The organism is Trinickia symbiotica (genome assembly GCF_002934455.1).
In the GTDB taxonomy this organism is placed as follows: domain Bacteria; phylum Pseudomonadota; class Gammaproteobacteria; order Burkholderiales; family Burkholderiaceae; genus Trinickia; species Trinickia symbiotica.
In genome coordinates, this window is the sequence record NZ_PTIR01000021.1 from 1 (window position 1) to 56,854 (window position 56,854).

Below are 56,854 nucleotides of genomic sequence, written 5' to 3' on the forward strand. Positions count from 1 at the left end.
CAGTCATAGGTTGCGTCCGCAAGTTGTAGTTGCGGACGCAAGCCTGCGCTCGTTCAGCTTCCGATTCTAGGTGCGCTTAAATTCGCGCTTACAGTTCGTCGAACGGTATCTCGCTTGCCAGAAGCCAGCTCTTCTCATCCTCTTCGTCTGCCATGCTCCGTCTCCGGCCTAGGCGACCGCCGAGACAAGCCCGGCGTCGCCGCGCGGCATCAGTTCGTGAACTTCGAACGGAATGCCTGCGCTGCGGCATTTCCGTGCGAGGAATTCCGCTTCCGAGCTGTCATGCGTCGACAGGATGACCTGATAGCCCAGCTCGCGAACCATCTGCCTGAGCAGGTCCATGAAGGCGCTCGCGTGAATGATGTCATTATGCTGCAACGGATCGTCAAGCAGCAGGCCCCGCCAGCGCGACCAGGAGAAGGTCGTGCTCGCCGCCAGCAGCGCGCTGAGGCTGAGTGCGGAAAGCTGACCCTCGGAGAAGAAATAGTTCGGATTGATCTCGAGCTGGCTGGTGATGCCGTCTGTGCCGGTGTGAATGATCGCCGGGCGCAGTTCCGAGCGCGTTGCATGATGCTCCGCGCGGTAGGTAATCGACGAATCCGACCAGGTCATGAGTGTGCGCGAGAAGCGCTGAATCGTGTCGTTGAGCGGCTTCAGCACGTCATCGGCAAATTCCTCGGCGCGAGTCTGCATCTTGGCGCCGACCTCTTCCATCCGGTCTCGCGCGCGCTGGGCAATCTCGAGCTGCGCACCGGCCGCCGCCACATCGGCCTGCAGCTTTTCCGTCGCCTCGGCCTCGGTTGCGACTCCCTTCTCGCGGATTGTCGCCGCGATCGCGCCCTCGCGCATCTGCAACTGCTGGTCGTTTTGCCAAGTGCGAAGCCCATTGATTAGATCGGCCTGGGCGGAGGCGATCGGTTCGGCACGCGCCGTCCGCTCGGCCACCTGCGACCGCAGTTGCGCGACGCGGGCAGGGTCGGGGTCGCCGGTCTGGCCAAGGTCGCTCCACCGACGGCAAAGATCCCTGCGTGTCTCGGCCAGCTTGTCCAGGTCAGCATTGGTTGTCGCGAGGCTCGCATCCTCGCGATTGATCGCCGCCGCGAGGCTGTCTCGCGCGACGCGGGCCGCGTCAAGCGCCTTCTGGTCGATCTGAAGCTGTTCTCCGATCGCACGCGCCTCGGTCTGCGCGGCGGCTTCCTCCTGTGCGAGCGGCACGAGCAAACCGCCGCCCGGCGCCCAGAGTTCGGGATGCTGGGTCAACAACGAACGCGCTGCCTCCATATCCGACGACGCATTCGCCAGCACCCGTTCGAGACTGACCCGCTTGACCCGTTCGGCCTCGATCGCAGCCTGAGCATCCGCCAGGCCCGCATCGAGAACATCCTGCGACGGCCCATCCGATATCTGGCGATCGATCGCATCGAGGTCGGCGCGAAGCGCGATCAGGGCGCTGTCGTCATAATGGGCGTCGGGGGCGCCACCGGCCTCGACAAGTTGTTGCACAAGATTTGCCTCACGCGCTTGTTCGGTCGCCAGGGCTGTCGCTAGCTGGGCACGCTCCGCGAGGCCGCGATCGACCTCTGCGAGCTGGCGGTTGAGGTCTTCCCGGCGCACCTTCGCCGCTGCGAGCGCGTTGCCGAGTTCGGCAGCTGGCGCCGTATCGACGGACGCATTGGCCAGCGCGAGCGCTTTCAGCTGACCGATCTCGAACGGCGTGGCGCAGACCGGACAATTGGTGTCGTCGTGCGACAGCTGATGTGCGATCCGCGATACGGCCTCCGCCAGCGTCTGGGCGCGCTCGTCATGGCTTTGCAATTGCCGCGTCAGGCGCGCGATCTCGTCAGCGATCGCCGTGACGTCCACGGTCAGTGCCGCGCGTCTGCCGCGAAGCGCGGGTTCGTCGAGCGCATCGGCGAGCGGCTTCAGGCGCTGGATCTCGGTGCGCACAGTTCGCAACGAAGCGGAGAATTGCGCCCGCACTCTCGCGGCATCGATCCGGCCAGAGATTTTGTTTCGTTCAGCGCGAAGCGCTGTCGCGGCCTCGATAGCCATTCGGCTTGTCGTCAGGCGCGCCTCTGCCCGCTCGGCATCGGTCCTCGACGTGTCGAGCTGGCGCTCGGCATCAGCCATCTGCGCGGTGCTGCGGTCCAGTTGCTCCATCGCACGTGACACACGGGCGAGTGACGCCGCCCGTGCCTGATTTTGCGCCGCGCGTTGTTCCGTGCGCGAACTAGCCGTCGTGGCGGCGGCGAGACCGGCCTCGGCCCGCGTCAGCTCCTCGACGAGCTTGGTGCGTCGGTTAGTGATCTCCTGTGCCATCTTCGACTTCTGGACGCTCTGATCGCCGACGCCGGCATAGTCGACGCACAGGAGCTCGAGCTCGGCGGCGCGGCTCGCGGCCGCTTCATTCGCCGCTCTGCCATCGGCCAGCAACGCCGCAAGCTCGTTCAGGGCGCTTTCGGCTTCGGTGCCTGCGGTGACCGGCATCCAGCGACCTGCTGGCACAAGTGGCAGGAATTGCTGCGCGAGGCGCTCAACAGCTTCCAGGACCTGTTTGGGTGAGAAGGACCGTTCGGAGCTCGAAAGACGCGCAAGGCGATTGCGATCGACGATCAACATCCGCCACGTGTCGAGCAGTGCCGAAGTGGTTTCGAGGCGCTGGCCGCGATCACGAATGGCACGGGTGAACGCCTGGCGCGCGCCTTGGCCGCTGACGCGCTCGCGCAGCAGGTTGATGCGGTCGACTCCCGCAGGACCCTTCAACGCCTCCCACTGGCTTTTGGGTTCGCGCAGCGAGAACCGGCGCGTCGACGCCTGTCCGAGAAAATGTGTGATCGACAGATAGCCGTGCAGATTGCCTATCTCGGGCCAGTCGGGCCTCTTGAGTAGCCGCTCGATCGAGCCCTGGGGCGGAAGAAAACCCGCACCCCGGTCGATGGGCGCCCCTTCCGAGAAGGCGAGGCTCACCCGGTGACTGTTCTCGGTCGCGCCGACCCGGGTCAGGGGATCGCGTCCCTTGCGCCGGGCGTCATTAGGAATGTCGGCGAAGCGTCCAACCTGGCCGGTCAGTGCCCATTCCACCGCATCGAAGAAGGTCGTCTTGCCTAGGCCATTGGCGCCAGTGATCAGGGTGACCCCGGGCCCTTCGTGAAATTCGAATGCGTAGCTTTCGCCATAGATACGAAAGTTCGAAAGCTCGACGCTGCGCAGGAAGATGTCGCTCATATCTTCGCTTCCAGTTCGATCAATGCCTCGACAAGCCCGTCGAAATCGAGGTCCTTATCATCGACGGCCTCTTCCCACCCGTCGGGCAGGGCATAGCTTGCAACTGTATCGAGCAGCACCTGCTGCTGCTGCGTCGGCCAGGGGCGCGCGACGAAGGTCCGGGTCAGAAACGCCTCGGCGTCGTCCACCGTCGGCGCCTGATCGAACAACCAGACCAATTTTCGGCACGTCCGGTCATCAGCCTCGATCTCCGAAGCCAACTGACGCCAGTCCGAGCGGCTGAAGGCTCCCCGCGGTCCGATCAGAAACAGTTGAAGATTGGGCGCTTCGGCGGCCAGCCAAGAGCGGGCGATGATGGCCTGATTACGATACCGCCGCAGCTGCGGTTCGATGCTCGCCCGCAGCGCCGTTCCTGACAATTCACCGATCAGTAAAGGGATATCATCGATTCGTGCCACGCGAACCGCCTTAGGAAGGTCATCGTCGTGTCGCTTGATCGACGAGACGGCTTCGCTTAGGAATTCGGAATTGAAGCGGTTGCCAACCAGCTCAACCGCGCCATCCGCGACGCGCGCTCCGATGCGTTCGGCCGCCTGCAGCAGCAAATCCGCGAATGCTGGCACTTCAGCCATGTTCTTCCTCCTCAAGGCCTGCCTGGGCCGCTTCCGATCGCCATCTGAAAATCGATTGAAAATAATCCTGAACGCTCTGTTCCCCGGCCTCGAGAGCGGTCACGAACACATCGTCGGCCCCAATCACTAGCGGCCCCTCGCCCAGCGAGGTCATCCCCACCCTTGGCGGATCGCCCGCAGCACGGTCGAAGCGCAGTTCGCCCTCGATTAGCCGGAAGGCATCTTTGAGCTGGGCAAGGAGGACGATGCCCGTCGACCAGCTCTGGCGCATCGCACAGGATGCACCGAGCTCCCTCCCCCCGATCCACCCAACGCCGCACGCGTGGCCCGTGATGCCATGGGTCGCGACATTGCCCGGCGGGCCGGCGGCTGGGGCCAAAGCATGCCCCGAACAGACGGCGAATGTGAGGCCGAACAGCGCGGGCTTGGTCAGGAACGGCCTGAGGATCTTCGGGCCGACCCGCACGAGCATCCCGTCGCGCAAATCCGCATGATCCTGTTCGGTCGCGAGCAGGAGCAGGAAGCGCTGCCGCGTCACCGCGTTGGCAAGCAGCGCTCCATGCCAGATCTCCCATCGCGCCCAGAGCCGCGCCTTCAATGCCGGCTCGATCGGCCACCCCATCTCGACTGCCGCGGGTCCGAGAATCTCATGGAGGGCGCCGCGCAACTGCCGCTGCATTTCACCGTCAAGTGCAGCATGGACCGTTTCGGCGAGCAGTGCCGGTCCGACCGTGGCCTGTATGTCGAGTGGGGGCGGAGCGGCCCAGTCATGGACGACGTACGGTGCCGCAAGACCCGGCCCGGGCAATTCGCGCGCCGCGCACAGCTTGTTCAATGCCGCCCGCCAGCCATGGGCGTCGCGGGTACGAATGACGAAGCCCGGAACATGGGCGCCGATCCGCGCGATCGCCGCAACCAGTGGACCGGCGTCGGCCGCCGATATGTCCGCATAGACCGCAAATGCGCGGCCGCCGACCCAATAACGTTCCGCTTCGCCGGGCGTCACCGGGCTGAGCCATTCGATGTCGGCACCATTTGCGCGAAGGAGGAGATGATCACTTTCACCTGCAACCGCGGCGGCAGCAACAAGCGGAGGCGGTGCGGCGCCCGGCGCGGCGGCGACAGCGGCTTCGAACCGGGCGCGCGCCGTCGCTGTCAGTTGCGGCGATTCCGGCCGCGTCGCCGACGCCCGCACGCGGCTGGGAAACGTGGAGAGCATCGCCTCGAACGGCTTGAGGTTCGGACGCGAATCCGGGCCAAGCCGCAGGAACCGACGATAGGGCGTGAACGGCGTGCCCCCCTCAAGCGTGATGGCGCCGGTGACAGGCACCGCGCCGTCAAAGGCGACACCCGTGGTGATTTGAACGCGGTTGTTCCCGCTTATCCGGTCGGCCTCGATCACGAGGAAGACAGCGAGTCGGTTATGGAGCGCAGTCGTGCGGCGAAGCAGCCGCGGCTCGTTGGTGTGAAAATGGATACGCGCCTGTGGACGCAGCTGCGCGATGATCGATTGCCAAACGGCCTGTGGCACGAGGTCAAGGACCCGATCGCGATATAGCGCGAGCAGATCGAGACCGGCACCGCCCGCTGCCCAGGCTTCCTGTTCGATCACCTCCAGCGCAGCGATGGCAGGGCCGAGATCGAGCCCAAGGATGAACTCGCAAATAGCGCGATGCTCCATCGCGTTGAAGGCGGCCATCAGGAAATCGACCAGCCCACCATCTCCATTGCCCGAGATGAAGATAAGCGGCTCCGCCTGATGAGTCAGCAGCGCGGCCGACATTTGTGAGGGCAGCCAATATGACGGCGTCTCGCCATCGAGGAATGCCTCGAGCCCGAACCCGATCGCCAGGATGACGACGTCATAGATCTTGCCCAGCGGCGATGCGCCTGGGACAAGGACGCGTACCGTACTGATCGTGCTGGGATTGAGGCCGGTAACTCCCAGATCCGGCTGAAACGACAGAATCGACGACCGACGAGCATCGTCAAACTGCGCTCGCAAGGTCGCGGCAACCTCGCCCGCGGAGCCGGCCGTCCAGTTCATCAAGGGCAGGCCGGCGTTGGGATTGTCCGAACCGGCATTGGGCCAGTCGTAGAAATGGGGATGGAGGTAGCGGCTGCTATTGCGCTGCAGCTCCAGCACGTTCGATCGGCTTTCGAAGAGATCGAGGGCCTTGAGGTTGGGTGCGGCGCGGGCGAGCGCGACGGCGGCGGTAATGCCCGCAGCGCCGCCGCCCACGATGGCGACGCTGCCCGTGTCCTGTAGCAAACCGCGCGATAGGATCGCATCGACAAGGTTCAGCGCACGGACCTGCTGGGCGAAAACGGTCACGCGCTGCTCGAAGCTACCCAAGACGAACACGCTGTGCGTATCTGGAATGATTGCTTCTGCGATGATCTCGTCTGCGGTCATAAACGCCTGCGCTCACTTGAGGGCGAAAGACATGAACAATTTGTTTTGGCCGCAACGGCGACCCGAATCTTCTCTCATACCTTACTGCGTCCTTCTGCGCGCCATGATATCGGAATGATTGGCAGTCGCGACCTCAATCTGTTCCCAAGTTCCACGTTGCTGTTGACCCAATTGCGATGAAAGCACAGGAACAACCATGGGAGGCGCGGGGCAATGACACCGACATGCTTGTAAAGCGTGGCTCTGAGCACCTCGTCACTGTTCCGGTAATCTATCTGTGTCCGCTTCGGCCGAACTTCCAAATCTCACTGCGACTAATCGAGCGTCCGCTGCACTTTGAAAGCCGCCTCATGTGTCGCGGTGGCTCAACAGGCCGAGTTGGGTCGTTTGCTGTCCTTGTGCAGGGCAAAGCGGTCACTCAAAGAAGCGCGCTGGCCCGACGACGGCAAATTAACACTTAGCGGTCGTTTGCCGCCGCTCGGCGCGATGACCGCTATGCGGATGAAGCAACACTCGCCGTGCCGTGGTCAATGGGATGGCCGATTGCTTGGCGAGGCGGACGCGTGTGCGACCGGGACATGGCGCTGAACAGTGCTCTTTCAGCCCCGATACCGGCGCCGATTTTGATGTAGTCCAGGTCCGCGTTCGACGAACCGACGCTGCAGCACGAAGCCGAAGCTTAGGGATGCGACATGGCCTGACGCTGTAGTGCTGGATCGTCCGTTGTTCGGCCAAGTGCTATCTGCGCGCCTGGGGCGCCACTGTTGATGTCAGCCGGCCATCTTCTGACCGGAGACTTCTACGCGACATCGCGACCCGCCCGCACAATGTCTGCGGACATTCGTGCCATTCAACGCCTACCGCGCTTCCTTTCCCGCTCGTCCAGCACCATGCCCACGACATCGCCGACCTTTTCGGCAAAGAGGTCAAGCGTGTGCTCGTCGATAGCAACGGTAGACCCTGTTTCCGCCACATTGCTCACGGAGAAGCTTGCCTCGAGCCGCGCGACTACCTCTGCATTCGTTGATCGTTTGTTTGCCTCCGCCGCGCGCCGAAGCTTTGCCTTGAGGTTGGCTGGAAGGCGGAGATTTGTCTGGATGTCTTCGCTTGTCATGACGCAAGTCTATGTAGCAAACTGCTTGCACGCAATGTAGCAAAGTGCTACATTCATCTCGTGATCAGCAACGCGGAGCCAACGGCTCGGAGGACACTGCGTGAGCGCAGTCGACGAGTCGCTGCTAGCGATGCATTCGGGTTGCGGCCAATGGACGCAACCCGTGTCTACGAAATGGCGGGCTACCTCGATCAGGAGCTCGTTACTACGATCTGCAACAAAATTGGAGTGAGTCATGCATACCAACGCGAGAAATTCTTTCGCAGAAGCGATCGGGCAAACGAAGCCGACACCTGCTTTCGTTGCCGAAATGCGTCATCTCAATCAAGAAACAGCGAGCTGCCCCCTTGGTCGAAGTACCCCAGCGGGCGTGCTGCGCTTTCTGTTTGACCGCGTCAACGAGCTGGATGCTTCGGAATTGGAATTCCTCTCGCAATCCAATGAACTGGCGGGACACATGGCGATGAACCTAGCCAGCGTTGTGTCGGGTATCGGTAGCCTTGTTGCGTGGGACGATCAGGCCGGCAACTTCCGCGACGACGGCGACAGCGTGAGTGACTTGCTGTTCACCATTGCTAACCAGATAGAAGTCATCGGGGAACTGAGCAACATTGGTTTCGAAGCATCTACGTTGTTGCGGATGAAAGGTGGCGCCGATGTGACTGAATGCGACACGCCGGTGGGAGGGTGCCACAATGGATAAGATCAATGATCTTGCAAGCCGCGCTTGGAACATCCACAACATCACCGCATTCATGGTCGAGGCGCTTCCCGACGATGCGTTGGGCGCGCTTCCGGTTAGATCGGCGATATGTCAGCTGCGCGAGATGTCGTCTGAGCTTGCAATGGACATCATGGAGCTCGATAACGAGCTGCTCGGTTGCGCATACGGCGCAAAATCGGCAGCAAGTGGCGTATACCCAGAAAAAAGAGACAAGTAGAGTTACGTGATGCGACGCTTCCAAGCCTTCAAGTTCGAACTCAAGCCGACCGGTGAACAGCAGCGGGACATGCGCTGCTTCGCTGGATCGTGCCGTTACGTCTACAACAAGGCATTGGCGTTGCAGCAAGAGAACTACGAGGCAGGCGGCAAGTTCATCGGCTTTTTCGCAATGGCGAAGTACCTGACGGAGTGGCGCAACGGGCCCGCAACGCCTTGGCTTAAAGACTCGCCAATTCACCCGCTCCAACATGCACTCAAAGATGCGGACTGGGCATACAAGAAGTTCTTCGCCAAGCGCGCTGGATTTCCGCGCTTTAAGAAGAAGGGGCTTCGCGACAGCTTCCGGTATCCGGCCGCAAAGCAGGTAAAGCTGGATCAGTCAAACAGCCGCATTTTTCTGCCCAAGCTGGGATGGGTTCGATATCGCAGAAGCCGGGACGTTGTCGGCGACTTGAAATATGCAACGGTGTCGCAAAGGGCGGGTAAGTGGTTTGTCTCTATTCTCACCGAGCGCGAAGTTGAGTCGCCACTGCCCCAGGCGACGAGCGCAGTCGGCATTGATGTCGGCATCGCGCGGTTCGCGACCTTTAGTGACGGCGACTATCTCGAGCCATTGAATAGCTTTAGGCGGCACGAGGCTCGACTGCGCCGCGCACAGCGGGCAATGAGCCGCAAAAAGAGGCTGAGCCACAATTGGCATAAGGCCAAGCGACGCGTTCAAAACATCCATGCCCACATAGCCAACGCTAGGCGCGACTATTTGCACAAGGCCACGACACGCATTAGCCAAAACCACGCAATGGTGTGCATCGAAGACCTGCGAGTGCAGTACATGTCAAAGTCGGCTGCCGGCACCGTCAAGGCCCCGGGCAGGAACGTCCGAGCCAAGAGCGGGCTGAACAAATCGATCCTTGATCAGGGATGGTATGAGTTCCGCAGACAGTTAGAGTACAAGCAGGCATGGAGCGGTGGTTGGCTTATCGCCGTGCCGCCGCAAAACACAAGTTGCACTTGCCCAACTTGCGGTCACGTATTTGCGGACAATCGCCCTACCCAGGCGCGGTTCGCCTGCGTCCGCTGCGGCTATGCGGATCACGCTGACGTTGTGGGCGCAATCAACGTGCTTCGCCGTGGCTTAGCACTATTCAGCAGTGAAGGGCAGGACCATGCCCGGATAGCCTGCGGAGAGCCGGCGCAGTCAGGCCACTCAGTGAAGCAGGAACCCGCCGAGGCGGCATGAGATTGATAGTTCTCTCTTAGTCGCGGTAGGAATCCTCCGGATCAAAGCGGAGGAGGATGTCAAGTCCTCGAGCGACATCAAAGTCAAGTCAAAGTCAACTACGGAAGCAATATCGGCGATGAGCACGCGCAAGCTATTGACCACCTCACCCGGACTCTGAATGGAACTCAAGATTCAGAAATGGGGTAACAGCGCGGCGGTCCGGCTGCCAGCTGTGTTGCTGGAGCAAATCGGCGCGTCGGCGGGTAGTTGGCTAAACGCCGATGTGCGGCCCGATGGGGTGTTGCTTACGCCCGCTCGCCGCAAGCATTCGCTTGATCAACTGGTCGCGCAGTGCGGCCAGAATGCTCCGCAACCGGCTGATCTTGCTGCGTGGGTCGAAGCCAAGCCGGTCGGGCGTGAAGCATGGTGAGGCGCGTCAAATTCGAGCGTGGCCATATCGTACGTGTCAGCCTGAATCCGACGATGGGGAAGGAGCAACAAGGGGATTTTCGGCCCGCGCTCGTTCTCTCGCCTGCGGCGTGCAACGCGCTCGGCGTGGCGCTCGTCGCACCGATTACGCAAGGAGGCGAATTCGCGCGATACGCCGGATTCGCTGTGCCGCTCTCGGGCTTGAGCACTGAGACGCAGGGCGTGGCCTTAGTGAACATGGAGTGAGCTGTTGTAGCTGCCCGGTCACTGGGCAGGCGCCTGCGCATAAGTGGGTCCGCCGCGTTGAATATCGCACCTCACTCAACTTTCGTCGCAGCTCGCCGATATAACGTTCGATCTTGAAAGTGGGCCGAGCGCGACAAACCCGAACCGGAATTGCAAGTGGACGACGACAATTTCTTCCAGAACGCCCTGCGCCAGGCGAACGAAAAGCGCCGAGCGCGCTTCAAAGAGGATTTTAGCTGGGCAATCGTAGTCTCGCCCGTGCTTGCCGCGCTCACAGCTTGGTGGGCTCTGCACGGGGACCGGCTAATGGTTCCTGTAGCGGCATTCTTTGTCGTGGTCACTTGCGCGCTATGGGGATGGAAAATTCTTGGGGGCCCGCGTCGCCATCGGTGACGCCTTCAACGGAGCCAGGCTTTGCGGTGAACTGCTTCGTCTACCCGTGGATAGTCATTGTTATTGCCGGCTACCTGTTCCGGCAGCAGCGTGCAAAGCGCCACGGAGCTCATAGCCAGCGAGCCTTCTTTCGGAAGGCAGAAGTCGCTGGTTCGATCGAAGCCGAGTCCAAGACACCTTCCCCAGTTCACGAGTGTGCTTTCGAGGCATGCAACTGCAGTCCGAGTGCCCTGATCACCTTCAGGATGGTATCGAAACTTGGATTGCCTTTTCCCGACAGCGCCTTGTATAGCCCTTCGGGGCTGACGCCGGCGTCACGAGCAACTGCTGACATACCACGCGCGCGCGCAATCACGCCGAGCGCATGGGCGACGAACGCCGGATCGTCGCGCCCTTCCTGAAGACAGGCTTCAAAATATTCGGCGATGTCGTCTTCTGTTTTCAGGTGTTCGGCCGAATCCCACGGCCGAGTCTTGATTTTGCTCATGTAACCCTGCGTCGAATACTTCGGTCGTGCGGATGTTCAGCAGTTTGTATTGTGAACGGGGCGTTACAAACCTGTAAACTATGGTTCACAGCGCTCCGCGGTACGCCAGTCTCTGACCGCGTGGGTCGAAGTCGACAACGCAGTCATTACCCCGCATTCCCTCAACGCCGCGCCGACCCGCCCCGGCAATGGGCTAAAATGCACGTTCGCCGCCGCGCCTCCCGCGCGCCGCCCCCGACAAGTTCCGACTAATCGCCGCGGTGCACTTCAACGTGCAAAAACTGTATGTGCGTCATGTGTTCACGCACCGGGAGTACGACAAATGGAAGCCTTGACATTTTCGCGGAGCGAAGTAGAGGAACTGACCTCGCACTTCGAGGCCATCTCCCAGAAGGTTCCGCTGCACCCGATCAGTACGGAGCGCGAGTACGATCTTGCCGTGCGTGCGCTGAATGCGTTGCTCGACGCGGGTGCGGCAGACGAAGGCCACAAGCTGGCACCGCTCGCGGATGCCCTGGGTGAATTCATCGGTGACTACGATGAATCGCATCACCAACTGCCAGAGGCGTCGCCCGCAGAGGTGCTCAAGTACCTCATGCTTGAGAACGATGTGCGACAGTCCGATCTGCCAGAGATCGGTAGCCAAGGTGTCGTTTCAGAAATACTCAGCGGGAAGCGAGAATTGAACGCCCGCCAAATCGCTGAACTGTCTCGGCGATTTCATGTGAGCCCAGCGGTGTTCTTCCCGTCTGTATAGACCAGTATTCATTTCGGGCGTGACCGCGTCACCACCACAATCCCCCGCCGGCCCGCCCCGCCAATGGGCTAAAATGCACGTTCGCCGCCGCGCCTCCCGCGCGCCGCCCCCCAGGCCGCGCACCGTTCGCGACGCCGTTAAGCCCTCCAACCTCCGATGCGAACACTCCCATGAGCCAAGTATTGCGTCTCTCCGATCTGATCGCGAAAGGCTTGCTCTCAGGCAAGCGCGTTTTCATCCGCGCCGATCTGAACGTCCCGCAGGACGACCAGGGCAACATCACCGAAGACACGCGCATCCGCGCCTCGGTGCCGGCGATCAAGGCCGCGCTCGATGCCGGCGCGGCCGTCATGGTGACCTCGCACCTCGGCCGGCCGACCGAGGGTGAATTGAAGCCCGAGGATTCGCTCGCGCCGGTGGCCAAGCGGCTCGCCGAGCTCCTGGGCCGGGACGTTCCGCTCGTCGCGAATTGGGTCGAGAACGGCGTGAACGTGGCGCCGGGCGACGTCGTGCTGCTCGAAAACTGCCGCGTCAACAAGGGCGAGAAGAAAAATTCGGACGAGCTCGCGCAGAAGATGGCGAAGCTTTGCGACATTTACGTCAACGATGCCTTCGGCACCGCGCACCGCGCCGAGGCGACGACGCACGGCATCGCCAAATACGCGCCGATCGCCTGCGCGGGCCCGCTGCTCGCCGCCGAGCTCGATGCGCTCGGCAAGGCGCTCGGCAATCCGAAGCGTCCGCTCGTGGCGATCGTCGCGGGCTCCAAGGTGTCGACGAAGCTCACGATCCTGAAATCGCTCGCCGAGAAAGTCGATCAACTGATCGTCGGCGGCGGCATCGCCAACACGTTCATGCTGGCGGCGGGCCTGCCGATCGGCAAGTCGCTCGCCGAGCCCGATCTCGTCGGCGAGGCGAAGGCGATCATCGATGCGGCCCGCTCGCGTGGCGCCTCGGTGCCGATTCCGACCGACGTCGTGACCGCCAAGGAATTCTCGGCGACGGCCGCCGCGCATACGAAGCCTGTCGCTCAGATCGAGGCCGACGACATGATCCTCGATATCGGTCCCGAAACGGCCCGCGCGCTCGCCTCGCAGCTCGCGAGCGCCGGCACGATCGTCTGGAACGGCCCCGTCGGCGTGTTCGAGTTCGATCAGTTCGGCGGCGGCACGAAGACACTCGCCGAGGCGATCGCGCGCTCGTCGGCGTTTTCGATCGCGGGCGGTGGCGATACGCTCGCCGCGATCGCGAAGTACGGCATTCACGACAAAGTGAGCTACATTTCCACGGGCGGCGGCGCCTTCCTCGAGTTCCTCGAAGGCAAGAAGCTGCCGGCGGTCGAAGTGCTCGAATCGCGGGCTTAAGACGCGTGGCCACTCGCGCACCGAAGGCAAGCACTGCCCGACGCGCAGCGGACCGCCGAAGGACTGGCCAGGTGCCGCCCAGCGCGCCGGACGATCGGCTCGCAAAGGACGCTCAGGCGGCCCAGAGCGCCACGCGCGCCACGATATCTTCAGACAAAGCGACGCCGGCTCGAGCCGGCGCGCGCCCCGACGCGAACCTGCAGGCAGAGGTCGCGCCGACGCATCCTACTCGCAGCGCTCCACTCAGCGATTCAACCGAGACGAGGAGATTCATGCATCGCGCCACCAAGATTGTCGCCACCATCGGTCCGGCGTCGAGCTCGCCCGAAATCCTGCTGCAAATGATGCGAGCGGGCCTCGACGTGGTGCGCCTCAACTTTTCGCACGGCACGGCCGACGATCACCGCAAGCGCGCCGAGGACGCGCGGGAGGCCGCGCGCAAGCTGGGCCGGGAAGTGGCCATCATGGGCGACCTGCAAGGCCCGAAGATCCGCGTCGGCAAGTTCGAGAACGGCAAGGTGCAGCTCACGCCGGGCGAGCCGTTCATTCTCGACGCCAATTGCGAGCTCGGCAACGACGAGCGCGTCGGCCTCGATTACAAGGACCTCCCGCGCGACTTGAAGCCCGGCGATGTCCTCCTGCTCAACGACGGGCTCATCGTGCTGACGGTCTCGCGCGTCATCGGCGAAGAGATTCACACGGTCGTCAAAGTGGGCGGCGAGCTCTCGAACAACAAGGGCATCAACCGTCAGGGCGGCGGCCTCACGGCGCCGGCGCTGACCGCGAAGGACATGGAGGACATCCGCACGGCGATGTCGATCGGCGTGGACTATATCGCCGTCTCGTTCCCGAAGAACGCGACCGACATGGAAATGGCACGCCAGCTCGCGAACATCGCCGGCATGCCCTACGGCATCAAGCCGAAAATGATCGCGAAGATCGAGCGCGCCGAGGCTATCCCGGCGCTGCAAGGCATTCTCGACGCGTCGGACGGCATCATGGTCGCGCGCGGCGATCTGGCCGTCGAAGTCGGCAATGCGGCCGTGCCGGCGCTGCAAAAGCGGATGATCCGCATGGCGCGTGACTCGAACAAGCTCGTCATCACGGCAACGCAGATGATGGAGTCGATGATCCACGCGCCGGTGCCGACGCGCGCTGAGGTCTCCGACGTCGCGAACGCGGTGCTCGACGGCACCGACGCCGTAATGCTCTCGGCCGAGACGGCCGCGGGCAAGTATCCCGTGCAGACGATTGAAGCGATGGCGGCGATCTGCGTCGAGGCCGAGAAGTCCGAGCACGTCGAGCTCGACCGCGATTTTCTCGATCGCACGTTCACGCGGATCGACCAGACGGTCGCGATGGGCGCGCTTTTCACCGCGCACCATCTCGGCGCGAAGGCAATCGTGGCGTTGACCGAGTCCGGGGCGACGGCGCTGTGGCTCTCGCGCCACTGGACGCATGTGCCGATCTTCGCGCTGACGCCGCGCGTCGGCAGCGAGCGCGCGATGGCGCTGTTCCGGAACGTGACGCCGCTCGCGATCGAGCCCAACAGCGATCGGGACCAGGCGCTGAAGCAGGCCGTCGAGGTCGTCGTGTCGAAGGGATTCGCCGCGCGCGGCGACATGGTCGTGCTGACCGTCGGCGAGCCGATGGGCCAGGCGGGCGGCACGAACACGCTCAAAATCGTCCGGATCGGCGATCCGTACTGACGAGCGTACGGAACTGAACTGACGACATAGCGGGCCCCGAATCGGCGCACACGGCGGGAATCTACCGTCGGCCGGCGGGGAACGGGGCCTGCTTCGCGATAAAATCGCGGTTTCGCTCAAGAAAGTGCCGCTCGAGCACCCGGTTTCCATCCCCAAGGAGTATTCAGCATGCCTCTCGTATCTATGCGTCAACTGCTGGACCACGCAGCCGAGCACGGCTACGGCCTCCCAGCGTTCAACGTGAACAACCTCGAGCAGGTGCAGGCGATCATGGCCGCGGCGGACGAAGTCGGCGCGCCCGTGATCATGCAGGCGTCGGCGGGCGCGCGCAAATACGCGGGCGAGCCGTTCCTGCGCCATCTGATCGAGGCGGCGATCGAGTCGTATCCGCATATCCCGGTCGTGATGCACCAGGATCACGGGCAATCGCCGGCCGTCTGCATGGCGGCGATCCGCAGCGGCTTCACGAGCGTCATGATGGACGGCTCGCTGCAGGCTGACGGCAAGACCGTCGCGTCGTATGAATACAACGTCGACGTCTCGCGCAAGGTCGTCGAAATGGCGCACTCGATCGGCGTGACGGTCGAGGCTGAACTCGGCGTGCTCGGCTCACTCGAAACGATGAAAGGCGACAAGGAAGACGGTCACGGCGCCGAAGGCACGATGACGCGCGAGCAGCTCTTGACCGACGTCGAGCAGGCCGCCGATTTCGTACGCGCCACGCAATGCGACGCGCTCGCGATCGCGATCGGCACGTCGCACGGCGCCTATAAGTTCACGAAGAAGCCGACTGGCGACATCCTCGCGATCGAGCGCATCAAAGAGATTCACTCGCGCATTCCGAACACGCACCTGGTCATGCACGGCTCGTCGTCGGTGCCGCAGGAGCTGCTTGCCGAGATCCGCGAGTTCGGCGGCGACATGAAAGAGACGTACGGCGTGCCCGTCGAAGAGATTCAGGAAGGCATCAAGCACGGCGTGCGCAAGGTCAATATCGATACGGATCTGCGGCTCGCGATCACGGGCGCGATCCGGCGCTATTTTGCGCAGAACCCGAGCAAGTTCGATCCGCGCGACTATCTGAAGCCGGCCCGCGAGGCCGCGAAGAAGGTTTGCGTCGACCGTTACCGCGCCTTCGGCTGCGAGGGGCAGGCGGCGAAGATCAAGCCGCTGCCGCTCGAGAAGATGGCCGAGAAGTATAAGTCCGGCGAGCTCGCGCAGGTCGTGCGCTAAGCCCGGGGCGCTCGCGAGAGCGCCCTTTCACCTGTTTTCATCCATTTCCGGTTCACGACGATGTCTACCCTTTACGAATCCTCGCTTCGCTCGCTGCCTTTGCTCGGCCGCGGCAAGGTCCGCGACAACTACGCGGTCGGCAACGACCGCCTGCTGATCGTCACGACCGATCGCCTCTCGGCGTTCGATGTCGTGATGGGCGAGCCGATTCCGGACAAGGGGCGCGTGCTGAACCAGATGGCGAACTTCTGGTTCGAGCGCCTCGGCCATATCGTTCCGAATCATCTGACGGGCGTCGCGCCTGAGACGGTGGTCGCGCCCGACGAAGTCGAGCAGGTGAGCGGACGGGCGGTGGTGGTCAAGCGTCTCACGCCGATCCTCGTCGAGGCGGTCGTGCGCGGCTATCTGGCCGGCAGCGGCTGGAAGGACTATCAGGCGACGGGCGCGATCTGCGGCGTGGCGCTCCCGCAGGGGCTCTCGAACGCGGAGAAACTGCCCGAGCCGATCTTCACGCCGGCCGCGAAAGCGGAGATGGGCCACCACGACGAGAACATCACGTTCGCGGACGTGGAGCGGCGAATCGGCGGCGACCTGGCGGCGCGGATTCGGGACATCTCGATCCGCCTTTACCAGGAAGCGTCCGAGTATGCCGCGACGCGCGGCATCATCATCGCCGATACGAAGTTCGAGTTCGGCCTCGACGAGAACGGCGAGCTCGTGCTGATGGACGAGATCCTGACGGCGGATTCGTCGCGGTTCTGGCCGGCCGGAGGGTATCGCGTCGGCGGCAACCCGCCTTCGTTCGACAAGCAGTTCGTGCGTGACTGGCTTGAAACGCAGAACTGGGGCAAGACGCCGCCGGCGCCGAAGCTGCCCGACGACGTGATCGCGAAAACGAGCGAAAAGTACCGCGAGGCGCTCGAGCGGCTGACGGGGCAAAAGCTGGGAATGACCGCACCATGAGCGAAGCCGCCGTGACCGCCGCCAGCGCGGGAAGCGAAGCGCGCGCGCACCAACATGATTCGCCGCTCGTCGGCGTGCTGATGGGATCGAGCTCCGATTGGGACGTGATGAAACACGCAGTATCCGTCCTGCGCGATTTCGACGTACCGTACGAAGCGAGAGTCGTGTCCGCGCACCGGATGCCCGACGAAATGTTCACCTATGCCGAACAGGCCCGCGAGCGCGGATTGCGCGCGATCATCGCAGGCGCGGGCGGAGCCGCCCATCTGCCCGGCATGCTGGCCGCGAAGACGACGGTACCCGTGCTCGGCGTGCCCGTGGCGAGCAAATATCTGAAGGGAGTCGATTCGCTCCACTCGATCGTGCAGATGCCGAAAGGCGTGCCCGTCGCGACGTTCGCGATCGGCGAGGCAGGCGCGGCCAATGCGGCGCTCTTTGCCGTGGCGCTGCTGGCCGGCACGGCGGATCTGTATGCCGAGCGCCTCGCCGCATTCCGTTTGAAGCAAAACGAGGCGGCGCGCGCGATGGTGCTGCCGGCGCTTTGACGCATACTGAAATGACTCAAGACAACACCCCCGTTTCTGCGATCCTTCCGGGCGCCTGGCTCGGCATGATCGGCGGCGGCCAGCTCGGCCGCATGTTCTGCTTCGCCGCTCAGGCGATGGGCTACCGCGTCGCCGTGCTCGATCCCGACGAAGCGAGCCCGGCCGGCAGCGTGGCCGACAAACACTTGCGTGCCGCCTATACCGACGAAGCGGCGCTGACCGAGCTCGCGCGGCTCGCTGCGGCCGTCTCGACGGAGTTCGAGAACGTCCCCGCCGCGAGCCTCGATTTTCTTGCGCGCACGACGTTCGTGAGCCCGGCCGGCCGCTGCGTGGCGATCGCGCAGGACCGCATCGCCGAGAAGCGCTTCATCGCGAGCTGCGGCGTGCCGGTGGCGCCATATTTCGCGATCGAGTCGTCCGAGGCGCTCGCCGCGCTCTCCGATGCCGAGCTCGAAACGGTGCTGCCGGGTATCCTGAAGACGGCGAGACTCGGCTACGACGGGAAGGGACAGGTACGCGTGACGAGCGCCGATGCCGTGCGCGAGGCGCACAACGCGCTGGGCGGCGTGCCGTGTGTGCTCGAAAAGCGCCTGCCGCTCAAGTTCGAGGTCTCCGTGCTCATCGCGCGCGGGGCGAACGGCGCGACGGCCGTCTACCCGCTCTCGCAGAATGCGCATCGCAACGGCATCCTGTCGGTGACGATCGTGCCGGCGCCCGACGTCACGCCGGCCCTCGTGCAGCAGGCTCAGCAGGCCGCGCTGCGCATCGCCGACGCGCTCGACTATGTCGGCGTTCTTTGTGTCGAGCTCTTCGTGCTCGAGGACGGTTCGCTCGTCGCCAACGAAATGGCGCCGCGCCCGCACAACTCGGGTCACTACACGGTCGACGCCTGCGCCACGAGCCAGTTCGAGCAGCAGGTGCGCGCGATGACGGGCATGCCGCTCGGCGATACCCGCCAGCATTCGCCGGCCGTCATGCTCAATGTCCTCGGCGACGTCTGGTTCGCGCGCAGCGGACCGGCCGGCGGCCAGGGGCCGGCCTCGGCGTCGACCTTGGTACCCGTGACGCCGCCGTGGCAAGAAGTCGCCGCGATGCCGACCGCGCGACTCCACCTGTATGGCAAAGAGGAAGCGCGCCCCGGGCGTAAGATGGGGCATATCAATTTCACGGCCGCGACGCTCGACGAGGCGCGCACGGCCGCACGCGATTGCGCGCGGCTCCTGCATATTCCGCTCGGCTAACCGAGGCGGCGGCCATTTAGCGAGCGAGCATTCGAGCCGCATTCCGTAGCGATCGGATAGCGCTTCGCAGTTGAGCCACGACCGATGTCCCCGAGACCCAATCCCCCCGACGCGCCTTCGGCGACGCTCGCCGTCACCGAAGCGCAAATCGAACGAGCTGCCGCGCGGCTCGACGCAGGTGAGCTCGTCGCTTTCCCGACGGAGACCGTCTACGGGCTCGGCGGCGACGCGACGAGCCCGCAGGCTGTCGCGCGCATCTATGCGGCGAAGGGGCGGCCGGCCAACCACCCGGTCATCGTCCATCTCGGGCCGAAAGGGGATCCCGGCTACTGGGTCAGCGAGTTGCCGGCCGATGCGCAACGGCTCATCGACGCGTTCTGGCCGGGCCCGCTCACGTTGATCCTGAAGCGCGCCGCGCATATTCCGGCCGCGGTGAGCGGCGGACAGGATTCCGTCGGCCTGCGCTCGCCGTCACACCCTGTCGCGCAGGCACTGCTGGACGCATTCGACGCGTTGCGCGGCGGTCGAGCGGGCGTCGCGGCGCCGTCGGCAAATCGCTTCGGCCATGTGAGCCCGACCACCGCGCAACATGTGCGCGACGAATTCGGCGATGCCGTGCACGTGCTCGATGGCGGGCCGTCGGAGGTCGGGATCGAATCGACGATTCTCGATCTCTCGCGCGGTTTCCCGGCGCTGCTGCGGCCGGGCCGTGTGACGCCGTTGGAGATCGCCGAAGTGCTCGGCGTCGCGCCCCGGCTGCCCGACGGCGGCGACGCGACGGCGCCGCGCGCGTCGGGCACGCTGAAGGCGCACTATGCGCCGCGTACGCCGCTTGCACTGGCACCGTTCGAGGCCCTCGAGCCGTTGCTTTCGTCAGCGCGGGATAGTGAGGCGCGGGTCGCGCTCGTGGCGCGGCGCTCGCGCGCCGGTGCCTGGGCCGACGCGCGCGACGTACTGTTCGTCGCCGCGCCCGAGGAGCCCGACGCTTATGCGCGCGAGCTCTACGGGATGTTGCGCGCGCTCGACCGTTCGAACGTGGCCCGCATCCTCATTGAAAAGCTGCCCGATACGCCCGAGTGGATCGCCGTCAACGATCGGCTCGGGCGCGCAGCGGCGGCTTTCGAGGCTGGCAGCTTCAGGGCTTGACGCCCGCGGCGGCGAGTTGCTGCTCGACGTACTGCGCGAAAAGCGCGTGCAGATGCGTCGTCGGATGGACCATATCGGCAAACATATACGACTGATCGGCACCCGCCACCGTCTGCGTCTGCGGCGAGCAGAACAGCGATGAAGCCAGCGCCGCGCCGAACTGAGCCGCCGTCTGCCCCGGCAGCAGCACGCTCGGGTTCGCTTCCGCGTAGGACGTGGCCGATGCCTGCATCTGCTGCAGGTTGCACGCCGTTCCCGTATTCGACACCGAGAAACCGTTCGCCTGGAAGTTGGCGAGCGTCGTGTCTTGCCACGTGAACGAGTCGATGAAGATCACCTTCGATGACAGGTTCTCCGCTTGCAGGAAGCTCGCCACGAGGCCGTTGAACGTCTGGGCGATGCCCGACAGAAGTTGCTGGGCTGCCGCGCCTTGCTGCGCCGCCGTCTGTACGCCCAGCGGGGTCTGGCCGATGTCGGGCACGTTCGCCAGCACCACGTGCGTCGCACCGTTGGCGACGATGGTACCGACCTGGTCGACGAGCGATTTCGCGACCGGGCCGAGCGTCGTGCTCACTTCTTTGAGGATCGCGGCTTGCGCCGTCAAGCCGGCCGCCATGTCGGTCTCGATCGCTGTGACTAGTGCCGTGCTATTGGCGAAGATATCGTTCGCACCGCCCTGGATCAGCACGATCTGATTCGAGTTGAAGCTGCCGTGCGCGCTCAGGTAGTTGGAGACCTGCGTGACGATCGGCGTCGTGGTTGCCGCAAGGTCATTGGGCGCCCAGCCGATGCCTTGCGGGTCCGTCACGCGGGCGCCACCTTGGGCGTAGCCGAAGCCGCCGGTCGCCTGCAAAGCGGACCCGAAACCGCCCTGATAGGCCGGCGTGAGGGTGTCGCCAAAGGATTCCGCAACCTTCTGCGTCCAGACTTCGCCGGGGTTCGTGGTGAATCGTCCGCCGCCGAAGTGCGGCAGAACATAGGCCGCATAAGTGCCGACGTCGGACAAGCTGTCGCCGAACGAGACGACCTGCATCTTGGTGGACGCGGCAGTCGTCGCGGTGCTGCCCCCGCCGCCGCCCCCGCCGCCGCATGCGGCGACGACGGCTAAAGCCGCGCCGGCGAGCGCGCACTGAGCGGCCCGCAGCAACCGGTTTCGTTGGGGTTCGTTGCGCTGTTTCATCGACTTCATCTCCTCGTATGTTCGGCTCGTCGGCCGTGGTTTCATGCCTCATTTGATGTCGTTGTTCGCCGCCTCGTGGTTGATCGCGGTGGCGTGTGTCGTCTTGTCCGTCTCTCCCCCGGCCGGCGATTACGCGTCGACTCCCCGCTGGGTCGTGCCCGAGACCGCGGCGGGCCGCGCGTTGGCGGCATGGAACGCGGCGGCCCACTCGGGCGGCGCGAGGAGCGCGCGCAGCTTGTTGCCCGGCCCCTTGGCATTTGCCAGATCCGCGAGCATCGACGCCCATTCGTGGAACGTCGCCTTGAGCGGATTGAAGGTCGTCAGCGGCTCGACGATGCCGTACTCGGGCGGATCGTCGGGGTCCTCCGCGACGTAGCTTCGAAAGACCCTGTCCCAGACGACGAGCACGCCGGCAAAGTTGCGATCGATGTAGCGTGCATTGCGCGCGTGATGGCACCGGTGCGTCGACGGTGTGTTGAGCACGTACTCGATCCAACCGAGCCGGCCGATCGCCTGCGTATGGACGAAGAACTGAAAGGCGAGATTGACGAGGACGATCGCGACGATCTGCTGCGGAGGAAAGCCGAGCACGGCGAGCGGCGTCCAGAACACCCACATGCCGGCGACCGGGTACATGAGGCTTTGGCGGAATGCCGTCGACAGATTGAGCCGCTCCGAGGAGTGATGGACGATGTGCGCGGCCCATAGCCAGCGCACGCGATGACTCATGCGATGAAAGACGTAGTAGAGCAGGTCCTGCGCGATGAAAAGGACGGCAAACGAGAGCCACCCCGGCTGCCAGGTGACGATACGAAAACGCTCGTAGACGAATGCATAGAAGGGCACGACGGCGAGCCACGCGAGCTTGTCCGCGCCCTGGTGCATGAGCGCAAGCACGGCGTTGCAAAGCGTGTCCCGCCAGCTGTAGATACGCGCCGCCGGCCTTGTGCGTGCAAAATGCCACGCCTCCCAGCCGATGCATGCAAGAAAGACGGGCGCCATGGAAATCAGAAGCAATTCGGCGTCGAATTGCATGGACGTCTTCCTCCGGAGTCTCTTCCTTGCTTTGATTTCAGCGCGCTCGCCGCGGGCGGTGCGCGCTGCAGTCCCCTTTTCGATACGGAGGCGGGAACATCATGGCAGCCGTCCGATCGTTGCTCGACAGCGTACACGCTGGCGGCCGTCGCAGTCGCTATTTGTCGTAGAAGGAATATTCGATCGAGATCCCCCGAGACAGAGGGGATCTCGGTGCGCGCTTAGCGCATGCCGCGATAAACCCAGTCGAGCAACGCGTCGTGAGCGGCGCGCGCGGCCGCCGCCCGGTCGTCGTTGATGAAGCTCACGACGACATAGCTCTCGCCGTTGGCCGCGGCGACGTAGCCGGCAATCGCACGCACATCGCGCAGGGTGCCGGTCTTGATATGCGCATTGCCGAGCACCGGGTCGTGGCGCAGGCGATTACGCATCGTGCCATCGACGCCGGCCACGGGCAGCGAGGCGACGAAGACCTGAGCGACGGGGCTTGCGTTGGCCGCCTGCAGCAAGTCGGCGAGCGAAAGCGCGCTGATGTGCTCGTCGCGCGAGAGACCCGAGCCGTTCTCGAGCGAGAGCTCGGGCATGGCGAGTCCTTTGCTGGTGAGGAATCGCTCGATCGCCTGCGCCGACTTTTGCGGCGTTGCCGGCGGCTTGTCGGCGACGGCGCCGATCGTCAGGAACAGGTTGCGCGCCATCACGTTGTTGCTGAACTTGTTGATGTCGCGGACGATGTCGCCGAGCGGCGGCCCTTCGTGGGTCGCCACGAGGCGCGCGCCGATCGGCACCGCGCCCTCGCGCGTCGCGCCCTTGAACGTGCCGCCTTGCTGCTGCCAGAGCGCGAGGAAGCCGCCCGCGAAGAATGCCGTATGGTCGAGCACCGCGAGGTTGACCGTGCGCGCGCCGCAGCGCACTGGATACTCGCCCGAAAAGAGCGCCTCGACGGTGCCGTCGCTTTCGGGCGTGACGTTCGGCATCGCGGCTTCGGCGCTCGTGCAGGCGCCGGCGCGAGTATGGAGCTCGTTGTCGATCTTCAGTTGCGCGAGCGCCGGCACGACGTCGATATCGACCGTGCCCGCGCTCGCCGGCGTGACCGTGAACGACAGCGACTTGAATGCGTAGAGAAGTGGGTCGGGGCCGACGTTGTACGGTGCGTTCGCGTCGTCGTCGAAGGCCGGCAGGTCGCGCGTCGACGGGTCGAAGAAGCGCTTGTCGAGCACGAGCCCACCGTCGATGCCGGTGATGCCGGCCTTGCGGATTCGGTCGACGAGATCGATCAGCTCTTCGGGCACGAGCTTGGGATCGCCGGTACCCTGGATATAGAGATCGCCGTGCAGCACGCCGGCGGTGTCGAGCGTGCCGTCGGCGTACGCGCGCGTGCGCCAGCGGTAGTCCGGGCCGAGTATTTCGAGGCCGGCGTAGGTCGTGACGAGCTTCATCGTCGAGGCCGGCAGCATCGGCTTTCCGGCGTTGAGCGCGACGACGGGCGTGGCCGAGCCGATGCGCTCGATCACGACGCTCATCGCCGAAAGCGGCACGTGCGCGCGTTCGAGCGCGCGGGTGACGGAAGCAGGGAGCTCCGTCGTGACCGACACGCGCGGGCGGTGCTTGAGCTTGCGCGCGTCGGCCGGCGTGGCGAACGCGAGCGCCGCGCACAGGCCGAGCGCAAGCGCGGCGCGTCCAAGCCCTCTGCCGGAGGGAGCACCCTCGCCGGGCGAGGCGGAACGAAGAGTAGGCGAAATGAAAGAAGAAACGAATTGCGGCGCGCGGCGCGAAAAGAGGATGAGCGAAGCGATCGGCATGGAAAGTACGGCGACGGGGTCGGGCAAATGCGAGAGCGAGCGGTCCGGTGTGACGCGGACGGCGCGCGGGACAGCACATTGTAGGGCTTGCCGCGCGTGACGCCGCGGCGATCTTCCCCGAATCGACCAAAAAACCACGGACCCGGGAGCCGCTACAATGCGATCCATGACTGACTTCCGGCGCATAGGGCGATCGAGGCGATGCGGATACTGCTGGTCGAAGACGACAGGATGATTGCCGAAGGCGTACGCAAGGCGTTGCGCGGGGAGGGCTTTGCCGTCGACTGGGTGCAGGACGGCGAGTCGGCGCTCACGGCCGCGGGCGGCGAGCCCTACGATCTCGTGCTGCTCGATCTCGGCCTGCCCAAGCGCGACGGGCTCGACGTGCTGCGCGCGATGCGCACGCGCGGGCTCTCGATGCCGGTGCTCATCGTGACGGCGCGCGACGCCGTGGCCGACCGCGTGAAAGGGCTCGACGCCGGCGCCGACGATTACCTCGTCAAGCCATTCGATCTCGACGAGCTCGGCGCACGGATGCGCGCGCTGATCCGGCGTCATTCGGGCCGCAGCGAGTCCGTGATCCGTCACGGCGCGCTGACGCTCGACCCGGCCGCGCACCAGGTCACGCTGAATGGCGCGCCCGTCGCGCTCTCGGCGCGCGAATTCGCGCTGCTCGAGGCGTTGATCGCGCGTCCCGGCGCCGTCCTGTCCAAGAGCCAGCTAGAAGAAAAGATGTACGGCTGGGGCGAGGAAATCGGCAGCAACACCGTCGAAGTCTACATTCACGCGCTGCGCAAGAAGCTCGGCGCCGATCTCATCCGCAACGTGCGCGGCTTGGGCTACATGATTGCCAAGGACGCCTGAGCGGGCCCGGGAGACCGCTTCGATCCCCTATGCGTTCCATTCGCCATCAACTGTTGTTCTGGCTCGTCGCGCTCGTCGTGGCGGGCGTCGGCGCCGCTGGCTGGCTCATTTACCGACAAGCGCTCGCCGAGGCGAACGAGCTCTTCGACTATCAGCTGCAGGAGATCGCGGCGGCGCTGCCGTCCGAGCCGTTCACGCAGATTCTCGGCGCGCACAACGATGCGGACGAAGGCATCGTCATCCAGATCTGGAGCCGCACCGGCGCGCTGATGTATTACTCGCATCCGCGCGCGCCGCTTGCACCGCGCGCGGAGCTCGGGTTCTCGACGGAGCGTACCGAGCGCGGTGACTGGCGCGTCTACGGCGCGATCGTCGGCGACAACGTCGTTCAGCTCGCGCAGCCGCTTTCGGTGCGCAACCGGCTCGCGGCCGACGTCGCGTGGCGCACGCTTTGGCCGCTCATCGTGCTGTTGCCGTTCCTGGGTCTCGCGGTCTGGGTCATCGTCGGGCGCGGGCTCGCGCCGCTCGCACGCGTGACGCGCGCGCTCGAGGCGCGCCGTCCGCAGGCGCTCGATCCGCTGCCCGACGAGCGCTTGCCGCTCGAGGTGCAGCCGCTCGTGCGCGCGTTGAACGGCCTGCTCGCGCGGCTCACCGAGGCGCTCGACACGCAGCGCGCATTCGTCGCCGACGCCGCGCACGAGTTGCGCACGCCGCTCGCCGCGGTGCAGATCCAATCGCAGCTCGTCGCGCGCGCGCAGGATGCGGATTCTCGTCGCGAAGCGCTCGTCGATCTGCAGGCGGGCGTCACGCGCGCCACGCGCCTTGCCGAGCAGTTGCTCGCGCTCGCGCGTGCCGAGCCTGTCGACGGGGCCGTTCGCGTACCGGTCGACTTACGCACGCTCGTCGCCGAATGTGTCGCCGCGCATGCGCCGATTGCCGAGCGGCGCGATGTCGATCTCGGCTTCGAGGAATCCGAGCCCGCCACGATCGTCGGCGACGCCGACGCGCTGCGCGCGATGGTCGGCAACCTGCTCGACAACGCGGTCAAGTACACGCCGCACGGCGGACGCATCGACGTCGCGCTCAAGCTCGACGATGACGGCCACCCGTGCCTGCGCATCGGCGACAGCGGCCCCGGCATTCCGGCCGAGGAGCGCGAGCGCGTCTTCGACCGGTTCTACCGCGACGCTTCGGCGCGTGCCCGCACGGACGTCGCGGGCAGCGGCCTCGGCCTTGCCATTGTCAAGCGTGTCGCGGCGCAGCACAACGCGGCGGTCGAGCTTGGGCAAGCACCGCTCGGCGGCCTTCTGGTGACGGTCCGATTCCCTTCAGGAAACGTGCAGAAAGCGTTAAGTCCCGTTTAAGTGAGCCCTCGTATTCTGCGAACCATCAAGCAAGGAGGCCCTTTCGATGAATACGAAGACCCTGTCTCGCAGCGCAGTCGCGGTTGCGGTGGCGGTTGCGCTCTCGACCGGCTACGTGGCCGGCACCCGCCACACCGATCCGCAGATCATCGCGTCCGCGCACGCCGCGGCCATGATGCCCGCCGAAGCGGCGGCCAAGACCGGCATTCCCGATTTCTCCGGGCTCGTCGAGACGTACGGCCCGGCGGTCGTGAACATCAGCGCCAAGCATGTCGTCAAGCGCCCCGCGCGGCGCTCGATGCAACAGCTGCCGATCGATCCCAGCGATCCGTTCTATCAGTTCTTCAAGCGGTTCTATGGTCAGTTCCCCGGCTTCGGCGGGGGCGGCGACGACGACGGCGGCGCGCAAAGCGATATCCCGAGCGCGAGCCTCGGCTCGGGCTTCATCGTCAGCAGCGACGGCTACATCCTCACGAACGCACATGTGATCGACGGCGCGAACGTCGTGACGGTGAAGCTCACCGACAAGCGCGAGTTCCGCGCGAAAGTCGTCGGCTCCGACAAGCAGTCCGACGTCGCGGTGCTGAAGATCGATGCCTCGAACCTGCCCACCGTCAAGATCGGCGATCCGAACCAGAGCAAGGTCGGCCAGTGGGTCGTCGCGATCGGCTCGCCGTACGGGTTCGAGAACACGGTGACCTCGGGCATCATCAGCGCGAAGGGCCGCTCGCTGCCTGACGAGAACTACACGCCGTTCATCCAGACTGACGTGCCCGTCAACCCCGGCAACTCGGGCGGGCCGCTCTTCAACCTGCAAGGGCAGGTGATCGGGATCAACTCGATGATCTATTCGCAAACGGGCGGCTTCCAGGGCCTTTCGTTCGCGATTCCGATCGACGAGGCGATCCGCGTCAAAGACGAGCTCGTCAAGACGGGGCACGTGAGCCGCGGCCGTCTCGGCGTGGCCGTGCAAAGCGTCGATCAGACACTGGCGAACTCGTTCGGCCTCTCGAAGCCGGCCGGTGCGCTCGTGAGCTCCGTCGATCCGGGCGGCCCGGCCGCGAAGGCAGGGTTGCAGGCCGGCGACGTGATTCTCGCCGTGAACGGCCAGAGCGTCGACGACTCGACGGATCTGCCTGCGCAGATCGCGGCAATGAAGCCGGGCTCGAACGCGACGCTCGATATCTGGCGCGACAAGACGAAAAAGCAGGTGACGGTCAAGATCGGCTCGATGTCGGACACGAAGGTGGCCAGCAACGGCAGCCCGAGCGCCCAGCAAGGGCGGCTCGGCGTGGCGGTGCGCGCGCTCACGCCGCAGGAAAAGAACGGCAGTTCGCTGACGCATGGCCTGCTCGTGCAGCAATCGTCGGGCGCGGCCGCTAGCGCGGGCATCCAGCCCGGCGACGTGATCCTCGCCGTCAACGGCAGCCCCGTGTCGTCGCCTGACCAACTGCGGCAAATCATCTCGAAGGCCGGCAATAGCGTGGCGCTCCTGATTCAGCGCGACAACGCGCAGATCTTCGTGCCCGTCGATCTCGGCTGATCCGCACGGCGAAGCGGCCCGGCATCCTGAAGCCCCCGGGTGCCGGGCCGCGGCTTCATCGGCATCGACAGGCGCCCAAGCGCACAGGCATGCAGCTTGCTGCGCAACGTGATGGGGCGGGATGCCGTTCCCCGGCGACGCGCCGGGCTCAGGATCCCGACGTGCGGTCATTCAAAGGAGCGATGCGATGAAAACGCCAGGCAGCGGATCGGCGGATAAACGGATGATGAAACGAGCAAGCAAGCGGATTGGCGTTGTCGCCGCGATGGCACTGGCGCTTGGTTTCGCCGGCAGCGTGCTCGCGCAGCAGGGGTCGTCGGCTGTCGTCGGCGGCACGACGACCGACGCGACGAGCGCCGGCAACGAGAACGGCGGCGGCATGCCGCAGATCCAGCACGAAGGGGCCGTGTCGTACGTGTCCGGCGGCGTGGGCATCGACGAATCGACGGCGCTAAAGCGCGCGGAGCACCAGTGGCCGCTCGCGATGCGCTTCACGGGACCGACGGCGGACTACCTCGCCGATGTGCATGTCCGGATCGTCGGGCCGCAGGGCGCCGATGTATTGAGCACGGACTCGCGCGGTCCCTACATGCTCGTCAAGCTGCCGCCGGGCCGTTACACGGTTCATGCGCGCTACAAGGACGAGGAGCAGACGCGCACGGTGACGGTCTCCTCGGAGCCGGGTGCGCGAGCCGATTTCCACTGGGATATCCAATAGCGTGAAACGCTGCCCGCGCACGGCGGCGGGCTTTGACAGATAATGAGAGCCACGGGTGTCCGCCCGTGGCTTTTTTTTCGGCATGCGTCGGACCGCCCCAAGCATGCTGACGCCCCCGCGACCGCAGGTGCGCCGGGAAGTCCCGTTGGAGGGGCGCCTGGCTAATCGCCTTTGGGGAGGGGCAATGTTGGCTCTCTATAATCTGACGCGCCGGCGGGCGGCCGAGCGAACCAGGTCCAGGGGAATCGCCATGACGAATGACGCTGTTCATCGTGTCGAGATCGCGGCCAATCAGCACCGATTGCGCGTGATTCACGGCGGCATCACGCTCGCCGATACCTGGCGAGGACTCACGCTCATGGAGACGGGCGAGCCCGTGGTCTTCTACTTTCCGCGCGAAGACGTCAATATGTCTCGCTTCGAGCGGTCGGATCATACGACGCGCTGCCCCTACAAGGGCGTGGCGACGCATTTCCATCTGCTCACCGAAGAGGAAGGCAAGGTCGAAAACGCCGCCTGGAGCTACGAGGCTCCGCTCGGGGCTGCAGCGCGAGTGAAGGGCTACGTCGCGTTCTATCCGTCGCTCGTGGACAGAATCGACCAGACGTCATAGGCGAAAAGGCGCATGCATCGAAGGGGACCACGATGGAGTTGACCGATGCATTGCGCATTCCGCTCGATCCCTCGATCGTCGCCGAATCACTCGACGACGGCGCCCTCTTGCGCGCAAGCCTCGAGAATTGCGAATCGTTCGAGCGCCGCCCCGGCGGCGAGTACGCGCTCGTGGTGACGGTGCCGGTCGGGCCGCTGCGCGGCCGCTACGATGTTCGCATGCACATGATGACGAGTCCGGGCGGCGCATACGGCGGCGTCCCCGCCGGCGGCGAGCATCGGCTCTCGCGTACGCTGAACCTGAAGGCATCCGCCGCGGGCGTGGGCTCGTTGCGAGGACAGGTCACGATCGAGCTCGAGGCGGATAGCGAGCGCGCCGATGAGCAGACGAGTGCGAGAGGGAGCACCAAGGCAGGCGTTGACGACGCGGGCGCCACACGTGTCCAGTATGCGATATGGGCGACGCTGACCGGGCCGCTCGCCGAGCTCGCGCCGCGGCAAGTCGAAAACGCGCTGCAGGCGCTCGCCGACGATTTCTTCGCGGAGTTCTCGGCGGTGCTCCAAGCCAAGTACGGCAAAGGGCCGAACCGGGCACGCTCCGGCGCCGCGCACCGCCAGCACGTGTTCCTGCGCCCGATCAGTCTCGCCGGCCTTTCGCGCAGGACGGCATCGACCGATCCGCTCGACCCGGCCTCGCGCCGTTCGGGCGACGCCATGATCGGTCAGCGAGGTGCGGAGAGCCTGGGTCGTCGCCGGCCGCAGGCGATGCCGGCCTGGGCATGGGCTGCGGCATTCGCCGTCGGGATCGCCTTGCTCTACCTGCTCCATCGGTTCGAGTAGCGGTCGCGTCGGCGCCGCACAAGGGTAAGCGCAAGAAATCCCATCGAGCGCGCTCGGCCGCAGCGCCGTGCAAGCCGCCTTCCTCAGCCTTATTCACCGCCCGCCCCGAGCCGCAACGCAGGGCTCGTGCGCACGGTATCGAGCGCCGCGTCGATGAACGGCTCGATATGCGCGGCGAAATCGATCGACGGCGCAATCAACAGCGAGTCACGCAGGCAGCCGCCGATGAACGCATGGAGAAAAAGCGCCGAGCGTCGCGTATCGAGATCGGCAGGTAGCTGACCCTTGGCGACGGCCTGCCGCAAATCGCGCTCGATCTTGCCGACGCCTTCCTGCATGTTCGTCTGGTGTCGGACCTTCACCGGCCCCATTTCGTCGACGAACTCACACTTGAGAAAAAGGATGTCGAATACGCGCCGCCGTTGTGGATCGTTGCAGCACGCGTGCAGACACCATTTCATCGTCTCGGCGAGCTTTCCGAGCGGGTCGGCGGGGTCGTCGTCGCCTTCGATGAGCTCGTCGAGCGGCAGCAGGACGCGATCGAACATCGCCGTAAAGAGATCGCCCTTGTTCTGAAAGTGCCAATAGATTGCGCCTCGCGTCACGCCCGCATGCGCGGCAATCTCGGCGAGAGACGTCCGCGACACCCCTTTGTCGTAAAAGACCCGCTCGGCGGCATCGAGAATGCGGTTACGCGTCTCTCGTGCCTCTTCCTTCGTTCGTCTGACCATGTTGCATGCCCGCGTCACCGGGCTTTCTTTAGACTAATGGCGCTCATTTGAGCGTCGAATCGGCCGTGCGGCGCACGACGCGAGCGGATTGTTGCCTTTCGGGGTTAGATCCCGCAACGAAAACCTTTTACATACATTTCCGAATGTATATACAATACGCGCTACGTTTGAATGGTTCAAGTTCGATGCACCGGGGGAAATCCCGGTAATATCCGGCACTGACCGACGCTCGCACTGTTGCGAAGAGTTCTCGCGCTTTCGCACCGGCGGTTCTCGCGAGCGCACTACCGGGGCGATGCGGGGGCGAAGCGGCGTTCGGCCATCTCGGCGCCCCCGCCGGCCGCAGCCTGTCGGCTTTCATCAAGCGTTTTTGCGACGTGACGTCGCGCCGCGCGCCTTGTGGGGATCGGGCGCAGCGGACCTACATGTGTCCCAGTCATTGACCAGAGGTCGCTCCATGCGTGTCGAACCGGTTCACCTCCGCCTAATCTGCGCCGCGACGGCTGCCCTCATCCTTGTCGCGTGCGGACAAAAACAATCGGCGCCGCCGCCGCAGACGCCCGAAGTCGGCGTCGTCGACGTGAAGACGAGCGCCGTGCCGGTCGTCACCGAGCTGCCGGGCAGAACGAATGCGTACCTCGTCGCGCAGGTGCGCGCGCGCGTCGACGGCATCGTGCTGTCGCGCGAGTTCACCGAAGGCAGCGAAGTGAAGGCGGGGCAGCGTCTCTACAAGATCGACCCGGCGCCTTATATCGCCGCGCTGAACAGCGCGAAAGCGACGCTCGCGAAGGCCCAGGCGAACCTCGCCAGCACGACGGCGCAGGCGAATCGCTATAAAGTGCTCGTTGCGGCGAATGCCGTCAGCAAGCAGGATTACGACAATGCCGTGGCGGCCGAGGGCCAGGCCGCGGCCGACGTCGCGTCGGGCAAGGCCGCGGTCGCGACGGCGCAGATCAATCTCGGCTACACCGACGTCATCGCGCCGATCACCGGGCGCACCGGCGTCTCGCAGGTCACGCCGGGTGCCTATGTGCAAGCGAGCCAGGCGACGCTCATGGATACGATCCAGCAGATCGATCCCGTCTATGTCGATCTCACGCAATCGAGCCTCGAGGGGCTCAAGCTGCGCCGCGACATTCAGGAAGGGCGGCTGAAGACGAACGGGCCGAATGCCGCGAAGGTCACGCTGATTCTCGAAGACGGTCGCGAGTATCCGGAAAAAGGCAAGCTGCAGTTCACCGACGTGACGGTCGACCAGTCGACGGGCTCCGTCACCGTGCGCGCCATTTTCCCGAACTCGGGCCGTGTCCTGCTGCCGGGGATGTTCGTGCGCGCGCGCATCGAGGAAGGCGTCAACGAGAATGCCATGCTCGTGCCGCAGATCGGCGTGACGCACGACCAGAAGGGTCAGGCGACCGCGCTCGTCGTCGGTCAGGACGGCAAGGTCGCGCCGCGTACGCTCACCACCACCGGCATGCGCGGGCCGGACTGGATCGTCGAGGCGGGCTTGCAGCCTGGCGACCGCGTGATCGTGCAAGGCACGGAGAAGGTCCACCCCGGCATGACCGTCAAGCCGGTGCCGGCCCAGCTTCCCGCTCAGGCGGGCGGCGCCTCCTCCGTGGGCAATAGCCAGAGCGCCTCCTCGGGGGCGCAGGCCTCCGGCGCCTAACCACGGGAGTCCCGTCAAATGGCCAAGTTTTTTATCGATCGCCCGATTTTCGCGTGGGTGATCGCCATCATCCTGATGCTCGCGGGCGTCGCGTCGATCTTCAATTTGCCGATCGCGCAATACCCGACGATCGCGCCGCCTTCGATTCAGATCTCCGCGAGCTATCCGGGCGCCTCGGCGAAGACGGTCGAGAACACGGTGACGCAGGTCATCGAGCAGCAGATGAGCGGTCTCGATCACCTGCTCTATCTGTCGTCGACGAGCGACGACTCGGGCACCGCGACGATCACGCTGACGTTCGCCGCCGGCACGAACCCTGACATCGCGCAGGTGCAGGTGCAGAACAAGCTGTCGCTTGCCACGCCGCTCCTGCCGTCCGTCGTGCAGCAGCTCGGCACGAAGGTGACGAAGTCGAGCAGCAGCTTCCTGATGGTGCTCGCCTTCGTCTCCGAAGACGGCAGCATGAACAAGTACGACCTCGCGAACTACGTGGCGTCGAACATTCAGGATCCGGTGAGCCGTATCGACGGCGTGGGCACCTTGTCGCTGTTCGGCACGCAGTACGCGATGCGGATCTGGCTGGACCCGAACAAGCTGACGAACTACGGGCTCACGCCGGTCGACGTCTCCACGGCGATCCAGAACCAGAACGTGCAGATCGCGGCCGGCCAGCTCGGCGGCACGCCCGCCGTGCAGGGGCAGATGCTGCAGGCAACGATCACCGAGCAGACGTTGCTGCGCACGCCGGAAGAGTTCGGCAACATCCTGCTGAAGGTCAACCAGGACGGCTCGCAGGTGCGCATCAAGGACGTCGCGCGCCTCGAGCTCGGCGGCGAGAACTACAACGTCGACACGGCGTACAACGGCCAGCCGACGGTCGGCATGGGCATTCAGCTCGCCACGGGCGCGAACGCGCTGCAGACGGCGAAGCTCGTGCGCCAGAAAGTCGCCGAGCTGTCGAAGTACTTCCCGCACGGCCTCGCCGTGAAGTACCCGTACGACACGACGCCGTTCGTGCGCCTCTCGATCGAGGAAGTGATCAAGACACTGCTCGAAGGCATCGTGCTCGTGTTCCTCGTGATGTATCTGTTCCTGCAGAACCTGCGCGCGACGCTGATTCCGACGATCGCCGTGCCGGTCGTGCTGCTCGGCACGTTCGCGGTCATGAACGCTGTCGGGTTCTCGATCAACGTGCTCTCGATGTTCGGGCTCGTGCTCGCGATCGGTCTGCTCGTCGACGATGCGATCGTCGTCGTGGAGAACGTCGAGCGCGTGATGGCCGAGGAGGGGCTCTCGCCACGCGAGGCGACCAGAAAGGCGATGGGCCAGATCACCGGTGCGCTCGTCGGGGTTGCGCTCGTGCTGTCCGCGGTGTTCGTGCCGGTGGCGCTTTCGGGCGGCTCGGTCGGCGCGATCTATCGGCAGTTCTCGCTCACGATCGTCGCGGCGATGGTGCTCTCGGTGCTCGTCGCATTGATTCTGACGCCGGCGCTTTGCGCGACCATTCTGAAGCCGATTCCGCAGGGGCATCACGAAGAGACGAAGGGTTTCTTCGGCTGGTTCAACCGGACGTTCAACAGCAGCCGCGAGAAGTATCAGAGCGGCGTGCACCATGTGATCCGTCGCTCGGGCCGGTGGCTGCTGATTTACATCGCCGTGATCGTCGCAATCGGGATGCTCTTCGTGCGGCTGCCGAAGTCGTTCCTGCCCAACGAAGATCAGGGTTACGCGTTCATCCTTGTGCAGACGCCCACCGGTTCGACGCAAGAGACCACGGGCAGGACGCTCTCGAACATCGCCGACTATCTGCTCACGCAGGAGAAGTCCGTCGTGGAATCGGTCTTCACGGTGAACGGCTTCAGCTTCGCGGGCCGCGGCCAGAACTCGGGCCTCGTCTTCGTGCGGCTCAAGGACTACAGCGAGCGGCAGCACGCGAATCAGAAGGTGCAGGCGGTCATCCAGCGCATGTTCATGCATTACGCGAGCTACAAGGACGGGATGGTGATCCCGTTCAATCCGCCGTCGATCCCCGAGCTCGGCACGGCGGCCGGCTTCGACTTCGAGCTGACCGACAACGGCGGGCTCGGCCACGAGAAGCTGATGGCCGCGCGCAACCAGCTCCTCGGCATGGCGGCAAAGGATCCGACGCTCGCGCTCGTGCGCCCCAACGGCCTCAACGACACGCCACAGTTCAAGATCGACATCGATCGTGAAAAGGCGCAGGCGCTCGGCGTCACAGCCGAAGCGATCGACCAGACGTTCTCGATCGCCTGGGCGTCGAAGTACGTGAACAACTTCCTCGATACGGACAACCGGATCAAGAAGGTCTACCTGCAGGCCGACGCACCGTTCCGCATGTCGCCGGAGGACATGTCGAAATGGTACGTGCGCAACGGCGCGGGGACGATGGTGCCGTTCACGTCGTTCGCATCGGGGCAATGGACGTTCGGATCGCCGAAGCTCGAGCGCTATAACGGCATCTCGGCGGTCGAGATCCAGGGGCAGGCCGCGGAAGGCAAGAGTACGGGCCAGGCGATCACGGCGATGGAGAAGCTCGCCGCGAAGCTGCCGGCCGGCATCGGCTATGCCTGGACGGGGCTCTCGTATCAGGAACTCCAGTCGGGCTCGCAGGCGCCGATTTTGTACGGCGTGTCGATTCTCGTCGTCTTCCTCTGTCTGGCGGCGCTCTATGAAAGCTGGTCGATTCCGTTCTCGGTCATCATGGTGGTGCCGCTCGGCGTGATCGGCGCGCTGTTGGCGGCCACGCTGCGCGGGCTCGAGAACGACGTGTTCTTCCAGGTCGGCCTCTTGACGACGGTCGGTCTCTCGGCGAAAAACGCGATTCTGATCGTCGAGTTCGCGCGCGAGCTGCAGCAATCCGAGGGCATGGGGCCGGTGGAAGCGGCGATGGAGGCGGCGCGGCTGCGGTTGCGGCCGATTCTGATGACGTCGATGGCCTTCATTCTCGGCGTGTTCCCGCTCGCGATCAGCAACGGCGCCGGTTCGGCGAGCCAGCATGCGATCGGCACGGGCGTGATCGGCGGGATGCTGACGGCGACGTTCCTTGCGATCTTCTTCATCCCGATGTTCTTCGTCGTGATTCGCGCGAAGTTCGCGGGTGAGACCGAGGATGCCGACGCCGCGGCGCGGCTTGCCGCCGAGCATCATGCGCTGCAATCGGCGAACGGCGGGAACGGCGATCTCAACGGGAACGGCAACGGTGGCGACGGCCGTGACGGGGGCAACGGCGGTCCGCGCGGCGGCTCGGGCAGAGAAGGACACTGAAATGACGACCCCCACGCTCACTATCGTTCGCTGCCCCCCGGGGGGGCTTCAGCCTCCCTTGGGGCGGCCCGGCGGGAGACTGAAATGCAAATGAAAAAACACTCCTTGATTGCGGTGGCCGTCGCGGTCTTCGCCGCCGGCTGCTCGTTCGAGCCGAAGTACGAGCGTCCGGCCGCCCCGGTGGCCGCCACGTTCCCGAGCTCGGGCGTCTACGCGCCCAAGCCGGCTCCCGCGCCTGAAACTCTGCCCAAAGGGCTGCCCGCCGAGCCGGCGACGCAGCCGCTTTCAGGGCGCAGCGCGAACGGTCAGGCTGCCGCCGATATCGGATGGCGCGACTTCTTCGCCGATCCTCGGCTGCAGCGGATCATCGAAATCGCGCTCGCCAATAACCGCGATCTGCGTGTGTCGATGCTGAATGTCGCTCAAGCGCGCGCGCAGTACCAGATCACGCGTGCAGAGCTGTTCCCGACACTCAATGCGACGGGGGAAGACAGCGTCCAGCGCACGCCGAAGGATTTGTCGTTCTTCAACCGGACGGTTTCGAGGACCTACCAGGTCGGTCTGAGCTCCTCCTGGGAGCTCGACTTCTGGGGCCGCATTCGCAGTCTCAAGGATCAGGCGCTGCAGCAGTACTTCGCGACGGCCGAAGCCCGCAAGGCGGCGGAAATTTCGCTCGTGTCGCAGGTCGCCGATCAGTATGTGACGATGCTCGCCGACGACGATCTGCTGCAAGTGACCGAGGACACGCTGAAGACGGCGAGGGCGTCCTATGAGCTCACCAAGCTGCAGTTCGAGAACGGTACGGGCTCGGAGCTCGATCTGCGGCAGGCGGAGTCCGTCGTCGAGCAGGCGAACGCCAATCTGCAGGCGCAGGCGCGCGCGAGGGCGCAGGCCGAAAATGCGCTCGTGCTGCTGCTCGGTCAGCCGCTGCCCGACGATCTGCCGCCGGGTCGCAAGCTCGACGATCAGGCACTGCTCGCCGACATTCCAGCCGGCTTGCCGTCCGATCTGCTGACGCGGCGTCCGGACATCATGGAAGCCGAGGCGTCGCTGCGCGCGGCGAACGCGAATATCGGCGCGGCGCGTGCGGCGTTCTTCCCGAAAATCACGCTGACGGGCTCGTTCGGCACGGCGAGCCCGACGCTCGGCGGGCTCTTCAAGCCGGGCTCGGCGGCGTGGACTTTCGCGCCGCAGATCTCGCTGCCGATCTTCGAAGGCGGCCAGAATGTCGCGAACCTCGATCTCGCGCACATCCAGAAGAACATCCAGGTCGCGAACTACGAGAAGGCGATTCAATCGGCGTTCCGCGACGTGGCCGACGGGCTCGCCGCGCGGAGCACCTACGATCAGCAGATCGACGCGCTCGAGCGCAATACGTTCGCCGAACAGCGCACGCTCGATCTTTCGACGTTGCGGTACAGGAACGGCGTCGACAGCTATCTGCAAGTGCTCACCGCGCAGACGAACCTCTATAGCGCGCAGCAATCGCTCATCAACGCGCGCATGGCGCGGCTCACGACGCTCGTGAACCTGTACGTCGCGCTGGGCGGCGGCTGGCTGCAGCATGCCGGAGAGACGCCGCGCGCGCCTGACGACGGCACCGATTACCGGACGATGAGCGGGCTGCAGGGCGGCGCGTCGTCGGTGAAAGCGGCTGCGGCACCGGGCTGACGATCGGCGCGGCTCGCGCTTTTTGCAATGAGTTCGCACGGGTCGGCATCGCGCCGGCCCGTGCGCGTTTTTGCATGCGGATTGGCGTTGTTTTGCGTGGTTGCTCCGGGCTCGGGCGCGCTCAGTAGGCGAGCCGCGGCGCGACGTATCCGCCGAAATTCGGCCCGATGCCAGAGGCCTGCGTCGGTATCTTGAAGCCGCCGACGAAGTGGCCCTGGATGTACTTGCTGCTGCCGCCATAGCTGCCATCGATATGAAAGGCGGCGAACGCGACGACGGGGACGTACGACTTGTTGTAGATCTGGCTGACCACAGGCATGAGGACGGTCACGTTCGTCGGCACGCTGTTGTAGATCGTGTCCTTGACCCCCGGCTGCAGCCAGATGTCGTTGCCGATCGAGATCGGTGACGGATTGCCGCTCGTGATCAGCTCCCGAACCGTCGGGACATTGTTGAACGATGTCAGGAACGAAGTCCACTGCCCGGCATAACAGGTGGAGCCGTACAACTGACCGTTGCCGATCTGGAATTCATAGGGCTTTCCCGACGAATCGAGCACGGGCTGATTGGTCGCCGAGTTCCAGTACTGGTTGTACACGCATTCGTCGAGCACGACCGGAAAGAGGGCGCCCGCGGGAATCGTGGAAGGCGATGTGACCACGGCGACGGCGGTTGCATGGTCGGTCGTCGTCGGCATGCCGAGCAATGCGCCGAGCAGCAGCGCGATGAGGCCGTTCGCCGACGCACTGCGCGCGATCGTCACTTGCACCGCGGGCACGACGGTAGCGGCAGGCGGTAACGCGACCGTGCTCGGCGGCAAAATGGCCGGCGCCGAGGCGGCGAGATCCCAGTAGCCGGTCGCCACGGTACCGGTCGCGAGCGGTGTGCCATCCGACTCGTTCAACGGAATCGCGGCTGTTGCCGACGTCGCCGCGCCGGACCAGTTGGGCCCGCTCGTGCCCGATGCGAGGGTGGCCGCGCCCGTGAGCGCGGCCGCATCCGCCGCGTTCTGCAGCTCGTTGGCGGCGGAGAAGACGCGCGGCACGTCGACGGCGAATGCGCCGAACATGAGGAGCGGCGCCAGCATGAACAGCATCCAGATCGCGATGGCGCCGCGCTGGCGCGCCGCGGCGCGCGAAGACGCGTGTGCACTTGGGCGCACCGCGTGCCGGCCAAACGCGGCCATCGAGGCGCTGCGCATCGGTTTCGCGGGCTGACGGGGCATCTCATTCACAGTTTTTCACCGCGGTGGCCGTGACGGTTACGGGGCCGGTCAACGAGCTCAGCGCTGAACCGAGGACGATTCCGTTGTACGTGTAGCTGATGGTGACCTGCAGCGCATTGCCGCTTCCGGCCGTGGCGCAACTGCCCGATGGGCTGACCGTCACCGTCGGGGTCGTCGCCGTGCCGCCCGTGACGAGATTGTTCGTCGTGTAAGCGAGCGCCACGCTCTGGATCTGGCTGGCGGTGAGCGGCGACGCACGCAGAACCACACCCGCGCGTGCCGCTTCGCCGGCGGCATTCGTGATGACCGCCTTGTCGCAAAGAACGAGGCTCGTATCGATGATGCCGAAGAGAACCAACATCAGGAACGGCAGCATCAGGACGAACTCGAGCGCCGCGATGCCGCGCTCCTTCGTCGCCGGGCGCCGTTGCGCTCTCATCGAAGCGCCTCGCTCGTCGATTCCGAAGCGACCGGTTCGCTGCGCCGCTCGCGCGTCTCGCCGGAGGGCGCCGGCGCCCCAAGCCGCGCGCGCAGGCCGCGATAGAACTGCAAGTCGTCTTCGGCGGAGTCCGCCGGTAAATCGGCGCTCAGAATGCGCTTGGCCGCCTCGTCGTTGCCGAGCATCCCGTAGGCGAGCGCAAGGTCTTGCCTTGCTTGCGGCGGCGCGTCGGGCAGGCCCGCGATGTCGAGCAGCACGTTTGCGCCTTCACGCGCACGGTTCGACAGGGTCAGCGAGAGGCCGAGGTCGGTTTTCAAGCCCTGCACCTCGGGATGTCGCTGCAAGGCCGCGCGATAGACGGCCTGGGCTTCGTCATGCCTGCCTTGCAGATCGAGCGCCGTGCCGAGACCTTCGGCGGCCACGGCGTTGTCCGGGTGGGCCGCGACGAGCTTGCGGTAGCGGGTGAGTGCCGAGTCGAGGCGGCGTTCGCGCAGCGCGACGCGAGCGAGCCCGAGTTGCGCGCGCGGGTCCTCCGGCGCCTGCGCCTCGACGCGCGCATAGAGTAGCCCTGCTCGCGCGAGATCGCCGATCGCGTACATCGCATCGCCGAGACCGAGCTGGGCCGTGGCGGAGTTCGGATCGGCCTTCAGCATTTTCTCGAAGAGCGAGACGGCGAGCTGGGTGTCGCCGGCTTCGAGCGCGCTTTCCGCGATGCGCAGATCGGCCGCCGCATCGGGCGCGCGCGTTGCCGCCACGGGTTGTGGAACGACGTAATGGTTGCTCGCGCAACCGGCGAGGACGCTCGCGATGAAGACGGGTGCGGCCAACGCCAGCGTGATCGATCGAGGCCGGGGCGTTTGCTTCATGAGTCGATCTCCGAATGTCATCAAGGCGTCAATGGTGGCGAAACACGACCATCAGCCGGATGACGGCGGGCCCTGCCGCGATCAGCCCGACGGTCGGCATGATGAACAGCATCATCGGCAGCGTCATCTTCGGTGCCAGTTTCGCGGCTTTTTCCTCGAGCCTGACGATCTGCATGGCGCGCTCCGTGCGCGAGAGCGTGCGCAGCGACTGTGTAATCGGCGTGCCGTACTTTTGCGACTGAATCAGCGTCGTCACGAGCGCGCGCATGGAAGGAAGTCCGATGCGCTCCGCCATGCCATTGAGCGCTTGGGCGCTGTCGCCGCCGATCGAAAGTTCGTCCGCCGTGACGGACAGCTCGTCGGCAAGCGGCGGGCAAATCGTCTCGAGTTCTTTCGCCACGCGCTTGATGGCGACGACGAGACTGTTGCCGGCATTCGTGCAGATGACGAGCAGATCGAGCGCATCGGGCAGCGCGATGCCGATCGCCTTGCGGCGCCCCCGGGCCACGAAGCCGATCGCGTATTCGGGCAGCATCATGCCGATGACGAACGCACCCGCCATCAGCAGCACGCGAAAAATGAAAAGCTGGCCGAGCCCCGGCAAGTGTCCGCCGACAGCGATGGCGCCGAGCGCGAGGCAGGCGCCGGCGAGGATCTTGAGCCCTGAGACGACCGCGATTGCGCGCCGGTCGCGGAACCCCGCGCCGGCGAGTCTCGCCGCGAGCTTGTCGCGCTCTTGCGCCTGCACGACGGGCAACCGTTCGCCGAGCGATGCGACACGTTTGGCGAGCCGTTGCGGCATGCTTGTCGCGGCATCGGCGCCCGCGGCTTGCGCGGCCGCGGCGCGCGCAACGACCTGCCGCGCGCGCTGGGCGACACGCGCGCGCGTGCTCGCGCCACGCAGGACGAGCCACAGCGTGGCGACGCAGAGCAAGGCGAGGAGGGCGGCGTTGCGCCAGAAATCGGCGGTCATCATCGTGATGTGTCCAGGTTGGAAATCTTGCGGATCATCCAGAGGCCGACCGTCATCAGGGCGGCGGCCGTCACGAGAATCTTGTGTCCGGCACGTGTGTTGGTGAGCAGCTCGACATAGGCGCGGTCGACGAGAAACATGAAAGCGAACATGACGAACGGGACCGCCGCGATCATCTTGCTGGCGAGGCGACCCTCGGCCGTCAGCGCCTTGCTCTTGGCGCGGATGTCGCGCCGCGTGCGGACGATCGAGGCGAGATTCTCGAGCGTGTCGCCGAGATTGCCGCCCGTTTCGCGCTGCAGAATCAAGCAGACCGTGAAGAACGAGAAATCCGCGAGCTGCAGGCGCTGCGCGGCCAGCTCGAGGACATCTTTCAGCTCGGCGCCGACGAGCAGCGCGTCGCCCATGCTCCGGAAGGTCGCGCGGACCGGCTCTTCGCTTTCGACGCCGGCCGTGCAGACGGCCTGGACGACGGGGATGCCCGCTCGCACGGCGCGAATGATGAGATCGAGCGTATCGGGGAATTGATTGAGGTAGCGTTGGCGGAAGCTCGCGACCATCCACGCATAAACCGAGCGAAGGGCGACGAACGCGACGCCGACGCTCGCCGCAAGGCGCAAAAGCGGGGATAGCCCAAGAAACGACGATCCGACGAAACAGACGATGAATGCCGCCGCGGCGGCGAGACCGAGCGTGCGCATCCCGTTCGCGCCGGCCACGGTCCGCACGCGTTCGCGCCACGCGGTGAGCGCCGCCAGCACGGCTTGATCGCTCGCGCTGAACCGCTTATGAACCAGCTCGTGCCGCGGCTTTTCCGCGCGCTTCGGCTTGGCGCCGTCGCGCGGATCGCGGAACGCGGCGACGCGCGATTGGATGCGCGAGGCGGGCCGCTGTCTCGCCATGGCGCGCAGCGTGCGCGCGGCGAGCCCCGCGATGACGATCACGAAGAAGGCGCCGAGTGCCACGACATCCGCGGGCGTCATGATTGCATCGCCGCGAGCAGCGCCTCTTCGAGCCCGTAGTAGGCAGCCCGCTGCGCGAAGACGGGGCGCAGCGAGGCGCTTTCGAACGCGCCTCGCACCTGCTCCTCGTAGGCGCTCGCGTTATAGCGGAACGTGAAGAGGTCTTGCGTGATGACGACGTCGCCTTCCATGCCGGCGATTTCGGTCACGTGCGTGACGCGCCGCACGCCGTCCCGCATTCGTTCGATTTGCAGAATCATGTGGACGGCGCTCGCGATCTGACGACGGATCGACATCAACGGCAAATTGCCATTGGCCATCATGACCATGCTCTCGAGCCGAGTGATCGCATCGCGGGGCGTGTTCGCATGGACCGTCGTCATCGATCCATCGTGGCCGGTGTTCATCGCCTGCAAAACGTCGAATGCTTCCGTGCCGCGCGTCTCGCCCAGAATGATGCGGTCGGGGCGCATGCGCAGCGCGTTGCGCACGAGGTCGCGCTGCGAGATGCCGCCGAGTCCCTCGCTGTTCTCGGGCCGCGTCTCGAGGCTCACCACGTGCGGCTGCTGCAGCTGCAGCTCCGCGGCGTCCTCGATCGTCACGACACGCTCGCTTTCGTCGATGAAGCGTGACAGCGCGTTGAGCAATGTCGTCTTCCCCGACCCCGTTCCCCCGGAGATGACGATGTTGAGCCGGCATGCCGTCGCAATGCGCAGCACGTCGACCATCGTCGGGGAGATATTGCCCTGCTGAGCCATCCGCCCGAGTGTGATGTTGCGCTTGGCGAACTTGCGGATCGAGATCGATGCACCGCGCAAGGCGATCGGCGGAAGGACGACGTTGACGCGGCTGCCGTCGGCAAGGCGCGCATCGACCATCGGGCTGCTCTCGTCGACGCGCCGCCCGACGGCCGCCGCGATCCGCTGCGCGACGTTGACCACGTGCGCGTTGTCGCGGAATTTCAGCGGCGTCAGCTCGAGCTTGCCGCCCCGCTCGACAAAGACTTGATCGGGGCCGTTGACGAGAATGTCGGTCACGCGCTCGTCGGCGAGCAGCGGTTCGATCGGGCCGATGCCGAACATGTCGTTGACGATTTCGTCGACGATCAGCGACTGGTCGGCGAGCGACAGCGTGAGGCGATCTTTCGCGATCAGCTCGGCGGCGATTTGCTCGATGCCTTCTCGCACCTCCTGGCGCGACATCGTGAGCGCGGCCGACATGTTCATCGAAGAGAAGACGGCCGAGCGTATCGTCCTGAACGTTTCTGAGCGAATCAGCGCTTCGTGGCGATCGGCGGCGGCAGGTCCGCCTGGCGATGACGGTATCGGCGCGGGCGGTTCGGCCGCCGCCGCTTCCTGCGCGAGCGGCGTGCTCTTGCTCTTGCCCGCGACGAAAGGATGCGCCGCCTCGGCTTCGTTCGCGCCGCGCTCGACGGTGGCGTCGATCGGCATCGAGGCGTTGCGGCGGCCGAACATCAGCGTGCCCTCCGCTTGGCGAAGAGCCGCGCGTACCAGCGCTTCGAGCTCGCGGTTGCTACCGGTTCGCTGCCCGTGATCGCGTTCGAAAGCGAGACGATCGCGCGTGCGAACGACGATCGATTGGGATCGCCGAGTGCTTCGCCAAGGCTTTCGGCGATGGCGAGGGTTTGCGGCTCATAGGGCAGCGGATGTACCGAGCCGCGTCCGAGCGCGCTCGTGAAATCGGCCGCCTGCACGCGGCCCGCGACGGGCTGCCTCGCCTCGTTGAGCAGAACGACGATGGAGGGATTCGAATCGCGGCCCTCGGCGAACCGGCACAAGCGCGCGGCTTCGCGCGTGGCGTGCACGGAGTGATCGGCCACGACGTGAATCATCGCGCTCGCGTCGAAGGCTTCCTCGACGAGCCCGCCGGCTCGTTGGGGCAAGTCGAGCAAGATGTAATGAAAGTGGCGCTTGAGCATCGCCACGAGTTCCGTGAGCGCGCCATGTCTCAGGGCGAAGTCGCTGTTGTACGGGAGTTCCGACGCGAGCACGAACAGACGATCGTCATGGGCGACGAGCGCCTGGTGGAGCAGTTGCTGATCGAGCCGCTGCGTGTTGAGCATCAGCTCCATGAGCCCGCTGGTATTGGCGACGTCGAGCATGGAGGCCGCGGCGCCGCCGTACGGGTCGAGATCGACGTAGGCGACACGGCGGCGCGTCGTTCCCGCGAGGTGACGCGCGAGCGCCGTCGCGATCGTGGTCGTGCCGACGCCGCCGCGCGCGCCGACGAAGCTGATCGCCTTGCCGGTGCGGGCCGAAGCGCCGGGGTCGGTCGAGTCGATCGCGCGCCGCACCAACTCGACCGTGAGCGGCTTGACGAGATACTCTTGCACGCCGAGCTGCAGGAGGCTCCGATAGAGCCCGACGTCGTTGCGCTCGCCGACGACGACGACGGCGACCGAAGGATCGACGACTTCGGCAAGCCGCATCAGATCGGAAATCGGCATGGCCGAGCCCGAGACGTCGACGATGAGGTGGCGAGGGGACTCGCTCGCCTTCTTCATGATGTCGATTGCCTCGTCGAGCGTGCCGCGCGCGACGTGCGAGTTCGCGATCGCCCGATCGAGAATGACGTTGCGGATGACTTCCTCGCTGCTCGCATCGGCGACGACCGCGACGAGCTGCTCGCTACCGGAAGACCGGCCGCGGCGTTTCAGAACATTCGATTCGAGGGCACCCATATGCGTCGTCTCCGTTACTGAGTGCCGTTCGAAGGCGAGGAAGACGGGGAGGATGTCGAGTATCCCGACGTCGACGAATTACCGAGCGGCGCGACGCGCCCTTCCTCGTAGCGACGCACCGCGCTCGCGGCGAGTGCCGCATCCGCGCCCGCGTAGGGCCGCGGGGCGATGAGATCGGCGGGCCGCGCGATCATGGCCGCGAGGTTCGAGTAGGTCGCGCAGCCGAACGCGACGCCGGGACGCCGCATGCCGGCGTCGCGCATGCTCGAGCGCTGATTGAGCGATGCGCACGAAGGCGGCACGGCATGTCCCCCGTCGCCGGGCGCGAAACCAATGACGGACGCATCGGGCATGTCGAGCGGCGGATGCGACGACATGCAGCCGGCAAGCGCGACGCCTGCCGTGCATGCGGCAGCGCGGACGATGCGTGTTGCGATGGAGGCGAGCCGTGAGGTCATGGCGATTTCCCTCGGCGAATCAATAGACGAAGCCGGCCGCGCCGACGAGTCGCGGCGAAGCGCCCGATAGCGGATCGATGCCGAGCGAATGCTGGACCGCGTATTCGATATCGCTGCTCGGGCGCATGACGCTGTCGATCGCGCCGCGCAATTGGCCGGGGCCGGTGGGATTGACGATGTAAGGCGTGACGATGACGACCACCTCCGATTTGTTGTTGAGGTAGTTCTTCGACGAGAAGAGCTTGCCGATCACGGGCAGCCGCGCGAGCCCCGGCAGCTCGGCGAGCACGTCGCTCGTCCGGCTTTGCAGTAGCCCGCCGATCGCGAAGCTCTGTCCGCTCGAGAGCTCGACGGTGGTCTCCATGCGCCGCACCGTCAGTGCGGGCACGACGATCGAATTGAGCGTGATGCTGTTGGTCGGATCGATCTCGCTGACTTCAGGTTTGACCTTGAGGCTGATGCGGTTGTCGGCGAGCACCGTCGGCGTGAAGTCGAGCGAGACGCCGTACGGCTTGTACTCGATCGTGATCGTGCTCGTCGTGCCGGTCTGCGGCACCGGAATCGGCAATTCGCCGCCCGCGAGGAAACTGGCTGTCTGCCCCGACATCGCCGTGAGGTTGGGCTCGGCCAGCATCGTCAGGAGTCCTTCCTGATCGAGCGCATCGAGGACGCCCTCGATCGTCGTTTTGCCGGCATGGAACGCGCCGAGCACCGAGAACGCACCGGTCGACGACAGATTGAACAAATTGTTCGTGAAGAGCTGCCGGCCGTTGAAGAGCCCGCCGATGAAGTTTCCGCTTTGCCCGAGCGAGCTCCAGTTGATACCCAGCTGCTGCGTGATGTTGCGATCGACTTCGGTGATCCGCACGCGCAGCAGGACCTGGATCGGGTGCGCGATCGTGAGGCGATTCACGAGCTGCTCTTTGTCGTGCAGATACGGCTGCACCGTCTGCACGACGGCATCGGCGTCGGCGGCGCTCGGCACGTTGCCCGTCACCATCAGCGATCCTGGCGCGCTCGTCACCCTCACGCCGAACCGCGGAAAACGCGTGTCGAGCAGGCGGGCAATGGCGGCGGTGTCCGTCGCGACGCTGATGGTCTTGCTCAAGATGCGGCGATTGTTGGGGCCGAGCGCATAGAGCGTCGTCGTACCTGCTTTCTTGCCGAGCACGAACACCGAGCGCGGTGTCGGCACGTGAACGTCGGCCACATCGGGATCGGCGACGAAGACGGCGACGGCCGGCTCGGGCAGTGTGATCATCGTGCCGCTGCCGGCCGGCACCGACAGGACGTCGCCATCGTTCGCCGATCGTGCCGCCTCGTTGGCTTGCGCGGCCGTTGCCGCAAGGGCGGGCGGCGAGGCGAACGATGCGAGCATCAGAAGGCAAAGCCCCGCGCAGACCATCGCCGCGAAAGAACGGAAGGCCGGCATGCGCGTCAGGCGACGCTTAGCGCGGGGCCGCGCCGGCGTCGAGCCGATCTGGCTGGCGTGCGAAAGGGCGCGAGTGGGGCGTCGCATCTTCGATCCTATGCCGCGGGCTTGACGGGCGCGCCGGGGGGCGGCGCGGGCGCGACTGCCGGGGTTCCGGGCGGCAGCGGCGGAAGGCCCGGCGTGCCGGTGGAACCGCTCACGGCAGTTTTGTCGTTGTTGGAGTCGCCTACGGTCGAGCCGCGATAAATGATGACCTGAGGTGCAGCGGTTGGCGTAGCGGTTCTGCCGGGCGCCGGCGCGGGCGCGACCGTGCGCAGCGCGGGCGAGACATCGCCGGCCCAGACCGGCGCTGTTCGCGTTTGAGCGAGATCCTCGGCGTCCGATGCATGGCGGTCGCGCGTCGCGAAGCTGCGCAACGCGAGCGAGAGCGAGCCGAGGTGCGCGGCGACGGTGATCGCTTGGGCGCTATGCGGCGTCACTTCGAACGTGGCCGTGCGCGCGCTCGTATTCGGCGCGGCGGCGTCGTCCTTCGGGCGCCGGAATGCCGAGCCCACCGCGAGCACGCGCACACGCTCGGCCACGGTCTCGGACTCGACCGCATGCGCGGGCGGCACGTTGACGCCGCCCTCACCGCGGATCTGTTGCGTGAGCAGCACGTCGACGTAATCGCCGGGCTGGATCAGTCCGGCATTGCCCGATACGTCGTCGACGGCCACGGAGATCGCGCGCATGCCGGGCTTCAGTGCGGCAGCGAGGAAGCCCGGCGCGCTCGGCGAAATGACGTCGGCCGCTCCGAGCGGCGTGCCGGCGTGTACGGCGTGGCGCAACAGGTCGCCTTTGAGATCGTCGTCGCCGGCGGCGTCGGGTTGGCCTTGCACGAGCGCGCCGGCCGGCACCTGGTTGCGCGGCATCGTTTTCCAGACGAGGTCGGCGTCGCGCAACAGCAAGCCGTCCGGCAGGTCGGCGGCGGCGGCTCGAACGTGGACCATGGAAGCCGGCGACGCGGGGCCGGGGCGCGAGGCCGCGACGAAGAGCGCGCGAATGACGAAAGCGCCGATCGCGGCAATGGCGATGAGCGCGGCGAGCTTGAGGAAGTTCTGCATAGGCGGCCTCGGCCTCAGGCCAGCGGTGCGTGAAGGCCGAGGGCCAGCCACGCGCATCGATCAGGCGCGAGCTCGAGCAAGGCGAGCGCGGCACGATCGTGGAACGAAGGCTGAGCCAGCACGGCGGCGATGCCTCCCAGCGCAAGCGCCACGCCATACGGCACGCCGCTTTCGGGCGAGAGCCATGTCACACGCTTGCTCGCGCCGAGCACCGACACGCGGCGGCGCACCAGCGCATGAGCGATCAGCATCGAGAGCGTGACGAGCGTGCCGCAGATAGAGACGATGACGAGCACGGGGATCGCATCAGTCGGCCCGCACCAGAAAAAGACGGCCGCGGCGAGTTTCGCGTCGCCACCGGCAACGCAGCCCAAACGCACGAGTAGAGCGGCCAGGATGAATGAGAGTGCGGCCGCGGCCGCATGCGTTGCGATTGAACGCCAGGCGCCGCCGCTCATCGCGGCTTCCGCCAAATACAGCGCGGCGAGACCGGCTACCCACGCGTTAGGCAGGCGACGCGATCGCAGATCGGACACGGCCAGCATGGCGAGCAATGCGCAAGCAGCCGTTTTGACCGGATCCATGGGATGACCTCTGGCACCGAACGCGTGAGAAAGAGGAGTGTCGGCCTGACGCTCGGCGTAGGCCGGACACTTCGTCGGACGATCAATTAAATAGCGCCCGTGATCTTGGTCATCAGCGCCGTGAAAAGCGATGGGATACCGCTCGTACCGCTCTGGATGACGGTACCTACCGAAACGAGCGCGACCACGACGATGCCGGCCAGAATCGCATACTCGAGAGAGCTGACGCCGCGCTCATCGCGCGAGAGGGAACTAATAAAACGCAGCATGGATGACTCCTTGAAGTAAGCCGAAGTCGGCCGCAGCGCCGCTTTGGCAAGACCGAGAGGGAACCATTTCGCCTCTCGAACAGGTTTACGGCAAACGTTTGCGCAGTCCGGATCAGGACAAGTACTGACAGCCGCGCATAAAAAGCATATCGGTGGAGCCGGCGCCGCAATGCGTCGAAATGAGCAGGGAAAATGCGTCATTTCTTCGGTTGGTAACATATGAAGAATGGTCATCGGACGATAGTTCGGATCCCTAAACATTCCGGCAAATGCTTGGGATTCCTAACTTTCGGGGAATTGGCGGACGCCTTTTGCCAGCCGGCGTCCCTTTGGGCGACCCAGGTATACCCCTAGTGCCCATCAAAGGGAATTCGAGCGTCGGTAGTACTACTAATAAGACTATTCAGAGTGCTAACTATGGCCGCGAAGAAGATTCGGACTCCGAACGATCGACGCGATGGCATGCGAGGGGCTTGCTACTGCGCGAAGTCGGCTGTCAATTGACGATTGTCATTTGCGCGGCGTCGTTGTGACGATCCAAACGCCGGCAAAGAGCGCCGCTGTCGCGGCGGCGCTCACTTTGCGCTAGTCGCTCAAATTTCAGCGCGACGCAGCCTGAAGAGCCCGACGATGCGGGCGAGCCCGTGTGCCTGCTCGTTGAGCGTGGCCGATGCGGCCGTCGACTGTTCGACGAGCGCGGCGTTTTGCTGGGTCGCGTTATCCATTTCGGCGACGCTTTGATCGATCTGGCTGATGCCCGCGCTTTGCTCGTTCATGGCGCCATCGATTTCGGCGATGATGCGGTTCACGCGCTCGATGCTCTCGACGATCTCGTGCATCGCGGCACCCGCGGCCTGCACGCGCTGAGTGCCCGTTTCGACGCTCGATGCCGACGACTGAATCAGGTCTTTGATTTCGCGCGCCGCGGTGGCGCTGCGCTGAGCGAGCGTGCGGACCTCGCCGGCGACGACGGCGAAACCGCGGCCGTTTTCGCCGGCGCGCGCCGCTTCGACGGCGGCGTTCAATGCGAGGATGTTGGTCTGAAAGGCGATGCCGTCGATGACGCCGATGATTTCGCTGATCCGCGACGAAGACTGGCTGATCTCATCCATCGTGCTGACGGCGCTCGTCACCACTTCGCCGCCGCGGGCGGCCGCCTCGCTGGCCGACGTCGCGAGCCGGGCGGCCTGCATCGCCGCTTCCGCTGATTGCTTGACGCTCGCGGTCAGCTGCGTGAGCGCCGCCGACGTCGTTTGCAGATTGCTGGCGGACGTTTCCGTGCGCTGCGACAAGTCGCGGTTGCCCATTTCGATTTCGCCCGTCGCGATCTTCATGTTCTCGACACCGGCGCGCACGTCGTGCAGCACGTTGGCGATCTTCTCGACGAAGGCGTTGAACGAGGCCGAGATCTGCGCCACCTCGTCGCCACCGGACGCGGGCAGCCGATGCGTCAGATCGCCACTGCCCGAGGCGATCGTCGCCATCGCGTCGCGCACGCGCGAGAGGCCGCGGAACGACTGAGAAGTCAGGAACGCGGCGGCGCCGACCGCCGCGAGCGTCAGCAACACCAAGGCCACGCCGAGCGTTTGCAGCACGTGCCTGAGGCCAGCCGTCGCTTCCGCCTTGTCGAGCGCGATGACGAGGTACCAGTTGGTGCCTTCGACCGCTTTGGCCTTCAGCAGCTTCGTCGCCCCGCCGAGCTCGACTTCGATCGGCGCCGTCGCGTTCGCAAGCGAGGTCAGCTCATCGGACGTGAGTGCCGCCGATACATCCCTGACCGGCTTCAGCATGAGCTTTGCATCCGGATACGCGATGACCTGGCCGTCGCGCGCCACCACGAACGCGAGACTCGACGGCGTGGGATGCACCGCCGCGACGATCTCGCGCACGCCGTCGAGAGGCACCGCGCCGCTCAGCGCGCCGGTCGTCTCGCCGTTGCGAATCATCGGCGCCGCGAACGAGACGTAGGGAACGCCCGTCGATGCATCGCCGTACGGCTTCGTGACGATGAGCTTTCCGGCCGCGACGGCTTCCTTGTACCAGGGACGCGCGGTGGGATCGTAGTCCTTGGGCGTCGTGGCGCTCGTCGACAAAAACGTCTTGTCCGTCCATCCGACCGTCGTGATCGGAAAGCCGTCCGCCGCGCCCATGAGCTTGACGAAGCCCTGCGGGTCGCCGTGCTCGACCGCATCGGCGGTCGTGCGCACGGCCAGCGCTTTCGCCGCGACCCATTTGTCGATGGCGAGCGTATTGGCGCTCGAAATTGCGACGAGATTCTGCTCGATCGTGTCGATGGTATTGGCGCGCACGGTGAGGTAGGTGGCGGTGCCCGATACGGCGAGCGCACCGATGACGGTGGCCGATGAAATGATCAGGATGCGGCTACGGAGTGAAACGATCATGTTGGGATGTCGATTCGATATTAGAGCGAGGGTGAGGGAATCAAGCCGCCTCGTTCGGCAACTCGGCGCCGATCGGACTGGGTCACGGTTGATATCGGGTCAAAGCAACTACGTTACGGACAACGGCAGAAAACACGCTGACTTGAGGTTGAGGAGAGAAACGACCGCGCGCCGCCGCGCACGCATTCGGGTGCGATCGCGTGCCGACAGCTTCTTGCTTCACGGAGCACTCCCTTATGATTCGATACAACGGTTCGTCGGCCGCAGCGCTTCCGACCGGCACGTGAGCTGACGCGTTCAGCGAATCGCGAGCGTCCCTTCTTTCATCAGATCAATGACCGCCACCATGCGTTTCCTCGGTATCGACCTCGGCACCGCTTCACTCAAACTCGCCATCGTCGATGGCGACGGGCACGAGCGGGCGTCGGCGGGCGCCGCTTATGCCGTGAACACGCCACATCCTGGCTGGGCGCAAACGGATGTCGGCGACTGGTGGCGGGCGTTGGTGGAAGCGGCCGCGCGCTTGCCGGTCGAAGAGCGACAGGCCGTTGACGCGATCGGCATCGCGGGGCAGATGCACGGCGTCGTCCTCGTCGACGCCGCCGGGCAAGCGCTGCGACCGGCGATACTCTGGCCCGACACGCGGGCGGCCACTTTGCTCGAGGCGTGGCGCGAGCCGCAGCCGAATCCGGTGGCACCAGGGATGGCGGGGCCGATTCTGCGCTGGATCGTCGCGAATGAGCCACGCACGGCCGAGGCGACACGCTGGGCGCTGCAACCGAAGGACTGGCTGCGCGTCGCGCTCGGCGGCGAGGTCGTAACCGACCCATCGGACGCGTGCGCGACGGCGCTTGCCGATGCTTCGGGCGCATGCGACGCAGCGTTGATCGAGAGGCTAGGCTTGCCGCGCGCGTGGTTCGCTCCGGTCGCTCCTCATTCATACGCGGAAGCCGGCATGCTGTCGGTGGCGGCGGCGCGCGAGCTCGGACTGCGCGCTGGCATCCCACTCGCGACGGGAGCGGCGGATACGGCGAGCGCGGCGCTAGGGAGCGGATTGTCACGTGAAGGCGACGCGCTCCTCACGACCGGCAGCGGCGGGCAGATCGTCGTGCTGTCCGCGAGCGAGCCGTCACCCGCGCGCGGTCTCCATCGCTATCGCACAGCGACGGGGGCGTGGTATCGCATGGCGGCGATGCAGAACGTGGGTGTGGCGCTCGAGACGGTCCGCTCATGGCTCTCGTTTCCCGGCTGGCCCGCCGCCTACGACGCCGCATTCGAAACCGATCTTGGCGACGCCGCGCCAACGTTCCTGCCGTACTTGAGCGGCGAGCGTTCGCCATGGATGAACCCCGATGCGCGCGGCGGATGGTTGGGACTCAGCCTCGCCGATACACGAGGCACCTTGATGCGTGCGGCGTTCGAAGGCGTGGCGTTCTCGTTGCGGGCGGGGCTCGACGCTATCCGCACCGGTGCGGCAAATGTGCGCAAGTTGCGCCTCGCGGGTGGTGGCTCCATCGATGCGCGGTGGCGTCAGTTGTTGGCCGATGCGCTCGACGCGGAACTCTACGCGCTGGCCTGCCCGAACGTCGGCGCGCGCGGCGCGGCGCTGATCGCCGGGCTCTCGCGGGGCCATTGGCGCGAGGCCGATCTGCCGGCGCTCGCGCCGCCGGCTGAGCGAGTCGCCGGACCGAGCGGCGATGCGGCCGTCGCGGGTCGGTATGCGCGGTTCCTGGCGCTTTATGGGTGCGCTGAACCCTGGTTCGGGCACATGCGGCGAGACGAGTCAAACGACGTCGCCTAAGCGAAACGCCGCGTTAGGTGCTACGATCTGACGCGTTTCTCCGAGCAATTTCGGCGATTGCGCTTCAAGCGCCCGGAGGACGACGAGTCGATCGGCATGCCTATCCAATACCTTCGCGGTTTCACCGTGCCTGAGCGCACCGACGAGGCAAACCGCCGTCTCGGTCGGTCGCTCGCTTTCGTCGCCGGTGCCGCCAATGCCGGCGGCTTTCTCGCGGTCGGTCAATACACGTCGCATATGTCGGGGATCGTCTCCTCGCTCGCCGACAATCTCGCGCTCGGCAGCTTCGGGATGGCCGGTGCGGGCTTGGCTTCGCTGGTTTCGTTCATTCTCGGGGCCGCGACGTCGGCGATCCTGATCAATTGGGGCAGGCGCCGCGAATTGCGCAGCCATTATGCGTTGCCGCTCGTCCTCGAGGCTGCCTTGCTGATTTGCTTCGGACTCCTCGGCTCGAATCTCGAGGCCCATCGCATTCTTTTCGTGCCCGCGACGGTGGCGCTGCTCTGCTATGTGATGGGTTTGCAAAACGCGATGATCACGAAGATCTCGAAGGCCGAGATTCGCACGACGCACATGACGGGGCTCGTGACCGACATCGGCATCGAACTTGGCCGGCTCGTCTACTGGAACGGCCCCCGCAATGGGCCGATGAGAGATTCGGCGTTCGTGCGATGCGATCGGCAGCGGCTCGCGTTGCTGGCCTCGCTGCTGGCGTCGTTCCTGGTCGGCGGCTTGGCGGGCGCGCTCGGCTTCAAGCATCTCGGGTTCGTGTCGACCGTTCCCCTTGCGACGGTGCTGGTTGCGCTCGCGGTCGTGCCGTTGATCGACGACGTGCTGGGGCAGCAGCGCTAGGGGCCACGACGCCGCGCTTCCCGTGGCGGCACGCCTGCATGGCAAATGTAGATCCCCTTGATCTGGGCTGACGCCGTCCCCGATTTGGGCCCCCAGCTGCCGAAACTTGTCCCTTATGTGGCAGTGCACCATAAAAAGTGGTTTTCCCCGCCTTGACAGTCCCGGGCGCGTATCCGATCATTCGATCACAACACGAGCAAATGCTCTCTCAATGAGCGTTAGTTCACAAGCATAAAAACGGGTCAATTGATCACCCAGCGGAGACGGTTCGTGAAATTGCACGACAAAGTGGCGATCCTGACCGGCGCCGGCAGCGGTATCGGCGAAGCGGTCGCGCAACGCTATCTGGAGGAGGGCGCGAAATGCGTGCTCGTCGACGTGAAGCCGGCGGATGCCTACGCGCAGCCGCTCGCCCGCCGTTACCCGGAGCGTGTCCACGCGATTTCCGCCGATATCACGCAACGTGCGGATATCGAGCGCATCGTCGCCTCGAGCGTCGAGCGCTTCGGGCAAATCGACATCCTCTTCAACAATGCGGCCATCTTCGATATGCGGCCGCTCCTCGACGAATCCTGGGACATCTTCGACAAGCTCTTCGCCGTCAATGTGAAGGGCATGTTCTTCATGATGCAGGCCGTCGCGCGGCATATGGTCGAAGTGGGCCATGGCGGCAAGATCGTCAACATGTCGTCGCAAGCCGGCCGTCGCGGCGAGGCGCTCGTTTCGCATTACTGCGCAACGAAGGCCGCTGTCCTAAGCTACACGCAATCGGCCGCGCTCGCGCTCGCACCCCACAAGATCAACGTGAACGGCATCGCGCCGGGCGTGATCGACACGCCGATGTGGGAGCAGGTCGATGCGCTCTTCGCCCGCTACGAGGGGCGCCCGCTCGGCGAAAAGAAGCGACTCGTGGGCGAAGCCGTGCCGCTCGGCCGCATGGGCGTGCCGGCCGATCTGACGGGCGCGGCGGTTTTTCTCGCTTCGTCCGATGCCGACTACATCACCGCTCAGACGCTCAACGTCGACGGCGGCAACTGGATGAGCTAGTCGTTCGGCGCTGCGTGCGGGGATACGCGATACGCAGCGCTCTATCCCGCAGTTCCGTACAACGAACAAGAGAAGGAGACAAGTTATGGACCACCCCCACGCTCTCTATCGCTCGCTGCCCACCGAGGGGGCTCATGCCTCCCTTGGGGCGGCCCGGCGGGAGGCATGCATGCAATCCAACCTCGGTTCCGCCCGTCGTTTCGCGCGCCGTGCGATCGCCATGGCAGCGGTGGCCTGCGCGGCAGGAGGCGCCGCGAACGCAATGGCTGCGACGATCACGATCGCGGTGGTGAACAACCCCGACATGATCGAGATGAAGAAGCTGTCGTCCGATTTCGAAAAGAGCAATCCGGACATCAAGCTGAACTGGGTCGTGCTCGAAGAGAACGTGCTGCGTCAGCGCGCGACGACCGACATCACCACTGGCAGCGGCCAGTTCGACGTGATGATGATCGGCGCCTACGAGGCACCGCAGTGGGGCAAGCGCGGCTGGCTTTCGCCGATGTCGAATCTGCCCGCCGACTATGACGTGAACGACGTCATGAAGCCCGTGAGAGACAGCCTTTCGTACAACGGCACGCTCTACGCCTTGCCGTTCTATGCCGAAAGCTCGATGACGTTCTATCGCACGGATCTGTTCAAGGCCAAAGGCATCACGATGCCGCCGAAGCCAACCTACGACCAGATCGCGGAGTTCGCCGACAAGCTCACCGACAAGTCGGCTGGCGTCTATGGCATCTGCTTGCGCGGGAAGGCGGGCTGGGGCGAGAACATGGCCTACCTGACGACGCGCGTGAACACCTATGGCGGCCGCTGGTTCGACGATAAATGGGACGCACAGTTGACCACGCCCGAATGGAAAAAGGCCGTCAGCTCCTATATCGATCTGATGAAGAAAGACGGCCCGCCCGGAGCGAGCTCGAACGGTTTCAACGAAAACCTCACCTTGATGACCTCGGGCAAGTGCGCGATGTGGATCGATGCCACGGTTGCGGCCGGGATGCTCTATAACAAGAGTCAGTCGCAGGTGGCCGACAAGATCGGATTTGCCGCGGCACCGACGGAAGTCACGCCTAAGGGCTCGCACTGGCTTTGGGCATGGGCGCTTGCGATCCCGAAGACATCGAAGAAGCAGGACGACGCGAAGAAGTTCATCGAGTGGGCGACGGGCAAGCCCTACATCGAGCTCGTCGCCAAAGACGAAGGATGGGCCTCGGTGCCGCCCGGCACGCGCGAGTCGACCTATAACCGTCCGGAGTACAAGCAGGCCGCGCCGTTCGCCGAATTCGTCGAGAACGCGATCAAGACGGCCGACCCGAACCACCCGACGGAGAAGCCGGTCCCTTACACGGGCGTGCAGTTCGTCGGCATTCCTGAATTCCAGTCGTTCGGGACCGTGGTCGGACAGAGCATCGCCGGCGCGCTGGCGGGTCAGATGTCGGTCGATCAAGCGCTGGCCGCGGGCAATGCCACGGCCAATCGCGCCGTGAAGCAGGCCGGCTATCAGAAGTAAAGCCGGCCGACGAGGCGATGCTTACCTCACGCATCGCCTCGTTCCAGCGGTCCGCTTGAATGTCGTGCGGCTTGCGGCCTCGCGGCAGGCGGCCCGTTCATCGGTGTAGCGAGGTGACAGGGATCAGGAGGCCGTAACGATGCGACATCTTCATTTACCGCTCACGCACGGAGGGGCGCATGAAGCCTCTCTGCCGACCCCCGAGCGGCGCGCCGGAGCGACGCGCTGGCTCGCCACCCCCTCGGTCGCCCTCCTTGTACTCTGGATGACGATACCGCTCGCGATGACGATCTGGTATTCGTTCTCGCGCTACAACCTGCTCAATCCCGACGAAAAAGGCTTCGCCGGCTGGAACAACTATCTCTACCTGGTCACCGATCCGTCGTTTGCGCCGTCGATCATCCATACCCTCGAACTCATCGGATGGGTGCTCGTCATCACGGTCGTCGGCGGCGTGCTCATGGCCGTTCTCTTCGATCGCAAGTTCGTCGGGCAGGGTATCGCGCGGCTCCTCGCCATCGCACCGTTCTTCGTCATGCCGACCGTCAGCGCGCTGATCTGGAAGAACATGATGCTGCATCCGGTCTACGGCATCGTTGCCGCCGCGATGCGTGGGCTCGGGTTGCGACCGATCGACTGGTTCGCCACTTATCCGCTCTCGTCGATCGTCGTCATCGTCGCCTGGCAATGGCTGCCGTTCGCCTTCCTCATCCTGTTCACGGCGATCCAGTCGCTCGACGAGGAGCAAAAGGAAGCCGCGCGCATCGACGGCGCGGGACCGTTGTCGATGTTTTTCTATATCACGCTGCCGCACCTGAGGCGCGCGATCGCCGTCGTCGTCATGATGGAGA

General features: G+C 65.2%; 50 protein-coding genes and 1 pseudogene (1 of these 51 cut by a window edge). 29 read left to right on the forward strand and 22 right to left on the reverse strand.

Going from position 1 to position 56,854, the window contains the following annotated elements; translation table 11 throughout:
* Positions 1-168 precede the first annotated feature (168 nt).
* The 4 genes from B0G57_RS24535 to B0G57_RS24550 all read right to left on the reverse strand — a co-directional run bounded on the left by B0G57_RS24535 (position 169) and on the right by B0G57_RS24550 (position 7,387).
* The gene (locus B0G57_RS24535) at positions 169-3,225 is read right to left on the reverse strand and encodes an AAA family ATPase (protein ID WP_018440880.1); all 3,057 of its coding nucleotides are present in this window, start codon (positions 3,223-3,225) and stop codon (positions 169-171) included.
* Positions 3,222-3,857, reverse strand: coding sequence for an ABC-three component system middle component 1 (locus B0G57_RS24540; RefSeq protein WP_018440879.1), 636 nt, complete (start codon positions 3,855-3,857; stop codon positions 3,222-3,224). Before B0G57_RS24540 ends, B0G57_RS24535 begins: the two co-directional genes overlap by 4 nt.
* On the reverse strand, positions 3,850-6,273 hold the full coding sequence (locus B0G57_RS24545) for an ABC-three component system protein (protein WP_018440878.1): 2,424 nt from the start codon (positions 6,271-6,273) through the stop codon (positions 3,850-3,852). Before B0G57_RS24545 ends, B0G57_RS24540 begins: the two co-directional genes overlap by 8 nt.
* An 850-nt stretch (positions 6,274-7,123) precedes the next feature.
* Positions 7,124-7,387 carry an Arc family DNA-binding protein gene (locus B0G57_RS24550; protein ID WP_018440877.1) on the reverse strand — a complete coding sequence of 88 codons (264 nt, stop codon included), beginning with the start codon at positions 7,385-7,387 and terminating at the stop codon, positions 7,124-7,126.
* 235 nt (positions 7,388-7,622) lie between these two features.
* Here B0G57_RS24550 and B0G57_RS24555 point away from each other — a divergent pair, with 235 nt between their 5' ends.
* The 5 genes and pseudogenes from B0G57_RS24555 to B0G57_RS24575 all read left to right on the forward strand — a co-directional run.
* A complete protein-coding gene (locus tag B0G57_RS24555) occupies positions 7,623-8,090 on the forward strand; it encodes a hypothetical protein (RefSeq protein WP_146013392.1) in 468 nt (155 codons plus the stop codon).
* Positions 8,083-8,328, forward strand: coding sequence for a hypothetical protein (locus B0G57_RS24560; RefSeq protein WP_018440875.1), 246 nt, complete (start codon positions 8,083-8,085; stop codon positions 8,326-8,328). Before B0G57_RS24555 ends, B0G57_RS24560 begins: the two co-directional genes overlap by 8 nt.
* 9 nt (positions 8,329-8,337) lie before the next feature.
* Complete coding sequence (locus tag B0G57_RS24565; RefSeq protein WP_018440874.1) at positions 8,338-9,570, forward strand: RNA-guided endonuclease InsQ/TnpB family protein; 1,233 nt, start codon at positions 8,338-8,340, stop codon at positions 9,568-9,570.
* Positions 9,571-9,730: 160 nt separating this feature from the next.
* Positions 9,731-9,982, forward strand: coding sequence for an AbrB/MazE/SpoVT family DNA-binding domain-containing protein (locus B0G57_RS24570; protein ID WP_018440873.1), 252 nt, complete (start codon positions 9,731-9,733; stop codon positions 9,980-9,982).
* Positions 9,976-10,221: pseudogene (locus B0G57_RS24575) on the forward strand (type II toxin-antitoxin system ChpB family toxin); the annotation flags it as partial. The gene B0G57_RS24570 and the pseudogene B0G57_RS24575, both read left to right, overlap by 7 nt.
* Positions 10,222-10,807: 586 nt before the next feature.
* Here the strand turns inward: B0G57_RS24575 and B0G57_RS24580 are convergent.
* Entirely contained in the window at positions 10,808-11,107 is a 300-nt protein-coding gene (locus tag B0G57_RS24580; RefSeq protein WP_018440870.1) for an addiction module antidote protein, read from the reverse strand.
* 272 nt (positions 11,108-11,379) lie between these two features.
* Here B0G57_RS24580 and B0G57_RS32410 point away from each other — a divergent pair, with 272 nt between their 5' ends.
* The 9 genes from B0G57_RS32410 to B0G57_RS24625 all read left to right on the forward strand — a co-directional run bounded on the left by B0G57_RS32410 (position 11,380) and on the right by B0G57_RS24625 (position 20,065).
* Positions 11,380-11,442: a hypothetical protein gene (locus B0G57_RS32410; protein ID WP_408646780.1), complete on the forward strand. Its 63-nt coding sequence runs from the start codon at positions 11,380-11,382 to the stop codon at positions 11,440-11,442.
* On the forward strand, positions 11,430-11,864 hold the full coding sequence (locus B0G57_RS24590; RefSeq protein ID WP_018440869.1) for a helix-turn-helix domain-containing protein: 435 nt from the start codon (positions 11,430-11,432) through the stop codon (positions 11,862-11,864). Before B0G57_RS32410 ends, B0G57_RS24590 begins: the two co-directional genes overlap by 13 nt.
* A gap of 170 nt (positions 11,865-12,034) precedes the next feature.
* Entirely contained in the window at positions 12,035-13,228 is a 1,194-nt protein-coding gene (locus tag B0G57_RS24595; protein WP_018440868.1) for a phosphoglycerate kinase, read from the forward strand.
* A gap of 272 nt (positions 13,229-13,500) precedes the next feature.
* Positions 13,501-14,937 (forward strand): pyruvate kinase, encoded by a 1,437-nt coding sequence (gene pyk, locus B0G57_RS24600; protein WP_018440867.1) that lies wholly within the window; start codon positions 13,501-13,503, stop codon positions 14,935-14,937.
* Positions 14,938-15,105: 168 nt separating this feature from the next.
* Positions 15,106-16,170, forward strand: coding sequence for a class II fructose-bisphosphate aldolase (gene fba, locus B0G57_RS24605; protein WP_026229700.1), 1,065 nt, complete (start codon positions 15,106-15,108; stop codon positions 16,168-16,170).
* 60 nt (positions 16,171-16,230) lie between these two features.
* Positions 16,231-17,133 carry a phosphoribosylaminoimidazolesuccinocarboxamide synthase gene (locus B0G57_RS24610; RefSeq protein ID WP_018440865.1) on the forward strand — a complete coding sequence of 301 codons (903 nt, stop codon included), beginning with the start codon at positions 16,231-16,233 and terminating at the stop codon, positions 17,131-17,133.
* Complete coding sequence (purE, locus tag B0G57_RS24615) at positions 17,130-17,678, forward strand: 5-(carboxyamino)imidazole ribonucleotide mutase (protein ID WP_018440864.1); 549 nt, start codon at positions 17,130-17,132, stop codon at positions 17,676-17,678. Before B0G57_RS24610 ends, purE begins: the two co-directional genes overlap by 4 nt.
* 11 nt (positions 17,679-17,689) lie before the next feature.
* Positions 17,690-18,919 (forward strand): 5-(carboxyamino)imidazole ribonucleotide synthase, encoded by a 1,230-nt coding sequence (locus tag B0G57_RS24620; RefSeq protein ID WP_018440863.1) that lies wholly within the window; start codon positions 17,690-17,692, stop codon positions 18,917-18,919.
* 84 nt (positions 18,920-19,003) lie between these two features.
* Positions 19,004-20,065, forward strand: coding sequence for an L-threonylcarbamoyladenylate synthase (locus B0G57_RS24625; protein ID WP_018440862.1), 1,062 nt, complete (start codon positions 19,004-19,006; stop codon positions 20,063-20,065).
* Here the strand turns inward: B0G57_RS24625 and B0G57_RS24630 are convergent.
* The 3 genes from B0G57_RS24630 to dacB form a co-directional block, all read right to left on the reverse strand.
* Positions 20,055-21,245, reverse strand: coding sequence for an SGNH/GDSL hydrolase family protein (locus B0G57_RS24630; RefSeq protein ID WP_026229698.1), 1,191 nt, complete (start codon positions 21,243-21,245; stop codon positions 20,055-20,057). The two genes, B0G57_RS24625 and B0G57_RS24630, sit on opposite strands and share 11 nt — an antisense overlap.
* Before the next feature lie 129 nt (positions 21,246-21,374).
* Positions 21,375-22,280 (reverse strand): sterol desaturase family protein, encoded by a 906-nt coding sequence (locus B0G57_RS24635; protein WP_018440860.1) that lies wholly within the window; start codon positions 22,278-22,280, stop codon positions 21,375-21,377.
* Between the two features lie 221 nt (positions 22,281-22,501).
* Positions 22,502-24,079: a D-alanyl-D-alanine carboxypeptidase/D-alanyl-D-alanine endopeptidase gene (gene dacB / locus B0G57_RS24640; RefSeq protein ID WP_018440859.1), complete on the reverse strand. Its 1,578-nt coding sequence runs from the start codon at positions 24,077-24,079 to the stop codon at positions 22,502-22,504.
* A 201-nt stretch (positions 24,080-24,280) separates the two neighbouring features.
* Here dacB and B0G57_RS24645 point away from each other — a divergent pair, with 201 nt between their 5' ends.
* From B0G57_RS24645 to B0G57_RS24670, 6 genes are all read left to right on the forward strand, one after another.
* A complete protein-coding gene (locus tag B0G57_RS24645) occupies positions 24,281-24,943 on the forward strand; it encodes a response regulator (protein ID WP_018440858.1) in 663 nt (220 codons plus the stop codon).
* A 29-nt stretch (positions 24,944-24,972) separates the two neighbouring features.
* Positions 24,973-26,307, forward strand: a complete 1,335-nt coding sequence (locus tag B0G57_RS24650) for an ATP-binding protein (RefSeq protein ID WP_018440857.1) — start codon at positions 24,973-24,975, stop codon at positions 26,305-26,307.
* A gap of 46 nt (positions 26,308-26,353) precedes the next feature.
* Positions 26,354-27,850 carry a DegQ family serine endoprotease gene (locus B0G57_RS24655; RefSeq protein ID WP_018440856.1) on the forward strand — a complete coding sequence of 499 codons (1,497 nt, stop codon included), beginning with the start codon at positions 26,354-26,356 and terminating at the stop codon, positions 27,848-27,850.
* Positions 27,851-28,037: 187 nt separating this feature from the next.
* Positions 28,038-28,568 carry a carboxypeptidase-like regulatory domain-containing protein gene (locus B0G57_RS24660; protein WP_018440855.1) on the forward strand — a complete coding sequence of 177 codons (531 nt, stop codon included), beginning with the start codon at positions 28,038-28,040 and terminating at the stop codon, positions 28,566-28,568.
* A 250-nt stretch (positions 28,569-28,818) separates the two neighbouring features.
* Complete coding sequence (locus B0G57_RS24665) at positions 28,819-29,181, forward strand: DUF427 domain-containing protein (RefSeq protein WP_018440854.1); 363 nt, start codon at positions 28,819-28,821, stop codon at positions 29,179-29,181.
* A 32-nt stretch (positions 29,182-29,213) separates the two neighbouring features.
* Positions 29,214-30,020 (forward strand): CoxG family protein, encoded by an 807-nt coding sequence (locus tag B0G57_RS24670; protein ID WP_018440853.1) that lies wholly within the window; start codon positions 29,214-29,216, stop codon positions 30,018-30,020.
* A gap of 89 nt (positions 30,021-30,109) precedes the next feature.
* Here B0G57_RS24670 and B0G57_RS24675 read toward each other — a convergent pair whose 3' ends face one another.
* Complete coding sequence (locus tag B0G57_RS24675; protein WP_020566199.1) at positions 30,110-30,751, reverse strand: TetR family transcriptional regulator; 642 nt, start codon at positions 30,749-30,751, stop codon at positions 30,110-30,112.
* 457 nt (positions 30,752-31,208) lie between these two features.
* Here B0G57_RS24675 and B0G57_RS24680 point away from each other — a divergent pair, with 457 nt between their 5' ends.
* The 3 genes from B0G57_RS24680 (at position 31,209) to B0G57_RS24690 (ending at position 37,376) form a co-directional block, all read left to right on the forward strand.
* Entirely contained in the window at positions 31,209-32,420 is a 1,212-nt protein-coding gene (locus B0G57_RS24680) for an efflux RND transporter periplasmic adaptor subunit (RefSeq protein WP_018440851.1), read from the forward strand.
* A gap of 18 nt (positions 32,421-32,438) precedes the next feature.
* On the forward strand, positions 32,439-35,705 hold the full coding sequence (locus B0G57_RS24685; RefSeq protein WP_018440850.1) for an efflux RND transporter permease subunit: 3,267 nt from the start codon (positions 32,439-32,441) through the stop codon (positions 35,703-35,705).
* Positions 35,706-35,795: 90 nt separating this feature from the next.
* The gene (locus tag B0G57_RS24690) at positions 35,796-37,376 is read left to right on the forward strand and encodes an efflux transporter outer membrane subunit (protein ID WP_018440849.1); all 1,581 of its coding nucleotides are present in this window, start codon (positions 35,796-35,798) and stop codon (positions 37,374-37,376) included.
* A gap of 121 nt (positions 37,377-37,497) precedes the next feature.
* Here B0G57_RS24690 and B0G57_RS24695 read toward each other — a convergent pair whose 3' ends face one another.
* Positions 37,498-38,472: a pilus assembly protein TadG-related protein gene (locus B0G57_RS24695; protein WP_018440848.1), complete on the reverse strand. Its 975-nt coding sequence runs from the start codon at positions 38,470-38,472 to the stop codon at positions 37,498-37,500.
* On the opposite strand from B0G57_RS24695, the gene B0G57_RS32190 reads away from it, so the two are divergent.
* A complete protein-coding gene (locus tag B0G57_RS32190) occupies positions 38,462-38,593 on the forward strand; it encodes a hypothetical protein (RefSeq protein WP_018440847.1) in 132 nt (43 codons plus the stop codon). The genes B0G57_RS24695 and B0G57_RS32190 overlap by 11 nt on opposite strands.
* A 9-nt stretch (positions 38,594-38,602) precedes the next feature.
* Here the strand turns inward: B0G57_RS32190 and B0G57_RS24700 are convergent, their stop codons facing one another.
* From B0G57_RS24700 to B0G57_RS24755, 12 genes are all read right to left on the reverse strand, one after another.
* Positions 38,603-39,040 carry a TadE/TadG family type IV pilus assembly protein gene (locus tag B0G57_RS24700; protein WP_018440846.1) on the reverse strand — a complete coding sequence of 146 codons (438 nt, stop codon included), beginning with the start codon at positions 39,038-39,040 and terminating at the stop codon, positions 38,603-38,605.
* A complete protein-coding gene (locus B0G57_RS24705; protein WP_020566198.1) occupies positions 39,037-39,906 on the reverse strand; it encodes a tetratricopeptide repeat protein in 870 nt (289 codons plus the stop codon). The genes B0G57_RS24700 and B0G57_RS24705 overlap by 4 nt, the downstream gene beginning before the upstream one ends.
* A gap of 28 nt (positions 39,907-39,934) precedes the next feature.
* Positions 39,935-40,882 (reverse strand): type II secretion system F family protein, encoded by a 948-nt coding sequence (locus tag B0G57_RS24710; RefSeq protein ID WP_018440844.1) that lies wholly within the window; start codon positions 40,880-40,882, stop codon positions 39,935-39,937.
* Positions 40,879-41,862 (reverse strand): type II secretion system F family protein, encoded by a 984-nt coding sequence (locus B0G57_RS24715; RefSeq protein WP_018440843.1) that lies wholly within the window; start codon positions 41,860-41,862, stop codon positions 40,879-40,881. Before B0G57_RS24715 ends, B0G57_RS24710 begins: the two co-directional genes overlap by 4 nt.
* The gene (locus B0G57_RS24720) at positions 41,859-43,316 is read right to left on the reverse strand and encodes a CpaF family protein (protein ID WP_018440842.1); all 1,458 of its coding nucleotides are present in this window, start codon (positions 43,314-43,316) and stop codon (positions 41,859-41,861) included. The genes B0G57_RS24715 and B0G57_RS24720 overlap by 4 nt, the downstream gene beginning before the upstream one ends.
* On the reverse strand, positions 43,316-44,542 hold the full coding sequence (locus B0G57_RS24725; protein ID WP_018440841.1) for an AAA family ATPase: 1,227 nt from the start codon (positions 44,540-44,542) through the stop codon (positions 43,316-43,318). Before B0G57_RS24725 ends, B0G57_RS24720 begins: the two co-directional genes overlap by 1 nt.
* 14 nt (positions 44,543-44,556) lie before the next feature.
* Positions 44,557-45,000, reverse strand: coding sequence for a CpaD family pilus assembly lipoprotein (locus tag B0G57_RS24730; protein ID WP_018440840.1), 444 nt, complete (start codon positions 44,998-45,000; stop codon positions 44,557-44,559).
* Positions 45,001-45,019: 19 nt separating this feature from the next.
* A complete protein-coding gene (locus tag B0G57_RS24735) occupies positions 45,020-46,405 on the reverse strand; it encodes a type II and III secretion system protein family protein (RefSeq protein ID WP_399278684.1) in 1,386 nt (461 codons plus the stop codon).
* A gap of 122 nt (positions 46,406-46,527) precedes the next feature.
* Positions 46,528-47,535, reverse strand: coding sequence for a Flp pilus assembly protein CpaB (gene cpaB, locus B0G57_RS24740; RefSeq protein WP_018440838.1), 1,008 nt, complete (start codon positions 47,533-47,535; stop codon positions 46,528-46,530).
* A gap of 14 nt (positions 47,536-47,549) precedes the next feature.
* Positions 47,550-48,119 (reverse strand): A24 family peptidase, encoded by a 570-nt coding sequence (locus tag B0G57_RS24745; protein ID WP_018440837.1) that lies wholly within the window; start codon positions 48,117-48,119, stop codon positions 47,550-47,552.
* 86 nt (positions 48,120-48,205) lie between these two features.
* Positions 48,206-48,388 carry a Flp family type IVb pilin gene (locus tag B0G57_RS24750; protein WP_018440836.1) on the reverse strand — a complete coding sequence of 61 codons (183 nt, stop codon included), beginning with the start codon at positions 48,386-48,388 and terminating at the stop codon, positions 48,206-48,208.
* A gap of 593 nt (positions 48,389-48,981) precedes the next feature.
* The gene (locus B0G57_RS24755) at positions 48,982-50,790 is read right to left on the reverse strand and encodes a methyl-accepting chemotaxis protein (RefSeq protein ID WP_018440834.1); all 1,809 of its coding nucleotides are present in this window, start codon (positions 50,788-50,790) and stop codon (positions 48,982-48,984) included.
* A 346-nt stretch (positions 50,791-51,136) separates the two neighbouring features.
* Here B0G57_RS24755 and B0G57_RS24760 point away from each other — a divergent pair, with 346 nt between their 5' ends.
* From B0G57_RS24760 to B0G57_RS24780, 5 genes are all read left to right on the forward strand, one after another.
* A complete protein-coding gene (locus B0G57_RS24760) occupies positions 51,137-52,591 on the forward strand; it encodes a xylulokinase (protein ID WP_026229693.1) in 1,455 nt (484 codons plus the stop codon).
* A 96-nt stretch (positions 52,592-52,687) separates the two neighbouring features.
* Positions 52,688-53,443: a YoaK family protein gene (locus B0G57_RS24765; RefSeq protein WP_026229692.1), complete on the forward strand. Its 756-nt coding sequence runs from the start codon at positions 52,688-52,690 to the stop codon at positions 53,441-53,443.
* A 270-nt stretch (positions 53,444-53,713) separates the two neighbouring features.
* Positions 53,714-54,490, forward strand: a complete 777-nt coding sequence (locus B0G57_RS24770) for an L-iditol 2-dehydrogenase (protein WP_018440831.1) — start codon at positions 53,714-53,716, stop codon at positions 54,488-54,490.
* A 169-nt stretch (positions 54,491-54,659) separates the two neighbouring features.
* On the forward strand, positions 54,660-56,003 hold the full coding sequence (locus B0G57_RS24775; protein WP_020566197.1) for an ABC transporter substrate-binding protein: 1,344 nt from the start codon (positions 54,660-54,662) through the stop codon (positions 56,001-56,003).
* A 139-nt stretch (positions 56,004-56,142) separates the two neighbouring features.
* Positions 56,143-56,854, forward strand: partial view of a carbohydrate ABC transporter permease gene (locus B0G57_RS24780; RefSeq protein WP_026229691.1) — the 5' portion only. 227 nt of this gene lie beyond the right edge of the window; only the first 712 of its 939 coding nucleotides appear in the window; the start codon lies at positions 56,143-56,145; its stop codon lies off the right edge, out of view.

Excerpts from the sequence above, each read along its gene's own strand:
- B0G57_RS24765 (WP_026229692.1), top strand. The coding sequence starts at position 52,688 with ATGCCTATCCAATACCTTCGCGGTTTCACCGTGCCTGAGCGCACCGAC.
- B0G57_RS24630 (WP_026229698.1), bottom strand. The coding sequence starts at position 21,245 with ATGAAACAGCGCAACGAACCCCAACGAAACCGGTTGCTGCGGGCCGCT.
- B0G57_RS24570 (WP_018440873.1), top strand. The coding sequence starts at position 9,731 with ATGGAACTCAAGATTCAGAAATGGGGTAACAGCGCGGCGGTCCGGCTG.
- B0G57_RS24725 (WP_018440841.1), bottom strand. The coding sequence starts at position 44,542 with ATGGGTGCCCTCGAATCGAATGTTCTGAAACGCCGCGGCCGGTCTTCC.
- B0G57_RS24670 (WP_018440853.1), top strand. The coding sequence starts at position 29,214 with ATGGAGTTGACCGATGCATTGCGCATTCCGCTCGATCCCTCGATCGTC.
- B0G57_RS24555 (WP_146013392.1), top strand. The coding sequence starts at position 7,623 with ATGCATACCAACGCGAGAAATTCTTTCGCAGAAGCGATCGGGCAAACG.
- B0G57_RS24550 (WP_018440877.1), bottom strand. The coding sequence starts at position 7,387 with ATGACAAGCGAAGACATCCAGACAAATCTCCGCCTTCCAGCCAACCTC.
- B0G57_RS24755 (WP_018440834.1), bottom strand. The coding sequence starts at position 50,790 with ATGATCGTTTCACTCCGTAGCCGCATCCTGATCATTTCATCGGCCACC.
- purE (WP_018440864.1), top strand. The coding sequence starts at position 17,130 with ATGAGCGAAGCCGCCGTGACCGCCGCCAGCGCGGGAAGCGAAGCGCGC.
- B0G57_RS24620 (WP_018440863.1), top strand. The coding sequence starts at position 17,690 with ATGACTCAAGACAACACCCCCGTTTCTGCGATCCTTCCGGGCGCCTGG.
- B0G57_RS24745 (WP_018440837.1), bottom strand. The coding sequence starts at position 48,119 with ATGGATCCGGTCAAAACGGCTGCTTGCGCATTGCTCGCCATGCTGGCC.
- B0G57_RS24710 (WP_018440844.1), bottom strand. The coding sequence starts at position 40,882 with ATGATGACCGCCGATTTCTGGCGCAACGCCGCCCTCCTCGCCTTGCTC.
- B0G57_RS24635 (WP_018440860.1), bottom strand. The coding sequence starts at position 22,280 with ATGCAATTCGACGCCGAATTGCTTCTGATTTCCATGGCGCCCGTCTTT.
- B0G57_RS32190 (WP_018440847.1), top strand. The coding sequence starts at position 38,462 with ATGAACAGCATCCAGATCGCGATGGCGCCGCGCTGGCGCGCCGCGGCG.
- B0G57_RS24715 (WP_018440843.1), bottom strand. The coding sequence starts at position 41,862 with ATGACGCCCGCGGATGTCGTGGCACTCGGCGCCTTCTTCGTGATCGTC.
- B0G57_RS24540 (WP_018440879.1), bottom strand. The coding sequence starts at position 3,857 with ATGGCTGAAGTGCCAGCATTCGCGGATTTGCTGCTGCAGGCGGCCGAA.
- B0G57_RS24680 (WP_018440851.1), top strand. The coding sequence starts at position 31,209 with ATGCGTGTCGAACCGGTTCACCTCCGCCTAATCTGCGCCGCGACGGCT.
- B0G57_RS24705 (WP_020566198.1), bottom strand. The coding sequence starts at position 39,906 with ATGAAGCAAACGCCCCGGCCTCGATCGATCACGCTGGCGTTGGCCGCA.
- B0G57_RS24690 (WP_018440849.1), top strand. The coding sequence starts at position 35,796 with ATGAAAAAACACTCCTTGATTGCGGTGGCCGTCGCGGTCTTCGCCGCC.
- B0G57_RS24610 (WP_018440865.1), top strand. The coding sequence starts at position 16,231 with ATGTCTACCCTTTACGAATCCTCGCTTCGCTCGCTGCCTTTGCTCGGC.
- B0G57_RS24665 (WP_018440854.1), top strand. The coding sequence starts at position 28,819 with ATGACGAATGACGCTGTTCATCGTGTCGAGATCGCGGCCAATCAGCAC.
- B0G57_RS24700 (WP_018440846.1), bottom strand. The coding sequence starts at position 39,040 with ATGAGAGCGCAACGGCGCCCGGCGACGAAGGAGCGCGGCATCGCGGCG.
- B0G57_RS24650 (WP_018440857.1), top strand. The coding sequence starts at position 24,973 with ATGCGTTCCATTCGCCATCAACTGTTGTTCTGGCTCGTCGCGCTCGTC.
- B0G57_RS24655 (WP_018440856.1), top strand. The coding sequence starts at position 26,354 with ATGAATACGAAGACCCTGTCTCGCAGCGCAGTCGCGGTTGCGGTGGCG.
- B0G57_RS24760 (WP_026229693.1), top strand. The coding sequence starts at position 51,137 with ATGCGTTTCCTCGGTATCGACCTCGGCACCGCTTCACTCAAACTCGCC.
- B0G57_RS24560 (WP_018440875.1), top strand. The coding sequence starts at position 8,083 with ATGGATAAGATCAATGATCTTGCAAGCCGCGCTTGGAACATCCACAAC.
- pyk (WP_018440867.1), top strand. The coding sequence starts at position 13,501 with ATGCATCGCGCCACCAAGATTGTCGCCACCATCGGTCCGGCGTCGAGC.
- B0G57_RS24685 (WP_018440850.1), top strand. The coding sequence starts at position 32,439 with ATGGCCAAGTTTTTTATCGATCGCCCGATTTTCGCGTGGGTGATCGCC.
- dacB (WP_018440859.1), bottom strand. The coding sequence starts at position 24,079 with ATGCCGATCGCTTCGCTCATCCTCTTTTCGCGCCGCGCGCCGCAATTC.
- B0G57_RS24660 (WP_018440855.1), top strand. The coding sequence starts at position 28,038 with ATGAAAACGCCAGGCAGCGGATCGGCGGATAAACGGATGATGAAACGA.
- B0G57_RS24625 (WP_018440862.1), top strand. The coding sequence starts at position 19,004 with ATGTCCCCGAGACCCAATCCCCCCGACGCGCCTTCGGCGACGCTCGCC.
- cpaB (WP_018440838.1), bottom strand. The coding sequence starts at position 47,535 with ATGCAGAACTTCCTCAAGCTCGCCGCGCTCATCGCCATTGCCGCGATC.
- B0G57_RS24580 (WP_018440870.1), bottom strand. The coding sequence starts at position 11,107 with ATGAGCAAAATCAAGACTCGGCCGTGGGATTCGGCCGAACACCTGAAA.
- B0G57_RS24675 (WP_020566199.1), bottom strand. The coding sequence starts at position 30,751 with ATGGTCAGACGAACGAAGGAAGAGGCACGAGAGACGCGTAACCGCATT.
- B0G57_RS24735 (WP_399278684.1), bottom strand. The coding sequence starts at position 46,405 with ATGGTCTGCGCGGGGCTTTGCCTTCTGATGCTCGCATCGTTCGCCTCG.
- B0G57_RS24645 (WP_018440858.1), top strand. The coding sequence starts at position 24,281 with ATGCGGATACTGCTGGTCGAAGACGACAGGATGATTGCCGAAGGCGTA.
- B0G57_RS24775 (WP_020566197.1), top strand. The coding sequence starts at position 54,660 with ATGCAATCCAACCTCGGTTCCGCCCGTCGTTTCGCGCGCCGTGCGATC.
- B0G57_RS24720 (WP_018440842.1), bottom strand. The coding sequence starts at position 43,316 with ATGTTCGGCCGCCGCAACGCCTCGATGCCGATCGACGCCACCGTCGAG.
- B0G57_RS24750 (WP_018440836.1), bottom strand. The coding sequence starts at position 48,388 with ATGCTGCGTTTTATTAGTTCCCTCTCGCGCGATGAGCGCGGCGTCAGC.
- B0G57_RS24565 (WP_018440874.1), top strand. The coding sequence starts at position 8,338 with ATGCGACGCTTCCAAGCCTTCAAGTTCGAACTCAAGCCGACCGGTGAA.
- B0G57_RS24590 (WP_018440869.1), top strand. The coding sequence starts at position 11,430 with ATGGAAGCCTTGACATTTTCGCGGAGCGAAGTAGAGGAACTGACCTCG.
- B0G57_RS24695 (WP_018440848.1), bottom strand. The coding sequence starts at position 38,472 with ATGCTGTTCATGCTGGCGCCGCTCCTCATGTTCGGCGCATTCGCCGTC.
- B0G57_RS24595 (WP_018440868.1), top strand. The coding sequence starts at position 12,035 with ATGAGCCAAGTATTGCGTCTCTCCGATCTGATCGCGAAAGGCTTGCTC.
- B0G57_RS24730 (WP_018440840.1), bottom strand. The coding sequence starts at position 45,000 with ATGACCTCACGGCTCGCCTCCATCGCAACACGCATCGTCCGCGCTGCC.
- B0G57_RS24545 (WP_018440878.1), bottom strand. The coding sequence starts at position 6,273 with ATGACCGCAGACGAGATCATCGCAGAAGCAATCATTCCAGATACGCAC.
- fba (WP_026229700.1), top strand. The coding sequence starts at position 15,106 with ATGCCTCTCGTATCTATGCGTCAACTGCTGGACCACGCAGCCGAGCAC.
- B0G57_RS24535 (WP_018440880.1), bottom strand. The coding sequence starts at position 3,225 with ATGAGCGACATCTTCCTGCGCAGCGTCGAGCTTTCGAACTTTCGTATC.